Annotated in this window: 49 protein-coding genes; 15 read left to right on the top strand and 34 right to left on the bottom strand. The window is 65.4% G+C overall.

What is annotated here, in order from left to right; all coding sequences use genetic code 11:
- The 9 genes from CXX84_RS18490 to CXX84_RS18450 form a co-directional block, all read right to left on the bottom strand.
- The coding region (locus CXX84_RS18490; protein WP_223253163.1) for a dynamin family protein at window positions 1-551 on the bottom strand (551 nt) is incomplete at its 3' end.
- A 48-nt stretch (window positions 552-599) separates the two neighbouring features.
- Entirely contained in the window at window positions 600-1,337 is a 738-nt protein-coding gene (locus CXX84_RS18485; RefSeq protein WP_102978188.1) for an IniB N-terminal domain-containing protein, read from the bottom strand.
- A gap of 159 nt (window positions 1,338-1,496) precedes the next feature.
- A complete protein-coding gene (locus CXX84_RS18480) occupies window positions 1,497-3,566 on the bottom strand; it encodes a helix-turn-helix transcriptional regulator (protein ID WP_102978187.1) in 2,070 nt (689 codons plus the stop codon).
- A gap of 1 nt (window position 3,567) precedes the next feature.
- On the bottom strand, window positions 3,568-5,610 hold the full coding sequence (locus CXX84_RS18475) for an Hsp70 family protein (RefSeq protein WP_102978186.1): 2,043 nt from the start codon (window positions 5,608-5,610) through the stop codon (window positions 3,568-3,570).
- A 150-nt stretch (window positions 5,611-5,760) separates the two neighbouring features.
- Complete coding sequence (gene ccsB, locus CXX84_RS18470; RefSeq protein WP_102978185.1) at window positions 5,761-6,879, bottom strand: c-type cytochrome biogenesis protein CcsB; 1,119 nt, start codon at window positions 6,877-6,879, stop codon at window positions 5,761-5,763.
- Window positions 6,879-8,654, bottom strand: a complete 1,776-nt coding sequence (locus CXX84_RS18465; RefSeq protein WP_102978184.1) for a cytochrome c biogenesis protein ResB — start codon at window positions 8,652-8,654, stop codon at window positions 6,879-6,881. The genes ccsB and CXX84_RS18465 overlap by 1 nt, the downstream gene beginning before the upstream one ends.
- Window positions 8,654-9,409: a cytochrome c biogenesis CcdA family protein gene (locus CXX84_RS18460; protein ID WP_102978183.1), complete on the bottom strand. Its 756-nt coding sequence runs from the start codon at window positions 9,407-9,409 to the stop codon at window positions 8,654-8,656. Before CXX84_RS18460 ends, CXX84_RS18465 begins: the two co-directional genes overlap by 1 nt.
- A 14-nt stretch (window positions 9,410-9,423) precedes the next feature.
- Window positions 9,424-10,002 (bottom strand): TlpA family protein disulfide reductase, encoded by a 579-nt coding sequence (locus tag CXX84_RS18455; RefSeq protein WP_102978189.1) that lies wholly within the window; start codon window positions 10,000-10,002, stop codon window positions 9,424-9,426.
- 38 nt (window positions 10,003-10,040) lie between these two features.
- A complete protein-coding gene (locus tag CXX84_RS18450) occupies window positions 10,041-10,721 on the bottom strand; it encodes a histidine phosphatase family protein (RefSeq protein ID WP_102978182.1) in 681 nt (226 codons plus the stop codon).
- Window positions 10,722-10,924: 203 nt separating this feature from the next.
- Between CXX84_RS18450 and CXX84_RS18445 the strand changes: the two genes are divergently transcribed.
- The 3 genes from CXX84_RS18445 to CXX84_RS18435 all read left to right on the top strand — a co-directional run bounded on the left by CXX84_RS18445 (window position 10,925) and on the right by CXX84_RS18435 (window position 12,928).
- On the top strand, window positions 10,925-11,473 hold the full coding sequence (locus tag CXX84_RS18445) for a YceI family protein (RefSeq protein ID WP_102978181.1): 549 nt from the start codon (window positions 10,925-10,927) through the stop codon (window positions 11,471-11,473).
- Window positions 11,474-11,580: 107 nt separating this feature from the next.
- Window positions 11,581-12,048 carry a hypothetical protein gene (locus CXX84_RS18440; RefSeq protein ID WP_102978180.1) on the top strand — a complete coding sequence of 156 codons (468 nt, stop codon included), beginning with the start codon at window positions 11,581-11,583 and terminating at the stop codon, window positions 12,046-12,048.
- Between the two features lie 109 nt (window positions 12,049-12,157).
- The gene (locus CXX84_RS18435) at window positions 12,158-12,928 is read left to right on the top strand and encodes a hypothetical protein (RefSeq protein ID WP_102978179.1); all 771 of its coding nucleotides are present in this window, start codon (window positions 12,158-12,160) and stop codon (window positions 12,926-12,928) included.
- Between the two features lie 69 nt (window positions 12,929-12,997).
- On the opposite strand, the gene CXX84_RS18430 is transcribed toward CXX84_RS18435, so the two are convergent.
- The gene (locus CXX84_RS18430; RefSeq protein ID WP_102978178.1) at window positions 12,998-13,702 is read right to left on the bottom strand and encodes a redox-sensing transcriptional repressor Rex; all 705 of its coding nucleotides are present in this window, start codon (window positions 13,700-13,702) and stop codon (window positions 12,998-13,000) included.
- Between the two features lie 104 nt (window positions 13,703-13,806).
- Window positions 13,807-14,061, bottom strand: coding sequence for a glutaredoxin family protein (locus tag CXX84_RS18425; RefSeq protein WP_102978177.1), 255 nt, complete (start codon window positions 14,059-14,061; stop codon window positions 13,807-13,809).
- Window positions 14,062-14,149: 88 nt separating this feature from the next.
- Here CXX84_RS18425 and CXX84_RS18420 point away from each other — a divergent pair, with 88 nt between their 5' ends.
- Window positions 14,150-14,968 carry an HAD family hydrolase gene (locus tag CXX84_RS18420; RefSeq protein ID WP_102978176.1) on the top strand — a complete coding sequence of 273 codons (819 nt, stop codon included), beginning with the start codon at window positions 14,150-14,152 and terminating at the stop codon, window positions 14,966-14,968.
- Between the two features lie 69 nt (window positions 14,969-15,037).
- Here CXX84_RS18420 and CXX84_RS18415 read toward each other — a convergent pair whose 3' ends face one another.
- The 10 genes from CXX84_RS18415 to CXX84_RS18370 all read right to left on the bottom strand — a co-directional run bounded on the left by CXX84_RS18415 (window position 15,038) and on the right by CXX84_RS18370 (window position 27,167).
- On the bottom strand, window positions 15,038-15,136 hold the full coding sequence (locus CXX84_RS18415) for a 30S ribosomal protein bS22 (RefSeq protein WP_003792170.1): 99 nt from the start codon (window positions 15,134-15,136) through the stop codon (window positions 15,038-15,040).
- Between the two features lie 151 nt (window positions 15,137-15,287).
- Entirely contained in the window at window positions 15,288-15,500 is a 213-nt protein-coding gene (locus tag CXX84_RS18410) for a helix-turn-helix domain-containing protein (protein ID WP_102978175.1), read from the bottom strand.
- A 171-nt stretch (window positions 15,501-15,671) separates the two neighbouring features.
- A complete protein-coding gene (locus CXX84_RS18405; RefSeq protein ID WP_102978174.1) occupies window positions 15,672-16,811 on the bottom strand; it encodes a 3-deoxy-7-phosphoheptulonate synthase in 1,140 nt (379 codons plus the stop codon).
- A gap of 216 nt (window positions 16,812-17,027) precedes the next feature.
- The gene (locus CXX84_RS18400; RefSeq protein WP_102978173.1) at window positions 17,028-18,356 is read right to left on the bottom strand and encodes a glycoside-pentoside-hexuronide (GPH):cation symporter; all 1,329 of its coding nucleotides are present in this window, start codon (window positions 18,354-18,356) and stop codon (window positions 17,028-17,030) included.
- Window positions 18,357-18,411: 55 nt separating this feature from the next.
- Complete coding sequence (locus CXX84_RS18395; protein WP_102978172.1) at window positions 18,412-19,431, bottom strand: acetylxylan esterase; 1,020 nt, start codon at window positions 19,429-19,431, stop codon at window positions 18,412-18,414.
- 3 nt (window positions 19,432-19,434) lie between these two features.
- Window positions 19,435-21,990, bottom strand: coding sequence for a glycosyl hydrolase family 95 catalytic domain-containing protein (locus CXX84_RS18390; RefSeq protein ID WP_189337654.1), 2,556 nt, complete (start codon window positions 21,988-21,990; stop codon window positions 19,435-19,437).
- Between the two features lie 62 nt (window positions 21,991-22,052).
- Window positions 22,053-23,543 (bottom strand): rhamnulokinase, encoded by a 1,491-nt coding sequence (locus tag CXX84_RS18385; RefSeq protein ID WP_102978170.1) that lies wholly within the window; start codon window positions 23,541-23,543, stop codon window positions 22,053-22,055.
- A complete protein-coding gene (locus CXX84_RS18380; RefSeq protein ID WP_189337653.1) occupies window positions 23,540-25,579 on the bottom strand; it encodes a bifunctional aldolase/short-chain dehydrogenase in 2,040 nt (679 codons plus the stop codon). Before CXX84_RS18380 ends, CXX84_RS18385 begins: the two co-directional genes overlap by 4 nt.
- 5 nt (window positions 25,580-25,584) lie before the next feature.
- The gene (gene rhaI, locus CXX84_RS18375; RefSeq protein ID WP_102978168.1) at window positions 25,585-26,751 is read right to left on the bottom strand and encodes an L-rhamnose isomerase; all 1,167 of its coding nucleotides are present in this window, start codon (window positions 26,749-26,751) and stop codon (window positions 25,585-25,587) included.
- Between the two features lie 68 nt (window positions 26,752-26,819).
- A complete protein-coding gene (locus tag CXX84_RS18370; protein ID WP_102978167.1) occupies window positions 26,820-27,167 on the bottom strand; it encodes an L-rhamnose mutarotase in 348 nt (115 codons plus the stop codon).
- Between the two features lie 148 nt (window positions 27,168-27,315).
- Between CXX84_RS18370 and CXX84_RS18365 the strand changes: the two genes are divergently transcribed.
- The gene (locus tag CXX84_RS18365; RefSeq protein WP_102978166.1) at window positions 27,316-28,338 is read left to right on the top strand and encodes a LacI family DNA-binding transcriptional regulator; all 1,023 of its coding nucleotides are present in this window, start codon (window positions 27,316-27,318) and stop codon (window positions 28,336-28,338) included.
- A 14-nt stretch (window positions 28,339-28,352) separates the two neighbouring features.
- On the opposite strand, the gene CXX84_RS18360 is transcribed toward CXX84_RS18365, so the two are convergent.
- A complete protein-coding gene (locus CXX84_RS18360) occupies window positions 28,353-28,727 on the bottom strand; it encodes an STAS/SEC14 domain-containing protein (protein WP_102978165.1) in 375 nt (124 codons plus the stop codon).
- Window positions 28,728-28,757: 30 nt separating this feature from the next.
- On the opposite strand from CXX84_RS18360, the gene CXX84_RS19375 reads away from it, so the two are divergent.
- The 6 genes from CXX84_RS19375 (at window position 28,758) to CXX84_RS18330 (ending at window position 33,979) form a co-directional block, all read left to right on the top strand.
- Window positions 28,758-29,081, top strand: a complete 324-nt coding sequence (locus CXX84_RS19375; RefSeq protein WP_223253161.1) for a hypothetical protein — start codon at window positions 28,758-28,760, stop codon at window positions 29,079-29,081.
- Window positions 29,082-29,084: 3 nt separating this feature from the next.
- The gene (locus CXX84_RS18350) at window positions 29,085-29,924 is read left to right on the top strand and encodes an aminoglycoside phosphotransferase family protein (protein ID WP_102978163.1); all 840 of its coding nucleotides are present in this window, start codon (window positions 29,085-29,087) and stop codon (window positions 29,922-29,924) included.
- 91 nt (window positions 29,925-30,015) lie between these two features.
- The gene (locus CXX84_RS18345; protein ID WP_102978162.1) at window positions 30,016-31,080 is read left to right on the top strand and encodes a spore photoproduct lyase family protein; all 1,065 of its coding nucleotides are present in this window, start codon (window positions 30,016-30,018) and stop codon (window positions 31,078-31,080) included.
- Between the two features lie 64 nt (window positions 31,081-31,144).
- Entirely contained in the window at window positions 31,145-32,032 is an 888-nt protein-coding gene (locus CXX84_RS18340) for a hypothetical protein (protein WP_102978161.1), read from the top strand.
- Window positions 32,033-32,061: 29 nt separating this feature from the next.
- Window positions 32,062-33,099, top strand: coding sequence for a S66 peptidase family protein (locus CXX84_RS18335; RefSeq protein ID WP_102978160.1), 1,038 nt, complete (start codon window positions 32,062-32,064; stop codon window positions 33,097-33,099).
- Between the two features lie 40 nt (window positions 33,100-33,139).
- Complete coding sequence (locus CXX84_RS18330) at window positions 33,140-33,979, top strand: class I SAM-dependent methyltransferase (RefSeq protein WP_102978159.1); 840 nt, start codon at window positions 33,140-33,142, stop codon at window positions 33,977-33,979.
- On the opposite strand, the gene CXX84_RS18325 is transcribed toward CXX84_RS18330, so the two are convergent.
- The 6 genes from CXX84_RS18325 to CXX84_RS18300 all read right to left on the bottom strand — a co-directional run bounded on the left by CXX84_RS18325 (window position 33,980) and on the right by CXX84_RS18300 (window position 39,684).
- Window positions 33,980-34,651 (bottom strand): DUF1961 family protein, encoded by a 672-nt coding sequence (locus tag CXX84_RS18325; RefSeq protein WP_102978158.1) that lies wholly within the window; start codon window positions 34,649-34,651, stop codon window positions 33,980-33,982.
- On the bottom strand, window positions 34,652-35,353 hold the full coding sequence (locus CXX84_RS18320) for a rhamnogalacturonan acetylesterase (protein WP_102978157.1): 702 nt from the start codon (window positions 35,351-35,353) through the stop codon (window positions 34,652-34,654).
- Between the two features lie 31 nt (window positions 35,354-35,384).
- The gene (locus tag CXX84_RS18315; protein ID WP_102978156.1) at window positions 35,385-36,257 is read right to left on the bottom strand and encodes a carbohydrate ABC transporter permease; all 873 of its coding nucleotides are present in this window, start codon (window positions 36,255-36,257) and stop codon (window positions 35,385-35,387) included.
- A 2-nt stretch (window positions 36,258-36,259) separates the two neighbouring features.
- A complete protein-coding gene (locus CXX84_RS18310; protein ID WP_223253160.1) occupies window positions 36,260-37,270 on the bottom strand; it encodes an ABC transporter permease in 1,011 nt (336 codons plus the stop codon).
- An 89-nt stretch (window positions 37,271-37,359) separates the two neighbouring features.
- Window positions 37,360-38,889, bottom strand: coding sequence for an extracellular solute-binding protein (locus CXX84_RS18305; RefSeq protein WP_102978155.1), 1,530 nt, complete (start codon window positions 38,887-38,889; stop codon window positions 37,360-37,362).
- Between the two features lie 129 nt (window positions 38,890-39,018).
- Window positions 39,019-39,684, bottom strand: coding sequence for a YesL family protein (locus CXX84_RS18300; RefSeq protein WP_102978154.1), 666 nt, complete (start codon window positions 39,682-39,684; stop codon window positions 39,019-39,021).
- 239 nt (window positions 39,685-39,923) lie between these two features.
- Between CXX84_RS18300 and CXX84_RS18295 the strand changes: the two genes are divergently transcribed.
- Together CXX84_RS18295 and CXX84_RS18290 are read left to right on the top strand one after the other, a co-directional pair.
- Window positions 39,924-41,174 carry a Gfo/Idh/MocA family protein gene (locus CXX84_RS18295; protein ID WP_102978153.1) on the top strand — a complete coding sequence of 417 codons (1,251 nt, stop codon included), beginning with the start codon at window positions 39,924-39,926 and terminating at the stop codon, window positions 41,172-41,174.
- Entirely contained in the window at window positions 41,174-44,539 is a 3,366-nt protein-coding gene (locus CXX84_RS18290; RefSeq protein ID WP_102978152.1) for a family 78 glycoside hydrolase catalytic domain, read from the top strand. Before CXX84_RS18295 ends, CXX84_RS18290 begins: the two co-directional genes overlap by 1 nt.
- 13 nt (window positions 44,540-44,552) lie before the next feature.
- On the opposite strand, the gene CXX84_RS18285 is transcribed toward CXX84_RS18290, so the two are convergent.
- From CXX84_RS18285 to CXX84_RS18260, 6 genes are all read right to left on the bottom strand, one after another.
- On the bottom strand, window positions 44,553-45,842 hold the full coding sequence (locus tag CXX84_RS18285) for an ABC transporter substrate-binding protein (RefSeq protein WP_102978151.1): 1,290 nt from the start codon (window positions 45,840-45,842) through the stop codon (window positions 44,553-44,555).
- A 136-nt stretch (window positions 45,843-45,978) separates the two neighbouring features.
- Window positions 45,979-47,247 (bottom strand): MFS transporter, encoded by a 1,269-nt coding sequence (locus CXX84_RS18280; protein WP_102978150.1) that lies wholly within the window; start codon window positions 47,245-47,247, stop codon window positions 45,979-45,981.
- Between the two features lie 5 nt (window positions 47,248-47,252).
- Window positions 47,253-47,882: a Poxvirus protein I5 gene (locus tag CXX84_RS18275; RefSeq protein WP_102978149.1), complete on the bottom strand. Its 630-nt coding sequence runs from the start codon at window positions 47,880-47,882 to the stop codon at window positions 47,253-47,255.
- 25 nt (window positions 47,883-47,907) lie between these two features.
- Window positions 47,908-48,825, bottom strand: a complete 918-nt coding sequence (locus tag CXX84_RS18270; RefSeq protein WP_102978148.1) for a carbohydrate ABC transporter permease — start codon at window positions 48,823-48,825, stop codon at window positions 47,908-47,910.
- Complete coding sequence (locus tag CXX84_RS18265; protein ID WP_102978147.1) at window positions 48,822-49,775, bottom strand: carbohydrate ABC transporter permease; 954 nt, start codon at window positions 49,773-49,775, stop codon at window positions 48,822-48,824. The genes CXX84_RS18270 and CXX84_RS18265 overlap by 4 nt, the downstream gene beginning before the upstream one ends.
- A 48-nt stretch (window positions 49,776-49,823) precedes the next feature.
- Window positions 49,824-51,116 carry an ABC transporter substrate-binding protein gene (locus tag CXX84_RS18260; RefSeq protein ID WP_102978146.1) on the bottom strand — a complete coding sequence of 431 codons (1,293 nt, stop codon included), beginning with the start codon at window positions 51,114-51,116 and terminating at the stop codon, window positions 49,824-49,826.
- Between the two features lie 175 nt (window positions 51,117-51,291).
- On the opposite strand from CXX84_RS18260, the gene CXX84_RS18255 reads away from it, so the two are divergent.
- Together CXX84_RS18255 and CXX84_RS18250 are read left to right on the top strand one after the other, a co-directional pair.
- Window positions 51,292-53,307 (top strand): beta-galactosidase, encoded by a 2,016-nt coding sequence (locus CXX84_RS18255; RefSeq protein WP_102978145.1) that lies wholly within the window; start codon window positions 51,292-51,294, stop codon window positions 53,305-53,307.
- Window positions 53,308-53,481: 174 nt separating this feature from the next.
- A partial coding sequence (locus tag CXX84_RS18250) for a DUF222 domain-containing protein (RefSeq protein ID WP_223253159.1) occupies window positions 53,482-54,242 on the top strand: 761 nt, incomplete at its 3' end.

Below are 54,242 nucleotides of genomic sequence, written 5' to 3'. Positions count from 1 at the left end.
GTTGGCAGTGCCGTCAGCGTGGCCAAAGTGTGCGCGGAGGCCAGGCCCCCCACACCGGGGGAATCGACGACGATGAGGCCGCCGGCCAGGATCTTGCGGGGCAGGTATACCTCGGCAGCCAGGAGTTTCTTGCTGTTTCCCGGGTTTCCGTGTTCGGAAACGTAGGCCGGGAGATCCATGAGGGGGATCGTCTGCCGGTCTGCGGCGGCATCGCTGACGCCCTCCTCAGGGGCTGTGGGGACCAGGATCGCTGCCGAGGCAGGATCCCCGTACCGCACAACGGTTGGAACGGACGTGGCGATGTCGTCGTCGACGGGACAGGCCGGTGCACCCACCAGGGCATTGATGAACTTGCTTTTGCCTTGCTTGAACTCACCCACCACCATGACCCGGATGCTCGGGTCCTTGAGCCTCTCCAGGGTCATGCTCAGCCGTTTCCGCAGGTCCTCGCGGTCTTTCCTGTCAACCAGTTGGAGGCCGTGCTCCACGAGTTGGATCAGGTGTCCGGCCGTTACTGGTGGTGATGGGTTTGCCGGTGCGTCTTCTGCCACAGACTGTCCTCCGCATTGAAATCAAAGTGGTACCGGAACTCTGGGCTGCTAGGAGCCGAAGTCCAGGTAGTCCGCCTCCTCAGCGCCAGCGTCATCGACGTCGTTGTTGATGTCAATGGTGGCCGGGTCATCCTGCATGAAATCAAGCTCGCTGCCGGGGACATCGACGTCGAGGTACGGTGCTGTGTCCTCCCGGGGGAACTCCTGGCGGGAGCTGTGCCCGCTGGCGGCGTGCTCAAGGGTGCCACCGTCAGAGCCGGTGCTGGGGTCAAGGTCGAAGAAGTGGTCGAACCTGCCGTCAGCAAAACTGAGTGCACTTCCGGTTCCCCCGGCGGGGTCGCCCGGAGACCCCACTGAGTCATTATCGAACCATTGCGCAACGTCGCCGTCTGCCCAGACGTTGTGCGTCAGCGAGTGGTCCGTGGCGGATTCCCGGTCCTCCGTTGTGGAGGGGTAGGAGTAGTTGGCCACAACATGCGTCAGCTGTTCCACCGCGTGCTCGTGGTCGTCGTGGCCGGCGCCGCCTTGGGTCCAGCCACCGCCAGCGTGCCCGGTGCCGGCGTTGGTGCCCGCAGCGTTGAAGTCCCCGTCAACGTTGGTGGCGTTAACACGCAGCGGCGCATAATCCAGGACAACGGGCATGGCGGCGTCGACATCCGCGGAGCGTACTCCGGCCAGGCCCTGGCTTTCCAACACTCCCTCGGGATCAGTCAGGAAGTTTTGTGCTGCCTGGCGGTCTCCGAAAATGTCCATCAGGAACTGGACGACATCCTTTGCGACGGTCATGTGTTCGCCCTCACATTTCTTCCGGCTCGCCGGCCCTGGTAGTGCACCTGCATCAAACGTAGTGTTCCTCGGCGGGGAACGGCATCGGGCCGGTTCCCCGTACCGGCAGTCCACCCGGTGGGGAACCGCCGCGGACGCCGTTAGGGGCGTTAGGGAGGCCTAGTCATGGGACTGGCTTTCCGGGCCAAGCGCCCGGCGCAGCTTGGCCATCAGGTCCGACCGGTTTTCGGCCCCCAGGCGGCGGCGCATCCGGGCAATATGGTGTTCGGCAGTCCGGGGGGAGATATAGATGGCTTCGCCAATTTCCCGGTACGTCTTGCCGTCAAGCACCAGCCTTGCCACTTCCTTTTCCCGCTCGCTGAGTCCTCCGCCGTCAGGCTGCAAGCCATGGCCTGCCTCAGTGGCCGGCGGGTTGCGGGACTCCGGTGACGCTGCCGCCGCCCCCGGGGCCACGGAAGTGCCCTGCGGGTGAAGGTCCCGTGCGCAGGACAGCAAACGCACCATATCCTTGCGTTCACCCGCCCTGGCCGCTGCGTGGCCCGCCAGCCTGGCGCCTTCCCAAGGCATTCCCACCCCGCCCAGTCCTCGGGCCGCCGTCTCGACGTCGTCAGGACGGAACCTCTCCGCGAGCACCGTCACCCAGGCTTTGCCGGCTGCAGCCAGTACGGCAGCGAGGTGGCTTTGTCCCGCCGCCCGGGCCAGCGCCGCGGCATGCGGTGCCAGGTCGGCGGGGCTTTCGTTCAACAGGGCCGCCTGGACTGCCGACCAATGGACCGGGACGGCCCACAAGGGCGGATTGCCAAGCCGCTCCAGAAGGTCCCATGCGTCCTTGAGGTAAGGGGTCACCCTGCGGCTCTCCCGGAGGCGGGCCGCTGCAATCAGGAGCTCGCCCCAGGGAAGGAGACTGAAGAGGTCTACGGCGGTGTGGAGCGTCGCCTCGCGCGCCCGCTCCCATGCCTTGATGAGATCAGGAAAATCACCGTTACGCCGGGCAAGGCCGACTTCCAGGGCTGAGCAGAGGAACTCGTCCCGCGGCACCAGGGGCCAGTGGTTCGCTTTCGACGCCTCGTTGATGGCCAGCCGGGCGTCATCAAGCCTGTCCTGCATCATGGCGGACCATGCCTGGAGCAGGAACAGCCTGGGCTGGGCTGTATCGCCCCCTTGGCCGGCAGCGGCCGCAGACCGGCAGATGGTGTCCGCCAGCTCCGGCTCACCACTGTGCAGGGCCACCAGCGCCGCCAGCGCGGCCGGCGTCTCGGGCAGGGGAAGCGCGGCACCGGCTGCGTTAAGCATGTCTGAAGCGTGGATCAGCATCTGGAGGCCCTGCTGCGGATCTCCACCGAGCGACTGAAGAAGGCCTTTGCCGGTTTGCGTAAGGGCGGCTGCCAACAGCGTGGGAGACTGCGGCGGCTCATCTGCGTGAAAAACAGCTTCCGCGCCCGGCCGGTCCCCGCAGCCCACCAGGGCAACGGCAGCAAGGGGCGCTGACGGGCCTATCCGGGCTGCCCCCAGCCATCTGTAGACGTGCGCGGCGCGGTCCAGCATGCCCCGCTGGGCCCAGACGGCGGCGGCAACATCAGTGGCGCGGCGGACGTCCGGCGGATCCTTTTGCACCAGCAGGGTATCGACAATGCGGCTGGCCGTATCCAGGTCGCCGTTGGCAGCGGTGGCCTGTGCACGCCGGGCTGCTGTGGCCTTTTCGTCAGCACCTGCCAGGAGGGCCTCCTGATAGAGCTGGCAGGCGAGCCCGGGATCGTGCTCACGCGCCTTGTCGGCTGCGCGCTCCAGTTCGGCTGCCACGCGCGGATCGGCAAGCCCCGCACAGGCCAGCTCACGGGCCAGATCCCCCAGCGGCTGGCCGTTGGCGGTGTAGACGGCCACGAGTTCCCGCTGGAGTGCATGTACTTTGGTGGTGGGTGCTACGGCGAGCAATGCTTGCCGCGTTGATCCCACAACAGTTCCGTCAGGACCCAAGAGGCCCGAGGACTCTGCTCCTTGAACCAGGGCGTCAAGGGTTCCCACCTCGCCGCCGTCAATTTTGCGCTGCAGGTCCGATGGCAATGGTCCCGGCAGGGCAAAACCCACAGACAACGCCAGCAGCAGTTCCCTGACCGCTGCGTTCTCACCCTTAAGCTGGCTGGCCTTGAGCTCCGCGCCGTCAGGCAGCGGCCCTTCATGGTTGGAGCCGGGAACTACGGGCTCCTGGACGTGCGGCTGGTAGCTGACCATCTTAAGCCGCCGGCGTTGTTGTCGTGGCCGGGGTCGTACCGGCCATTGGTGTCGTCGAACTGGACAGCGGAGACGCCGTCACCTGATCAGTCGGTGATGGCGTCGGCTCAGTCGTCAGTGCTTGCGAGGTCGTCGTTGCGCCTGAAGGTGAAGGGCTGGTTGGGCCGGACGTGCCGGGAGTGCCGGGCGTCCCGGTCGCGCTGGACCGGCTCGGCGTTGCAGACGTGCTCGGCGTTGCAGACGGGCTGGCGGTTGCCGTGCCGGGCTGGGTATCACTGGTGGTCGGGCTGCCCGTAGATGTGGTCGTCTCAGGTGCGGTGACCGTGGGCGTCGCACTTTCAGTCGGCGGCACAATTTCCGCCGCCGTACTGCTGCTGCTGGCCGGGGGTGCCGTTGCACTGCCCGTGGGCGTTTCGCCGGCGGCCTCCTTCTCGATGGCACGGATGGAGGCAACCCGGTCTGTAGGCGTGGCTTCCACCGTGAGGACCGGCGCCTGGGAGGCAGCAACCCGCTCCACCCCGGATTCGAGCCCTGCAATCGGTACCTGGGTGTCGATCGCCGGACCGGCCGCAGCACCGGTTCCACCGGCACCACCTGTTTCCGGCGGCGGCAGTGTGCCCAGGTCATCGGAAGCCCCGGCCGGTGGGACGAACACTGAGGTCAGGCTGTTGAAACCTTCCGGGCTCTGGGCAGCGTTGGCTGAAAGTACGGTGAACAGGACTGCGGTGGCGGCAACGGCGGTGAGCCTTACCCGCGGTTTCGGCGCATGTGCTCCGCCCTTCTCCCCGTGGCCTGGCGCGGTAGCTGCTGCCGCACCGGAGCGCCGGGTTGAGGTGGCGTTGCGGGACCAGCTGGCCAGCGTCAGCGGTACGTGCCCGTCCATCGGGGCAGGAACGGGAGCAGATCCCTGCAGCGCATCCTGTGATAGAGAATCGGCTGCGGCAGCAGCTTCGGCGGCCGCAGCCTGCTCCAGTACTGCGGATACCGTAGCCCCCAGGCAGATGGAGGACTTGGGGTCCGCGTCCACAGCGATGGGCCGGTCCAACTGCTCCGAGATCAGCTGTGCCACGAGGGGGATCCGGGAGGAGCCGCCGATGAGCAGCACTGCTGTAAGATCCGCCGGCTCCAGCCCCAGCTGCCCCAGTGACTGTTCCAGGGCATCCACGGTGTCCCGCACGGAATCCTCGATGAGGGCTTCGAATTCGGGGCGGACCAGGCGTACCTGCTGATGGATCCCGGGAAGGAGCACCGAGATGTTGGCCTCGCTGTCCGAGGACAGCGCTTCCTTCGCTTCGACACACTCGCGCCGCAGCCGTGCCAGTGATGCGAGCACGCCGGGGGCGGCGGGGTCCAGCGTTTCCAGGGCGCCGCCGGTGTGTTCGGCCACGTAGCGGAAAAGGGCGGCATCGAAATCGGCGCCGCCCATGTATTCAAAGCCTTCGGGTTGCCCCAGCAGTTCGAACCGGTCGCTGGCCGCTTTGCGGAGGACAGCGGTATCGAACGTTCCGCCCCCGAGGTCGTAGACCGCGATGATGCTGCCGTCCTCTACCCGCACCTGCGATGCGTAATGCAGGGCGGCGGCTTCCGGCTCGGTCAGCAGGGTGACGTTTTCCAGCCCCTTGGCAGCCAGGGCGTCCTTGATGAGGGATGTCCTGTGGATGCCCCAGGCGGCAGGGTGGGTGAGGATGATTTCCGACGGCGGCGCCCCCTCGCGCTCTTCCGCCCTGTCAGCCACCCAGCGGGCCATGGTGGCGAAGACTTCCTCGGCGGGCAGGGACAGCGTGCCCGCGGAAATTGGCACGGCGTCCCCCACCCGGCGTTTGAACTCCCGGACAACCCGCCCCGGAGAATCGAGCCCGCGGCGTTCCGCGGCTTCGCCTACAAGGAGGGGTCCTTCCTCCGGGAAAAAAAGCACAGAAGGTACCGAGGTCCCGCGGAGTCCCAAAGGCAGGCACTCGGGGGAAGAAGACGCTCCCTGGTCAAACCGGGCAACGGCAGCAGCTGTGAAGCTGGTCCCCACATCAACGGCGAGAACGTAGCTCATGGGTACCTCAGGAAAAACTGTTGTTCCGCCAGCAAACTTCATTACGGGCGCACGAAACCAACGTAGCATCCCCAGGAGGGCGGGAACACCCCTGCTGCTACAACGATGTGCTGTTGCCCCTGGTACCCGGGGCCGCTGTGGACTCCCTGCTCAGAGGCCGGAATACGAGTGGAGTCCGTTGAAGAACTGGTTCACGATGGTGAAGTTGAAAACGACGCACAGGTAACCCACGATCGACAGCCAGGCCGCCCGGGTTCCGGTCCAGCCACGGGTAGCCCGGGCGTGGAGGTAGCCGGCGTAAACCACCCAGATCACGAAGGTCCACACTTCCTTGGTGTCCCAGCCCCAGAAGCGTCCCCAGGCCTTCTCCGCCCAGATGGCACCGAACATGAGGGTGAAGGTCCAGCCGATGAAGGCGATGGCGTTGATGCGGTAGGACAGGTTCTCCAGGCTCAGCGCGGACGGAACCAGGCGCATGAAACCAAGCTTGTCGGTCCCGCCGGCGGCTACGGTCTTCTGGCGGTGGGACTGGACAAGCTGCAGCGCGGACATCGCGAACGTCAGCGTGAACAGTGCGGAAGACAGCACGGCAATGGAGACGTGGATGATCAGCCAGTAGCTCTGGAGTGCGGGAACCAGGTGTCCCACGGGCGTCCAGTAAGCCACGGAAGCGGCCACCAGCATGACGATGGCCAGGCCAACCACAAAGGTGCCCAGGAACCGGAGGTCGCGGCGGATCAGCACCAGCAGGAACACTGCCACCGCCACAAAGGCGCCGGTGGTGAGGAACTCGTACATGTTGCCCCAGGGAACGCGTCCTGCACCGAGTGCGCGGGTCACCACGCCGGCGCCGTGAATCAACGCACCGAGGACCGTCAGGGCCACGGCAACGCGGGCAGGAGCGCGGCGCACGTTTGCGTACTTCATGTCACCGTCAGCCGTCATCGCACCCCCTGCAGCGTTGCCGCCTGAAGCAGAGGCCGACGTCGGACGTTCAGCACGGTCCGCCGGTCCGGCAAGGCGGGACTCACCGCGGGCTCCGGCGCTGCCGGCAGCCGTCGCGATCCCGGCCGCAACGGGAATTCTGGTTCCGTCTTCGGTCCCGGCCTTGCTTGCCTGTGCGGCCCTGAGGTCAATGGCGTTGAGCGCCTTGCTGCTCCTGGCCAGGTCCCAGGCAAAAGCGATGAAGGCCACCGTGTACGTGCCTGCCGCCAGCAGCATAAAGAGTTCGCTGTACTGGCCCATGGTTTCGTTGATTCCGTACGGCATTACTGGTCCTTTTCGGGCCCGGTGGGGCCTGCTGGGGTGGTGACTGGGCGTGCGGTTTCGCCGGAGCCCGAGCTATTCTCGCCCGGATGGCTGGGAGTTTGCTGTGAGGACTCCGGCTGGGGCGGGGCCGAATCGGGGTCCAGCTGCCACTCCTCGGCCAACAGCTTCCGGAGGGCTGCCGCTTCGGCAGCAAGGCGATGGTCCTCGCCCCGGGCCAGGAGTCCGTACTCAACCATGGTCCGTCCGTCCTCGTGGGTGCCCGTACGGACCCACACGCGGCGGCGGTTGACGTAGAGCGAGAGGATCAGGCCGGCCACTGCCAGGAGCGCGAAAATCAGGGCGTAGAGCTGGCCGGGGTTGTGGTGGATGTCCACGCCGATGTACCGCTTGACGCCGTCAAAGCTGATGGTTCCTTTGCCGTCCGGCAGGGTATAGCTGGAGCCGGGCCCGAGCGTGATACCGCCGGCATCCAGGTTCCGCGCGTTCAAAGGCGTGAGGTCCTTGACGTCCAGTTCGAAGACGTTCTGCGGAGCTCCGTCATCCAGGCCAAGGTCTCCATAGAAGGAGTTGAGGGTGAGCTGCGGGTTGAAGAGCTCCGGGTCCCCGCTGAAGGAAACTCCTTCATCGGTGACGAAGGCGGTGGGGAGGAAGAAGCCGGCGAATCCCAGCTGGTCAGGTTTGGCGTCCGGGACCTTGATCACCACGGAGGAGTAGTAGTTGTCCCCCTGCAGCTTGGCCACCACCGGACCCTGCATGGCCACGTTGCCCGCACCGTCCCGGATGGTCACCACCGGGGCGTAGCCGTTGCCGGTGAGGTAGATGCTGGTGCCGCCCAGGGTGACGGGATCATTCACCTTCAGGGTTTCCTGCCGGGCAGGTGCGTCCGGGTTTTCCTTGGTGGTTACCGCGGCTGTGAAGTCGATGGGCTGGCCGAACTTGCCCTCGGACTCGCGGTCGAACGTGATGTCGAATTTGTCCAGCTGGATGGAGTACGGCTGGAGCCGGCTGGCCTCGAAATTGGTCCCTGGGGTGAACTGGTCGTAACCCACCAGGGTGTTCACGAAGGTGTCGCCCTCCACCAGGATCCGCTGCCCGCTGTAGCCGAACAGGCCGCCGACGGCCACTGATACCAGCACGCCGATGAGTGACGTGTGGAAGACCAGGTTGCCTACTTCCTTCAGGAAGCCGCGCTCGGCACCCAAAGACGGCCGCGCGCCGTCGTCGTCCCGCACCTCAACGCGGTAGCCGCGCTTCTTCAGCAGTCCGGCGGCGCTGTGGATGGCGTCCGACGCCGGGAGGCCGGCCCGGGCCGGAACCACCAGGGTCCCGTACTCGGGGAGGCGGGACAGCCGTTTGGGGGTACGCGGCGGCTGGGAGCGCATCGCCTTGTAGTGGGCGATCGCGCGGGGCACCACGCAGCCGATCAGGGAGATAAAGAGCAGCAGGTAGATGGCGGAGAACCAGGCCGAGGAGTAGACGTCGTACAGCTGGAGGGTGTCCAGCAGCTCGCCGTAGCTGGGGTTGTCCTTGATGTACTGCGTGACAATCGCCGGGTTCGCAGGACGCTGCGGGAACAGGGAGCCAGGAACTGCCGCCACGGCGAGGAGCAGCAGCAGGAACAGCGCTGTGCGCATGCTGGTCAGCTGGGTCCAGGCCCAGCGGAACATCTCCTTGGGCCCGAGGGCCGGCAGCGCGGCGTCGGCCTTCACGTCCGACACCTTGGTACCAGGCTCCGGGGAGGACGACTTCTTCTTTATGTTCACGCGCTCGCTCATCAGATTGGCAACTTCACATCGGTTTGGAACCAGTATTGGAGCTCGGTCACCCAGGCACCCCAGACCCCGCTGGCCATGAGCAGGCCCAGCACCACCAGGATTCCCCCGCCGGTGCGTTGGATGGCCAGGCGGTGCTTCCTGAAGAACGTCATGACCCCCATCCCCCGCCGGACCGCCAGTGCGATCAACAGGAAGGGGATGCCCAGCCCGAGGCTGTAGACAAAGGCCAGGAAGGCACCTTTGGCGGCTGAGGACCCTCCGGAGAGGCTCAACAGCTGGACGGCTGAGTAGGTGGGTCCGATGCACGGAGCCCAGCCCAGCCCGAAGGTCAGGCCCAGCAGCGGCGCTCCCCAGAGCCCGGCGGGCGGCTTCGCATGGATCTTGGCGTCGCGCTGCAGCCAGCCGAACCCGCCCATGAACACCACGCCCATGATGATCACCAGGATGCCCAGGAGCTGGGTGATCCACGCGTTCCGGGATCCTGTGATGAGGGTGCCCAACTGGCCGAAAGCGCCGCCCAGCAGGACGAAGATCACGGAGAAGCCCAGGACGAACAAGCCGATTCCCAGCAGCATCCGGCCGCGCTTCTGCTTCTCCAGGTCCACGCCGCTCAACCCCGTGACGTACCCCAGGTAGCCCGGAACCAGCGGCAGCACACAAGGAGACAGGAAGGAGACCAGTCCTGCCAGCAGTGCAACCGGAATGGCAAGCAGGAGCGAGCCGTTCAAGATGGCTTCAGCGAAGGGGCTGTTCACGGTCCGGACCGCCGCTACTCTGCCACGGCGGCCGTGATGAGGGCTTTAAGCGTGCCCTTCTGGACCTCGCCGAGGACACGCGAAGCTACGCGGCCCTCCTTGTCGAGGACCAGGGTGGTTGGCACCGCGCCTGGCGGGACCAGCCCGGAAACAGCCAGGAGGACGCCGCCGTTCTTGTCATCAAAGCTCGGATAGGTCAGGTTGAAGGTGTTTTCAAAAGCCTCGGCGGTAGCTTTCTCGTCCCGGAGGTTGACGCCTAAGAACTGCACGCCTTCGTCTTTATACTCCTGGTGCAGCTCTTCGAGGATGGGAGCTTCGACGCGGCAGGGGGCGCAGGCAGCAAACCAGAAGTTCAGGACCGTCACCTTGCCCTGGAAATCGGCAGGTGTCACGGCAGTGCCGTTGAACAGCGTGCCGTTCACCTGGATGGCGGACTTGCGGTCCCCGGCGGCAAACTCGGTTACGGAGCCGTCGCCGGCAACATAGTTTTTGTTGTCCCCTGCCTTGGCCTGCTGCGCCAGGGCATCCTCCTGCGCGCAGCCGGAGAGGCCCAGGGTCAGGGCAGTGAGGGCCAGGCCGCCGGCAGCAAGCAGGCTGCGGCGGGAAGCAAAGGGATTAAGGTCGGTCACTACTAGGCTCCAGGGGTGCTGGCGGCACCGGGAAGGAGGGAGGCCGCCGGTTCGCTGTACTTCACGCGGAGGAGCGCCCCGGAGTCGTCAAACACCAGCGAGGTGATCGACGTCAGGGTGCATTCGCGCTTGCGCGGGTCATGCCAGAGCGGCTTTCCCTCGGCGCTCAGACGCGTGGCCCAGATGGGGAGCTGGTGGCTCACCATAATGGCTTCAGGCCCGTCTGTTCCAAAGTCGCCGGCTGCCAGCTCGATAGCTTGCAGGCGCGCTTCCTGCACCGCTTCCATCACCCGGGAAGCCTGGTTCCTGTAAGGCTCGCCCCAGGAAGGCCGCAGCGGGTTAACCAGCCGGGGCCAGTGCTTGGGGCGGCGGAGCTCAGCCTTGGTGACTCTCATTCCCTCGAAGTAGTTTTCCGCCTCGATGATGCGCTCGTCCGTGTGGATCCGCAGGTTCAGGGCGTCCGACGTCGGCCGGGCAGTTTCCTGCGCACGGTCCAGCGGAGAGGCCGCCAGGTAAGTGATCCGGGCGCCTTCCGAGACGCGCCGGCTGAAGTGCGCGGCGAGGGTGCGGGCCATCTCCTGCCCCAGTTCGGAGAGGTGGAATTCGGGCAGCCGTCCATAGAGGACGCCGTCGGGATTGTGGACCTCGCCATGGCGGAGCAGATGGACAGTGGCTTGGGGCATGTTTACCAGTTTCTCAAAGATGGCGTGCGATCCGAAATCTTCTACAAAGAGTAGAACTGAAGTTTGTGAAGAAATGTTCCGGGATCGGGAACAAAAGATGCAAATGCATGTTTATAGTAGATGCAGCAGTTAGTTGATACTTCAACCGATGAAGTTTCAAGAGTACGTTTCATCCCTGAGCACGCACACCAAGGAGCAACATCATGGCACTTCCCGCAGACGTCACCACCGGCACCTGGACCCTCGACAACTCCCACAGCGAGATCGGCTTCACGGTCCGCCACGCAGGCATCAGCAAGGTCCGCGGCCAGTTCACCGAGGCCGCAGCAACCCTGGACCTCCCCGAGGACGTCACCGGCGCCAGGATCAACGCCACCATCAACACCGCCAGCTTTGATTCCGGCGATGCCAACCGCGACGGCCACGTCAAGGGCGAGGACTTCTTCGACGTGGAGAAGTTTCCGGAAATCTCCTTCGTGTCCAACGGCCTGGTGGCCAAGGGCAACAGCTACGAGCTGTCCGGCGACCTGACCATCAAGGGTGTTACCCGCCCCGTCACCCTTGACACCGAGTTCAACGGTGTGGCCGTAGACCCGTTCGGCAACACCCGCGCCGGTGTCTCTGCTGAAACCACCATCAGCCGCAAGGACTTTGGCCTGACCTGGAACGCGGTCCTGGAAACCGGCGGCGTCCTGGTCAGCGACAAGGTTGCCATCAACCTCGAACTCGCCTTCATCGCCCCCGCAGCGTAATTCTTCCCTCCTGCACCCCGGCAGTGGACTCCCCAGTCCACTGCCGGGGTGCAGTCCTTTAACACCGCTGCTCAACCTTGGCCCGGCCGGGGTTTACAGTGAGGGCCATGAGCAACTCTTCAAGGGTGCCCCGCACAGGTTTTGCCCGGATGTTCCTGGTGGCGGGCCTTCCCACCGAACTCAAGGTCTCCTTCTGGATCTGGTTTGTGGGCGGCATCCTTGGCCTGCTGGGCGGAATACTCGGCATGCTGGCATCGCTGGTGCTCTTCGCCGCCGCGCCCGGAGCGGCCACTCTGGTGCTGCTGCTGATGGTGCTGGCGGCAGCCGTGGGCGCAACGCAGATCGTCTTTGCCCTGGCCATGAAGGAGGGCAAGCGCTGGGCAAGGCTGGGCCTGACGGCACTCACCGGTGCCACCCTCGTCCTGGCCGTGGTTAACGCCATAATCGGCGTGGGCCAGGGCGGAAACTGGGCCGGCTTCCTTATCAGCCTGGCAGCAACCGTCCTTTTGTGGCTGCCCAATTCCCAGGCCCACTTCGCGGCGGCGCGGTCCTCCGGGAATACCTCTTCCGAATGACCCACAAGGCAACCGCCCGGGGGTACGGTGGACTTAAGTGATGCTGGGGGTAGGGGACTTGACCGATCCCGGCGACCTATATGGAACCCGACACGCAAAAGGACCGCTCATGAGTACTCCCCCCGTCCCGCCTCCCGTTCCGAACGATCCCGAGTCCGGCGGCCAGGCTCCCCGCTACGGCCAGAACGCGCCGCAGTATGGCCAGCAGTCCGGTACCCCGCAGTATGGCCAGAACCCACCGCAGTACGGCCAGTCGGGCGCCCCGCAGTATGGCCAGAACCCGCCGCAATACGGGCAAAACCCGCCGCATTTCGGCCAGAACCCGCCGGCCGCTCCCGGTTACGGCCAGCAGCCCTACGGCCAGTCACCCTACGCGCAGTACCCCTCTGAGCAGCCACAGCCGACCGGAAGCGCGGGCGTTCCGCAGCTGGTCAACATTTCGTTCTGGCTCCTCATCGCGGCAGCCGCGATCTTCGTCATCTCGATGCTCACCGGCCTCACCACGCTGGACGACCCCATGTTCCGCAACGCGTTCGAGGACCAGATCGAGGGCAGCGGGGCGGGCGTCACGTACGAGGATATGAAGGGTGTGATCGCCGGAACACTGGTGGTGTTCGCCATCATCGGACTTGCCCTCTACCTGCTGGTGGCGTTCTTCGTCCGCAAGGGCAAGAACTGGGCACGCATCCTGGGCACCGTCTTCGCGGCCCTGTCCGTGTTCAGCCTCTTCGGCCCGCCCAGCTTTGCAACCATCGGCACCCTGCTGGGCATTGCGGCGATCGTGCTGCTCTACCTGCCGGCGGCCGCTCCGTACTTCCGGAGGCAGCAGCCGTTCGGCAACCCGTACGGCAGCAACATGGGCAACCCCTACGGCCGGTAACCCCCAAGCACCAAAATCCTGCGGGCGTGGGCCCCGGAATGGCTGAGAAGCCAGTACCGCCAGTTGCAGTCAGGCGGTCTGTTCCGGGGCCTGCGCCCGTTGTGCGTGGTAGGCGAGGATCTGCAGTTCGGTGGCCATATCCACCTTGCGGAGATTGACTCCCTCCGGCACCTGGAGCATCACGGGAGCGAAACTGAGGACGCTCCGGACGCCGGCTGCCACCACGCGGTCACAGACGTCCTGGGCAACGGCCGCAGGAAGGGCCAGCACCACCATGTTGGCTCCGGTACGGTGCAGGACAGTTTCCAGATCCGCCACGTCGCTGACGCGCAGCCAGCCAACCTCGTTTCCCACCACCATCTGGTCTGCATCGAAAATGGCAACGACATCGAACCCGCGGGATTCAAAACCTCCATACCGCGCCAGGGCCTTGCCCAGGTTGCCGGCGCCGACGATTGCCACTTTCCAGTCATGGGTGAGCCCCAAGGCAGCGGCGATGTGCCGGCTCAGGTACTGCACCTCATAGCCCACACCGCGGGTGCCGTAGGACCCCACATGCGAAAGGTCCTTGCGCAGGGTGGCGGAGCTAACACCGGAGGCCTCCGCCAGGGACTCCGAGGAGACGCGTTCCACGCCCTCGGCCAGGAGGGTATTCAGGGCACGCAGATAAAGGGTCAGCCGGGCCACTGCAGCGGGCGGAATCTGCTTGGCCGTTGCGCCGGGGGTCCCCGGCAGGTCCGGGACAGCATGGGGAGTCGAATCCAGCGAAGCCACCAGCCCCTCCCTCGCATTGCGTTGTGACTCCACTCTAGGGCCCAATCGGCAATGCCATCAAAGCAAGTTGCCCCAACGCCCGCGCCGCCGTGAGCACCGGTCCCCTACTGCGCCATGGCCCGCTGGAGCACGCGTTCCAGCCGGGCTTCATCGATTTTCCAGAAATCGCGCTGCACGCCGTCCACCAGGACCACAGGGATCTCCTCCGCGTAGCGCTCGCGCAGTTCCGGCTGGTGGTCCACCACTTCCTCGGTCCACTCAAGCCCCAGCGAGGCAGTGACCCGGGTGACGGCGTCGCGCGCGTCCTCACAGAGGTGGCAGTCTGCTTTGGTGATCAGGACAACGCGGGGTGTAGCCATCTGTTAACCGTAGTCCCGTTCCCACGGGCCGGGCGACGCCGGGCGCGGGCGCAGTTGAAAGAACAGTGGATTGACTAGACTCGACTCCATGCCCGAGGAGAAGTACGTCGCCGTAGTCACCAAGCCGGTTGCTGCGCCGCAGCCGGGTGAGGCGGCGTTCTTTGATGTGGACAACACCCTGATGCGCGGCGCCAGCCTCTTTCACGTTGCCCGCAAGATGCACCAGCGCGGCGCCTTCACCATGGCCCAGGCTGCCGGCTTCGCGTGGAAGCAGTTCAAATTCATGGCCCGCGGTGAAAACATGGACGATGTCCACGCGGTTCGGGACTCCGCGCTGACGCTTGCCGCGGGGATCACCGTGGACGACATCAAGGCGCTCGGCGAAGAAGTGTACGACGAGATGATCGCCTCCCGGATCTGGCCGGGTGCCAAGGCGCTGGCGGAGCAGCACCTGCGAGTGGGCCGGCGGGTATGGCTGGTTACCGCTACCCCCATTGAGGTGGCGACGGTGATTTCCACCCGGCTGGGACTGACTGGAGCCCTGGGTACGGTGGGCGAAATCTCGGAGGGAATGTATACGGGGCGGCTGGTGGGAGACATCCTGCACGGCTCCGCCAAGGCTGTGGCTGTGCAGGCCATTGCCGACGCCGAAGAACTGGACCTCAAGCGCTGCTGGGCCTACAGCGACTCCTACAACGACATTCCCTTGCTCACCCTGGTGGGACACCCGGTGGCCATTAACCCGGATGCCCGCCTGCGCCGGCACGCCCGGGACCACAACTGGCCCGTCTACGACTTCCGGGCAGGCCGCCGCGCAGCCACCTTCGGGCTCAAAGCCGCAACGGCCGGCGGCGCCGTCTATGGACTCTGGAAAGGCTTCGCCCGAATCCGTGGCCCGCGCATTTAGGTGCCCCTGACAACGAAATGCCCGCCGCCTCGGAAGGCGACGGGCATTTCTGCGCTGTTCGAAGTATCTCTACTTCTTGTTGCGGCGCTGGTGACGGGTCTTGCGAAGCAGCTTGCGGTGCTTCTTCTTGGCCATACGCTTGCGACGCTTCTTGATAACTGAACCCACGAAAGTTCCTCACAAACTAGATGCAGTACCTGTCTGATGGAAATTGTTCGTGGACAGAGCTACGAACTGAACAACTGACAGATTCTTACAATGACGTAAATCGTTCCTTAACAGGGTACCGCTTCCGGGAGGCGGCTCAGGACAAGGCTGGTCAGGCGGTCTCCGTGTGACCGTCCACCACAGCACCTTTAAGGTACTGCTCTACGGCTTTCTCGGGGACCCGGTAGGAACGGCCGAACCGCACTGCCGGCATGTCGCCGGAGTGGACCAGCCTGTAAACAGTCATTTTGGAGACGCGCATGACCTGGGCTACTTCAGCCACGGTCAGGAACTTCGCGTTGGAGAAGTTCTGTTCTGCCGACATTTCCCTATTTCCTTTGCTGACGGATGGACAACAGTCACCCCAGGTACATGCCAATGCGGTGTTCCGATGCTGAGCCATCCACCAACCACCTATCCAGATACTCTAGATGTTCCTGTGGCAGAAGTGAAAGTAGTAGGGTCCCCTAATTGGCCCCCTACCTAACGGCGCCGTTCAGCCCCGGCGCTTGCGGGCGGAGGCGGCTAGCTGGGCAAGGACGGAGACGGAGACGTCCCAGTCCATGCAGGCATCAGTGACGCTCTGCCCGTACACCAGCTCTGAGCGCCCGGCCGCGTGCTCCGCCACATCGAGGTTCTGGGCCCCGCCCACCAGGAAGCTTTCCAGCATGACGCCGGCAATGGCCTGCGCTGAGGGGCCGCCGTCCTCGAGCTGGGCGCCGATCTCCAGCGCCACTTCGGCCTGCCGGTGATGGCTCTTGCCGCTGTTGGCGTGGCTGGCGTCCACGATGAGGCGCGGGTTCAGCTGTTTGCCGGCCAGCTTCGCCGAGGCGGCACCAACGTCGGCGGCAGAGTAATTGGGCCCCTTCCGTCCCCCGCGAAGAATCACGTGGGTGTCCGGGTTTCCGGCGGTGGACACCAAAGCTGCCCGGCCGTCGCCGTCAATGCCGAGGAAAGCCTGGGATGCTGCCGCAGCCCCGCAGGCGTCAATCGCTACCTGCAGGTCGCCGTCGGTCCCGTTCTTGAAGCCGATAGGCATGGAGAGCCCGGAGGCGAGCTGCCGGTGGATCTGGCTCTCGGTGGTGCGGGCCCCGATGGCACCCCACGAGATCAGGTCCGCCATGTACTGCGGGCTGATCGGCTCCAGGAATTCCGTGGCGGTGGGCAGGCCAAGCGCCGTCACCTGCTGCAGGAAGTGCCGTGCCGTGCGGAGGCCTGTCACCATGTCATGGCTGCCGTCCAGGCGCGGATCATTGATCAGGCCCTTCCAGCCCACCGTGGTGCGGGGCTTTTCGAAGTAGGTCCGCATAACGATCAGAAGGTCTTCCCTGTGCTTTTCAGCCTGGCTGACCAGCCGCCGGGCGTACTCCAGCCCGGCCTTGGGATCGTGGATGGAGCATGGGCCCACGATGACAAGCAGGCGGTCGTCCACGCCGTCCATGATGGCGCGGACTTCGTCGCGTCCGCGTTCGACGACGTCCCCCAGCCGGGCGTCCAGCGGCAGTTCCGCAATAAGTTCCTGCGGTGTGGGCAGCGCCGTGAATTCGCTGACGCGCAGGTTGGACGTGGACCTGGCCGTGGCGTTAGCCAAGGGGCTGCCGGGAGTGGTGCTTGCGGGGGCGGTTGCGGTGCTCATGTTCGGGTCCTGTTCCAGATGGGAAGCGGGCCCGGATCAGAACCCGCCGGAGAAACGGCGAAGGGCAGAGAATGATCTCTGCCCTGTTGGCTCTGAAGGAAAGTTGGATGCGTGTCAGTTAGACGCGGGCTCCTCCAGAGCCAACGAAAAATACGCATACCAACGGTTTGTCATGCCATGAACCATAACCGCAGGTTTCCCGGATTGGCAAAACTGTTACGTTGCGTCACGCGAGAGGCTCTCCACCAGCTCAGCATGCTTCTGGTCCGTCAGGCGGTACCAGCACATCATTCCCACAGAAGCCAGGACCAGGGCTCCGGGCAGCAGCCCGGCGGCGGCCCTGATGGCGAGGGTGGCGGCATCAGTCTGTTCCGCGGTACCCGAAACGTAGCCGCCCCAGGCTAGTGAGAAGGCGACAACGGCGGCGCCGAACCCCATGCCGAGCTTCCGCGTGGCGGCCAGGAGCGCATAATTGATGCCCTGGACCCGGACTCCGGTTTTCCACTCCCCGTATTCCACGGTGTCCGCGATCAATGCCCACGTGACAATGCTGACCGAAGCCGACGCCAGAAGTCCCAGGACCAGCCCCGCCACGCCAACCAGGGGCGCATCTGCAGGTGCCAGGAAGACCAGCACACCCCCGACTGCGCCAAGGCCGGCCCCCGCGCTGAAGACCGCGCGCTTGCCCCAGCGGGCCACCGGGCGCGGTATGAGGACGGCCAGGGTGAGGGTGATGACCACCTGGGCTGCCGCCATCAGCGGGAACAGGTCTACCCGGGACAGGACGTCCCGGAGGTAGTAGAACTGGGACGCTCCGGTGGCGGATGTTCCGGTGACAAAGAGGATTGAGCTGACACAGAGGACCACCAGCGGCGAGTTGGCCTTCAGTGCCGCCACGCTCTGGCTGAGGGTGATCCTGGGGACGCTGCCCTGGATCCGCTCCCGGCAGACGACGCCGCACAAGGCATAGAGTGCGGAACCAATGACGGCGAAAGAAATGGTCAGCCAGGTGAAGATCTGCTGCATGTCCTGCCCGGCGCCGAGGAGCGGTGCAATGAAGAAGCCGAGGGTGGCCCCGACAGACAGGCCGCCGAGAGTACGGGCACCGCCCAGCCGCGCGCGCTCTTTGGCGTCCTGCGTCATGGCCCCCACGAGGCAGCCGTACGGGACGTTGACCATGCTGTACGCCACGCACACAAGCCCATAGGTGCAGTAGGCGTAGACCAGCTTGAGGGACGGATCCACATCCGGAACATGGAACACGGCAACGCTCAGCAGGAGGGGGACGAAGCCGAACATCAGGAATGGGCGGAACTTGCCCCACCGCGCACTGTGGACGCGGTCCACCACGCGGCCTGCGGCGATGTCGGTAAACGCATTGAAGACCCGCAGGAGGAGCAACAGGGTGCCGGCCGCCGCTGCCCCGATCCCTGCCACGTCGGTGTAATAGACAAGCAGGAACATGTTCCCGGTACTGATGATCATGCTGTTGGCGGCGTCGCCTGCACCATAGCCGAGGACGCTGAGCCTGCTGAGTTTCTTCATTACTTCCCTGTTCCTGCAAGGTAAGAAACCGTTTTCTCACCCTGCAGGAAGAAACTTACCCCAAAATCTTGCGCAGAAACAGCAACTGGCGGATCCACTGGTGCTCCTGGCCGCCTTCGTGGTTGTTGAACCTGTACACCTCGATCTCCTTGGCAGTTCCGGCGGCCGGGGAACTGCCGCTTCCCGTGCCGTAAGCGTTGAAGCTGGCAAAGACAGTGGACGGCGGGCAGATGTCGTCCATCTGTGCTGCGGAGTACAGCGCAGGCGCGGTTGCCCAGCGGGCCAGGTTGACGCCGTCGAAGTACCGCAGGACTCCGAGCATGGCGTCGTAGCGGTCGCGGTGGCGTGCCAGGAACTGGGCGATTTCCGGATACGGGCCGCGGGGGGTGATATCGATCGCGCGGGGGAAGTCCTGGAGGAACGGGACGTCGGGCAGTGCCGCCATGACGCCGTCGAGCTTTCCGGCTGCCAGTCCGGCGACGGCCACCACGATGCCGCCGCCCTGGCTGACGCCGGCAAGCACTACTCTGTCAGGATCGACGGCGGGGTGGGACTGCGCTGCTTCCACGGCCCGGAACGCGTCCACGGACACGCGCCTGTAGTAGTAGTCCTCCCTGGTCCCGATCCCGCGGGTCATGAGGCCTGCGTGGGCCACGTCTCCTGCAGAGGGATGGGGATCAGGCGTCTCCCCCAGGGTGCCGCCGTAGCCCTGGCCCCGGGTGTCCATAATGAAGTGCGCGTATCCTGCCTGCGCCCACCGGGTGTCCTGGTTGACCAGCCCGCGCCCGCCGGAGTAGCCCACGTACTGGACAACCACCGGCAGTGCGCCGCCGGTTTCCCTGTGGGCGGGCAGGTGCAGCCAGCCCTTGACGGAGGCGCCGCCGTAGCCGGCGAAGGTGACGTCAAAGGTGTCGATGACAGAGAGGTAGTTTTCCACCGGTTCGAAAGTGGCGGCCAGCGGGAAGGCCCGTGCTTCTTCGAGGGTGGAGTCCCAGAACTCGCGCAGGTCACCCGGGGGCGTTACGTCCGAGGAATAGGAACGGAGCTGGGCCAGGGGGAGGTCAAAAAGCGGCATGTTTTATCCAATCGGGTCGAGATGAAGGGCGCCGGAAGGTGCAACGGTAACTACTGCGGGCGTCCCGGGCTGAAGGTGGATTTCCCTGACCGCTGGTCCGTACCGGACCAGGATCTTTACGCGCTTCCCGGCAGACAGGGTGGCCCGGGCCAGCCGCCCGCCCCGCCAGTCCAGGTCCACTTCCACGCCGGCCCGGGCCCGGAGCCGGCCGGCGCGGCCATCAGGAAGTTCGGAAGGCAGGGCAGGCAGCAGTTCTACCTCCTGGACCCCGTCCACGCTCCGGTGGCTCTGAACAAGGCACTCCGCGAGGGCCGCCACAAACCCCAGGTTCCCGTCGATCTGGAACGGAGGATGGGCGCCGAACAAATTAGGGTACAGGCCTCCGCTCTGGCCGCCGCGGGGTGTGCCCATGTCCCGGAAGTAGAGCCGGAGGAGATCGCTGACCTTGCCTGCCTGCCGGAGCCGCGCACGGAGCAGGATTTTCCATGCCAGTGACCAGCCGGTGGCCTCATCACCGCGGCCGTCGAGGCTGGCACGGACAGCCGATTCCAGCTCAGGGGTGAGCGGAGTGTCCCCTGGATAGGCGAGGTAGAGGTGGCTGACGTGGCGGTGCCCGGGTTCCCACTCCTCCGGATCCGCCAGCCACTCCCGGAGCTTTCCGTCCCGGCCGGGCCCCGGAGGGGGCAGCCGCCGCAGCGCATCCCGGGCGGCGGAGGCCACCGGGTCCCCTTCCATGCCAAGGCGGTTGGCCAACGCGGCCAGCATCCTGAAGACGTCAGCAATGAGGGTCAGGTCCATGGTGGAGGACTCGGCGGCAGATCCCTGCAGGCGCCGCCCGGAGGTGGGATGGGCTGCGGCAAAGGTGTTTTCCGGGGAGGTGGAGGGGCAAGTTCCCAGCGTGCCGTCCGGGAATTCGACCAGCAGGTCCAGGGCGAACTCGGCGGCACCACGGATCGCCGGCCACGCCGCATCGCGGGCAAAGCCCTCCGGATCTCCGTCAGGCTCCGGGCCGCTGCCGAACTCCAGGCGCTCCCACAGATGCCGCACCAGCCACATGCCGGCCATGGGCCAGTAAGCCCACTCCGGGGAATGTCCGCCGTGGCCCACGGGCTTGGCGTAGGCCCAGATATCCGAGTTGTGGTGGACGGTCCAGCCGCTGGCCCCGTAGTACTCCTTGGCGACGGCGGCTCCTGTCCCCTGCATCGCCTCGATGAGGGCAAAGAGCGGTTCGGCGCATTCCCCCAGGCCTGTGGGCTCAGCACCCCAATAATTCATCTGCAGGTTGATGTTGGTGGTGTAGTTGGAGCTCCAGGGGGCCGGGAGCTCTGCATTCCAGATGCCTTGGAGGTTGGCGGGCACTCCACGCCAGGCAGTGCCCTGCCCCGACCCCGCGGGACCAGGCCGGGAGCTTGCAATCAACAGGTACCGGCCATAGTTGAAGAGCAGCGCCGAAAGTCCGGGGTCGGCCGACAGCTGGCCATCCGGGTGGGTGTTTGCAGACAGCAGGCGCCGCCCCGTGTCCTTGCCCTTCCATGCCGGAACATGGAGCTCCACCCGGGCCGCCCGGTACAGCCGGGAGTGGCTTTCCTCGTGCCGTGCCTGCAGGGCGCGGCATCCGGCGGTGCGGGCCTGCTCAAGGACTGCGCGGGCGCCAGCTGCGGATGTGGCTGCCGTGCCCTGTGGCTGGCGGCCCAGGCCCGCAAAGGTTGTTGCAGTGGTGACGTAGATGTCGGCCCGCCGGACGCCGGTGGCGGCCAGGCCGCCGTCGTACCCGCCCGTACCGGCAGGGCTTTGGACGGGATGTCCGTCGTGGTCCCACGTGGCCGCCACGGCTCCCTGCAGGCTGAGGGAATCGTCCTCCGAGTACTCCACCGCCCCGCCGTCGTGGCCTGGTGCTGCGTCGGAGGGCAGTTTGAGCTCGAGTGAAAACGTCCCGCCATCACCGGACCGGCGGAGAATACGAAGCACAGAGTCGAGTCGGAGCGCCAGGTCAAGTCCCTGCGGCGCCCCGGTCCGCACGGAGATCACCAGGACCGAGGGATTGTGGCTGGTGAAGGCTTCCACCCGGATGTCATGGCCGTCCAGGAGGTAGGTGTTGGTGTTGAGGGCGCGGGCGAGGTCAAGGCCGCGGTGATAGCCCGACGGCGGCTGCGCCTGTACGGGAGGAGCGGAGCCTTCCACCAGGCTCCCGGCGGCATCAGCTGTAGTCAGCGAGGCCGTGACGTACAGGTCCGCGAAGGGGAGATACGCCTGGGAGTGCCGGTGCTGGAGCCTTTTCAGCGAGTCGGTGGCGCCTGCGAAATCGCCGGCACTGATCCGGCGGCGGCTGTCTCTGAGGATTGCGCCGGCTTCCTCGGGAGCGAAGACCGGCTCCCGGTCCTGGCTGTGCGGCGATCCGGACCAGGCTGACGAGTCGTTGAGCTGGAACCGGTGCTCCACCCCGTTGTCCGCCTGGTTGGCGCCAAAGACCATGGCGCCAATCCTGCCGTTGCCCAGTGGCAGGGCTTCCAGCCACTGGGCGGCAGGGGCGTCGTAGGCAAGGAGATGTTCTGTGGACACGGGTTCAGATCCTAGAGCCGGCAGGCGGACAGGGAAAGATCAAACCACCCACTGAACAGCAGCTACAGCCGTGAGAGTTCCGGCACGAACACCTGCAGGTCATGGCTCTGCACCACGAGGGCACGGAGTGCGGCCAGCCCCCCGGCGGCTGAGCCGGCGGCGCGCGCCTGCACCAGGATGTTGCCCAGGGCAGTGGCCTCCACCGGCCCTGCCACCACTTTCCGGCCGGTCACATCGGCGGTGAGCTGGCACAGCAACCGGTTCTGTGAACCTCCACCCACCACGTGCACAACCTCCACGGACCGGTCCGCGAGGCGTTCGGCGTCGCGGATGGTGCGGGCGTAGCCGGCCGCGAGGCTGTCCATGATGCAGCGGGTAATGGCGGCAGGATCGTCAGGCAGCACCTCCCCGGTCCGGCGGACGGCCGAGCGGATGCGGTCCGGCATGTTGTCCGGGGCAATGAAGCAGGAGTCATCGGGGTTGATCTGCGGCCCGCCGGGCGGCAACGCGGCCGCCGCGGTGAGCAGGGCCGTGATGTCCGGCCGGAATCCCTCCTGCGCCCATGTCCGCTGGCATTCGCTGAGGAGCCACAGGCCGCCCATGTTGCGGAGGTAGCGGATGGTGCCGTCAACGCCGCGCTCATTGGTGAAGTTGGCCTCGCGGCTGGCCTCGGTGAGGACGGGATGCTTCAGCTCAAGCCCCACCAGGGACCAGGTGCCGGAGGAGATGTACGCGAAGTTTTCCTCTTCGGCAGGGACTGCCGCGACGGCGGAGGCAGTGTCGTGGGAGCCGACGGCCACCACGCGGGTGTCCTGGGGCAGTCCCACCCGGGCGGCGATCCCCGGCAGCAGGGTGCCGACTGTCTCGCCGGGCTGGACCAGCGGTGGAAACAGATCCTTCCGCAGCCCCAGGGCAGTAAGGAACTCGGTGGCCCACTCCCCCGCCACGGCGTCGAACAGGCCGGTGGTGGAGGCGTTGGTGGCCTCGGTCCTGCGTTGTCCGGTCAGGAGGAATGCGATCAGGTCGGGGATGAGGAGGGCCTGCAGCCCCGCCAGGTCCTCCTCGGCGGCGAGCTGGTAGATGGTGTTGAACTGAAGGAACTGCAGCCCTGTGGTGCCGTACAGTCGCGCGGGGTCCAGTTTCCGGTGCACTGGCTCCACGGAGGCGCGGCTGCGGTCATCGCGGTAGCTGAAGGGCTGGGCCGTCAGTTTCCCGGTGGCGTCCACCAGTCCGTAATCCACAGCCCACGTGTCGATGCCGATACTTTCGACCCGCTCACCCTGCACCGCGGCGACGGTCGCGGCCGCGGAAAGCCCCTTGAGCACCTCGGCGAAGAGCGCGTCGAAGTCCCAGCGGAGGCCGCCGTCGATCTCCACCACGCCGTTGGGGAAGCGGTGGACGACTTCCAGCTGCACGCTGTTCCCACCGCCGGCTCCCCGGGCGAGGACGCGGCCCAGGATGACCCGGCCGGAGGAGGCGCCGATGTCAACTGCGGCGAACACCGCCCCGGCAGCTGCCGGAGCGGTGTTCGCGGTTGGTTCGTGCGTGCTCATCGCAGGAAGGCTGCGGCCACTCCGGCGTCCACGGGGATGTGCAGGCCGGTGGTGTGGGACAGTTCGTTGCTGGTGAGGACGGCGGCGGCGTTGGCCACGTGCTCGGGCAGGACCTCGCGCTTGAGCAGGGTGCGCTGGGCGTAGTACTCGCCCAGCTTCTCCTCGTCCACGCCGTACACGGCGGCGCGCTTGGCGCCCCAGCCGCCGGCGAAGATCCCGGAGCCGCGGACCACGCCGTCGGGGTTGATGCCGTTGACGCGGATGCCGTGCTCACCGAGTTCCGCGGCGAGGAGCCGGACCTGGTGGGCCTGGTCTGCCTTGGTGGCGGAGTAGGCAATGTTGTTCGGGCCGGCGAACACGGAGTTCTTGGAGGAGATGTAGATGATGTCTCCGCCCAGGCCCTGGGCAATCATGACCTTCGCGGCAGCCTTGGCCACGAGGAAGGAGCCCTTGGCCATGACGTTGTGCTGCAGGTCCCAGTCCTTCTCGGTGGTTTCCAGCAGCGGCTTGGAGATGGACAGGCCGGCGTTGTTGACCACCAGGTCCACTCCGCCGAAGGCCAGGACGGCGGCGTCGATCGCGGCTGCGACCTGGGCCTCGTCTGTCACGTCAGCCTGGACGCCGATGGCGACGTCCGGTCCGCCAAGTTCCTCGGCAACCTTTTCCGCGTTCTCCAGGTTCAGGTCGGCGATCACCACGCAGGCGCCTTCCGCAGCGAGGCGCGTGGCGATTGCCTTGCCGATGCCGGAGGCGGCACCGGTGACCAGCGCAATGCGGGTGGCATGGGATTTAGGCTTGGGCATCCGGGCCAGCTTGGCTTCCTCCAGCGCCCAGTACTCAATCCGGAACTTCTCTGATTCCTCGATCGGGGCGTAGGTGGAGATGGCCTCGGCGCCGCGCATCACGTTGATGGCGTTGATGTAGAACTCACCGGCAACGCGGGCGGTCTGCTTGTTGGCGCCGAAGGAGAACATGCCCACGCCGGGAACCAGCACAATGGCAGGGTCCGCACCGCGCAGGGCCGGCGAATCGGCGTCGGCGTGGCGGTCGTAGTAGGCCTGGTAGTCCTCGCGGTAGTCCGCGTGCAGTTCGTGCAGCCGGGCGATCGAGTCCTCAATGGACGCGTCGGCGGGGAGGTCCAGGATCAGCGGCTTGACCTTGGTGCGCAGGAAGTGGTCGGGGCAGGAGGTGCCCAGTGCGCCCAGGCGCGGGTGTTCGGCGGCTTCGAGGAAGTCCAGGACGACGGCGTCATCGCTGAAGTGCCCCAGCTGAGGCTTGTCCGTGGAGGCCAGGCCGCGGATGACCGGTGCCAGCGCTGCGGCTTTGGCGCGGCGCTCAGCCTCGGGCAGGGCTGCGTAGCCCGGGAGCTTGGGTCCGAAGGGCTCGGCCTTGCCGTTGTCCTTGATGTACTTCTCGGCCTGTTCAATGATCCACAGCGAGTTCTGCTCTGCTTCTCCGCTGGTGGCGCCCCAGGCGGTGATGCCGTGCCCGCCCAGGATGGTGCCGATGGCCTGCGGGTTGGCTTCCTTGATCGCGGCAATGTCCAGGCCCAGCTGGAACCCGGGGCGGCGCCAGGGCACCCACACGACTTTACTGCCGAAGATCTTGGTGGTCAGCGCTTCGCCGTCCACCGCCGTCGCAATGGCGATGCCCGAATCCGGGTGCAGGTGGTCCACGTGCGCGGCGTCCACCAGGCCGTGCATGGCGGTATCGATCGACGGTGCTGCGCCGCCCTTGCCGTGCAGGCAGTAATCGAAGGCGGCCACCATCTCGTCTTCACGCTCGACGCCGGGGTATACGTTCTTCAGCGCGTTCAGGCGGTCCAGGCGCAGCACTGCGAGGTTTTCCGCCTTCAGGGTGCCCAGGTCTCCGCCGGAGCCTTTGACCCAGAGCAGCTGGACGTCCTCGCCGGTGACCGGGTCCTTCTCAGTGCCCTTGGCAGACGTGTTGCCGCCGGCAAAGTTCGTGTTCCGTTTGTCCGCACCCAGGCGGTTGGAACGGGAAATCAGGTCTTCAACAGTCTTATTGGTGCTCATGGCTATTAGGCGCCCCATCCGGCTTGCTGGCCGCCCACGCGGTCCTCGTTGATCTTCTTCTGGTAACCGCTGGCCTTGAACGCGGCCAGCGGGTCTGCGGGCAGGCCGCGGGACTCACGCCACTCGGCCAGGACCGGCCGGACGTCGGTGTAGAACGCATCGTTGAAGATGCCGTTCGCTGCAAGGACGTCGCCGGCGCGCTGGGCTTCGGCCAGGGCGGCGGTGTCGATCAGCAGGGCGCGGGCGGTCATTTCCTGGACGTTCAGGACCGAGCGGATCTGGCCCGGGATCTTTTCTTCCAGGTTGTGGCACTGGTCCAGCATCAGGGCAACGCCGGAGTCTTTGCCGAAACCGCCGCCGCGGATGACCTCGTGCATGATGCGGAAGAGCTGGAACGGATCCGCGGCACCCACAATCAGGTCGTCGTCGGCGTAGAAGCGCGAGTTGAAGTCAAACGAGCCAAGCTTGCCCAGGCGCAGGAGCTGCATGACGATGAACTCGATGTTGGTGCCCGGGGCGTGGTGGCCGGTGTCCAGGCAGACGAAGGCCTTCTCGCCCAGCGCCAGGGTCTGGGCGTAGGAGGTGCCCCAGTCCGGAACGTCGGTGTGGTAGAAAGCGGGCTCGAAGAACTTGTACTCGAGCACCAGGCGCTGCTCGTCACCCAGGGCGGAGTAGATTTCCTGCAAGGACTCGGCAAGTCGGTCCTGGCGGCCTCGGATGTCGTCCTGGCCCGGGTAGTTGGTGCCGTCAGCCAGCCAGATCTTTAGGTCCTTGGAACCCGTGGCGTGCATGATGTCGATGCAGTCCAGGTGGTGGTCGATGGCCCGGCGGCGGACCGTCCCGTTGGAGGACGTCAGCGAACCGAACTTGTACTCGTCGTCCTGGAAGGTGTTGGAGTTGATGGTTCCCAGGCCAACGCCCAGCCCGGCCGCGTAGTCCTTAAGGGCGGCGTAGTCATCCACCTTGTCCCACGGGATGTGCAGCGCAACGGTGGGGGCCAGGCCGGTCAGCTCATGGACCTTCGCCGCGTCCGCAAGCTTCTCCTGAACGGTACGCGGGGTGCCGGGCGTGCCGAACACCTTGAACCGCGTCCCTGAATTTCCATAAGCCCACGAAGGGACCTCGATGGCAAGCTCCTCGAGCCTGCCCAGCGCCGTTGCTACGTCATTCATGATGGTTCTTTCCGGTGTCTTGTAATGCTGGGTCTGGTGTTCCGCCCCACTGCTGGAGCCCGTGTTCGTCAGCTGGCTGAGGACTCCGCCGCCGCAAGCTGACTGTCGAGGTTGAAGACTTCCTCAAGGACCTGGAACCCCTCGTCGGGCGCCTGGTCCGTGTCTTCGAAAAGCGTGGCCATTTCTGCCTGCCAGCGGGCATTAACGTCCGCAAGCGCCATGCGTGCCCGGGCTGCGTCAAAGTCGTCGCACTCCAGGTAGCCGATCAGGAGCCCGTCCTGGCCGAGGAAAAGCGAGTAGTTATTCCAGCCGGCGTCCTTGAGTGCGCGGAGCATCTCCGGCCACACAGCGGCATGCCGCCGGCGGTATTCGTCGATCAGCGCCGGCTGGACCGAGGAACGGAAGCACACCCTCATCTGGACTCTCCTGAAATAGCAATTCTTTGAATCGTTTCATTGTTACGATTCAAAGTACTCTTGAATTTGAGTAGGTGTCAAGCATTTCTGCCAGCGGTCCACGAACCGGGCTGGACGCGCGGCACAGGGAGCAGCAGCACGGAGAATCATGAATCGCTCAGCCAGTATCAAGGACGTCGCCAACCACGCCAGCGTCGCGGTCGGCACGGTGTCCAACGTGCTGAATTACCCGGACAGGGTTTCCCAGCGGACCAAGGATCGGGTACTCAAAGCCATCGACGAGCTCGGCTTCGTCCGCAATGACGCCGCCCGCCAGCTGCGGGCCGGCCACAGCCGCACCATCGGCCTGATCGTCCTGGACGTGGGAAACCCGTTCTTCACCTCAGTGGTACGCGCGGCCGAGGATGCAGCGGCGCTCAACGGCAGCGCGGTACTGCTTGGCGACAGCGGTCACGACGCCGCCCGGGAAGCCAACTACATCGACCTTTTCCAGGAACAGCGCGTCCAGGGACTGCTCATTTCACCCGTGGGCGACGTGACGGAACGGCTGGACCTCCTCCGCGAGCGCGGGGTGCCCACCGTGCTGGTGGATCGGCTGGCGGACGAAGCGAAGTTCAGCTCGGTGGCAGTGGATGACGACGCCGGCGGGTACCTCGCAGCGCGGCACCTGCTGGACACCGGGCGCCGTCGGCTGGCCTTTGTGGGCGGTCCCACGTCCATCCGGCAGGTGGCGGACCGTCTCCAGGGCGCGCAGCGTGCCGTGAAGGAAGAGCCGGACGCGACACTTGAGGTGCTCGAATCCCAAGGGCAAACCGTCCTGGCGGGGCGCAGCGTGGGGGATTCGCTGGTGGAGCGGGGCGGTGGCGGGCTGCCGGACGGCATCTTCTGTGCCAACGACCTCCTGGCCCTGGGCGTCATGCAATCCCTGACCATGACCCACACGGTGCGCATCCCCGAGGATGTCGCGCTGATCGGCTATGACGACATCGATTTCGCCGTGTCTGCCGTGGTTCCGCTGTCCTCCATCCGGCAGCCCACTGAAGCGCTGGGACGTACCGCCATCGACCTTCTCTCCGAAGAGGTGGAATCCCAGAGTCCCACGCACCGCTCGGTGGTGTTCACCCCGGAACTCGTGGTCCGGCAGAGCACAGGGACGTCTTCCGCCGGCTAAGCAGCCAACGCTCGTCAATTACCCGACTGCAGCCACTTCATGGACTCCGTCCGGGAGGTGAAGAAGCGGGTAGGGCATGGCGGGATGTGGACGCCCAGGAAGAAGTTGGCAATGATCCGGTCCACGGGGCTGGCTCCCAGCAGCGCGATGCGGTTGGCCGCGCACGGAATGGAGAACACGGAGCGGGCAGCCCTGGTGACGTCCTCGGTGGTCGCCATATCCACGAGCATCGGGTAGCTGGCTCCCCCCGCGATCCGGTTAACCGCTGCCATCGCCGCTTCCGCGTCCTGGAGTTCTATCCGGACCTTTGGTTCCCAGATCAGGTGGATGACGCCGTCCGGACGCAGGTCCACGGACCCCTTGCCGCCGTCGACAATTAAAGGCTCCAAACCCAGCGTCCCTCCCTCAACCAGACCCGCATGACTCTCCTATCCTGCCGTAACTTCGACGCCCATCCGGTCACGGCTGCGAGAATTGCGGCAAAGATGGCTGCTGCTCTTGTGGGGGGCCGGCAGCAGAAGCAAGGATTGGTTATGGATGACCTGCGGCACACAGCCAGAGACCTGCTGCAGCGGAAAGACCGTGGCCTGATCGATCTCTGGATCCTCTACTGGAACCATGGCGGGCGCTGCCACCCCTTCGAATTTGATGCCTTTGTCCACGACGTTTTACCCCTTGCCTGGTTTGACATGGACGCGTTGGCCGTGGCTGTTGAGGAACTGTCGCTGGAAAGCATAGCCTGATGGATGCCCGCTTTAGTTACAGATGAGCAGAACCTGCTGCTGAAGTCCTGGCTTGGTCCATTCAGGGTGGTCAAGGACTACTCGTGGCCGCTGCAGGACACCTGCGTGCTCCACGTGATAACGCCGGCCGGCGGGAGCTTCGTCGTCAAGGCGAGCACTACCAGCCACCACATCAGGCGGGAAATAGGCGCCCTCCAGGGAGGCTTACCCGGCCTCCACGGTAAAGCTCCTGTGCTCAGGCATGGATCGGTTGGGGCGGGCGTGCTGGTTACCGAGTTCCTGCCCGGAAGCTCAGTGGAGCGCTCCCCTGCTGAGCACGATCCCGATACGTACCGCCAGGCGGGCGCCCTTCTCGCGAAACTTCATCGTCCTGCCGGGACATCCGGTGACTACGCCAGGAAGATTGCCCGGCAGACGGAGTTGCTGATCCGCTCGGCCCGCGGGCTCCTGGGCGGGGACACTTTGGCCCGGGCTGCAAAGGAGCTTGCACGGCTCGAGCTGCGGCCTGTACAGCTGGTCACCACCCACGGGGACTACCAGCCGAGGAACTGGCTTGATGACCAGGGCCGGATCAAGGTCATCGACTTCGGAAGGGCCGACGCCCGGCCCTGGATGCATGACCTGGTGCGCCTCACCCACCAGCAGTTCGTTGGGCAGCCGGCGCTCGAGGAAGCTTTCTACAGCGGATTCGGGAAACGTCTCCAAAGGTCCGAAGCGTCCGTGTGGCAGCTGGAGAACCTGAACCAGGCCCTCGGAACCGTGGTCTGGGCACACAAAATCGGAGATGCCGCTTTCGAGCGATCCGGCGTACAGAGGGTGGAGCGGACCCTGGCGGGTCTTTAGCTGAGCCGTCCTTGACTCAACGAGGGTTCGCGGCCAGACGCCGTGGGCTTAAACGCCTGTGGTGCCGGCAGCACCTTGGGAGAATGGAAGCATGGAATTCAACCGGCTGCTGCAGATCCGGCGCATCTACGCGCAGAGTGCTGCACTGGAGCTTCCCAGGGGCAGGGAAATCGTCGAGCGCTGGCCGGACGCCGAGGTGGTACTTGTGGAGAACCACTGGAACATCCCCGAGGTGCACGGCGAAGAAACAAATGTCCCGCGCTGGTCCCGGATCAAGACGGAGGCGCTGGTGCTCGGCGTCAAGAAAGCGCTCAGCGTCAAGCCGAACGGCCGGTCCGCGGACTTCATTGCCCCGTCAACCGCGAACGGGTGCGCCATGGCGTGCGCCTACTGCTACGTACCCCGGCACAAGGGGTACAGCAATCCGGTCACCGTCTTCGCGAACATTGACCAGATTTCCCGGGCACTTGAACGCCATGTCATCCGCCAAGGCATCAAGTTGGAGCCCAACCAGTGCGACCCGGAACTTTGGGTCTACGACATTGGCGAGAACAGCGACTGCTCCGTCGACGCCCTCATCAGCAACAACGTGGAGGATCTGGTGACGCTCTTCCGCGACCTGCCCACCGCCAAGCTGTCTTTCGCCACAAAGTACGTGAATCCGGCAATGCTCAGCTGGGACCATGGAGGCCACACCAGGATGCGGTTCTCCCTCATGCCCGCAGACCTGGCGAAGTCGGTAGACGTTCGAACCTCGCCGGTGGCTGAACGCATGGCTGCCATTAACGACTTCGTTGATGCCGGGTACGAGGTGCACGTGAACTTCTCCCCCGTGATCATCACCGACACCTGGCTCAGCGACTGGGAGGTGCTCCTGCGCCAGCTCGACCACACCCTTAGCGCCGCCGCCAAGGCCCAGCTCGCGGCGGAAGTCATCTTCCTGACCCATAACGAACGGCTCCACGAGGTCAATCTCGGATGGCATCCACAAGCCGAAGACGTACTGTGGCGCCCGGACCTCCAGGAATCGAAGGTCTCCTCCAACGGCTTCACCAACGTCCGCTACCGCTCAGGAACGAAGGCGCGCTACGTGAAGCAACTGACGGACCTCGTTGAACAGATAGCGCCGTACTGCCGCATCCGCTACGCGTTCTGAAATGCCCAGCCGACGGCACGTGACAGGGGTCAGGTGCAGTGCCCCGCGCTACACTAAACCCATCATGAACGGTGCGCGTCCCCGTCTTCTCGCGTGGCTGGTCGTCCTGGCGACCTTCCTCGGGGCGTGCGCGCCCGCCGTCGGACTCGATGAGACCGATACCCAACAAGCTGCCAGCCAACAAGCAGCCCCGGTTGAACCGGCCCCGCCGTCCACGGCCGGGGCAGATCTCGCACCCCAGGGCACCACAGCCGCCGCTCCCCTGAGCGCGGCACCCGTCACGACGCCGGCGCCTGCCCCGCCTCCGGTTCCCGCCGCGCAGCCGGCCCCCGCACCTGCTCCCGAACCCCAGCCGTACGCCTTTAACCTCTATCAGGAGGGGGATTTCGTTCCGCAGTACACGTTTGACTGGTGTGTTGCGGCAAGCATCCAGATGGCCCACAACCTCATCGACGACACGGGAGGCGCCACCTGGGCAGATTCCGCCCAGCAGGGCGAACTGTGGGAGATGGCCCGGGCCCGATCGTCCAATTCCTTCAACGGCGCCAATCCCCTTGGCTGGGCCCAGGTACTCACGGAAACCGGCATGGGTCCCTACAGGGTGGTCAGCGTCCCCGACTATGGGGTTGCACTCCAGACGGCTGCACAAGCCATTGCCGAAACAGGCAGGCCTGTGGGGCTGGTCATGTGGAGCGGCCGCCACGCGTGGGTCATGAGCGGGTTCGAGTCAGTCGGCGACCCCGCGCAGCTCCCGGCGTTTACTGTCACCGGCGTCAGGGTCCTGGACCCGCTCTACCCGCACGGCAGCGGGCAATGGGGTCCGTCACCCGCGCCCAACAGTTTGCTCACTCCTGAGGAGCTTGCCACACAGTTCGTGGTCCGTGAGCCGCGGCGCTGGAGCAGCGAACTGCCAGCTGGCTACCTCCTGGTGCTCCCGGTGGCCGGGGCGTGAGGGGTGCAGGATCGCCAGGAAATGACGGGATGGCAGGTCGGGCGCCAAAACTCCGGGAGGGCGACCGGGTGGCGGTGATGTCACCGTCTTTCGCTGCTCCAGGCTTCGCACCCGCAATTCACGAGCAGGCCATGAACCGGCTCGCTGCCGCTACCGGCCTGGTACCCGTGGAGTTCCCCACGACCCGGCAACTCGGTGCACCGGCTGAAGACCGTGCTGCCGACCTCAACGCGGCCTTCGCTGACCCCACAATCCGTGCCATCCTTGCCACCATCGGCGGTGATGACCAGATCACTGTCATTCCGCATCTGGACCCCGGACCCGCCCGCGCCGACCCTAAAATCTTTCTCGGCTACAGCGACAACACCAATCTGCTGAACTGGCTCCGGGCCCACGGCATCAACGGTTACTACGGTGGTTCCACCCAGGTACACCTCGGTCCCGGTCCGGACATTGACACAGTGCACCTTGCATCCCTCACAGCCGCACTGAAGACCGGCGGCGAGCTGACCGTGACCGATCCGGGTGAATCCGAGGACTTCGGCCGGGACTGGCATGATCCGAAGGCCCTTGCGGAATGGGGCGAACGGGAGCCCACCGAGCCATGGGCATGGGCCGGACCGGAGCGGCTGGTGTCGGGACGGACCTGGGGCGGCTGCCTCGAGGTCATCGACCAGCTCGCGCTGGCGGGCCGCCTGCCGCCGGTTGAGGAGCTCCAGGGGTCCATCCTGCTGCTGGAAACCAGCGAACTGCTCCCGCCTGCCGACTGGGTCAAACGGTGGGTCCGTTCCCTTGGCGAGCGGGGCATTCTCTCTGCCGTCCACGGAGTTCTCCTGGCCAGGGCGCCAACCAGCAATTTCGACGTCCGGCCGGAACAGGACGAGCGCGCCCGGCTGCGGGCTGCGCAGCGGGACGCCGTGATCGGGGAGGTCACCCGGTACAACCCCGGCGCCGTCGTCTGCGTTGGAGTCCCCTTCGGGCATACCCGCCCGCAATGGATCCTGCCCTACGGCGGCCTGATAACGCTCGACGGGTCAGCCCGCACCATCAGCGCCAACTACGACTGAGCCGCCGGGCTCCATCCTTACAACGCCGTAGACTCGCCGGATGAGTGACATCGACTGGGATTCCGCACGCGCGAGCAACCGTGCCAATTGGGAAGACCGGGTTCCCCTGCATGAGAAGGCCTATGGGATCAGCGCTTTTGACGAGCCCGGTTATCTCACGGGCGTCATCCGCACGGATGTGGCCGCCCTCGCACCGTTCCTCCCGGACGGTACTGTTTCCGGCCTGGATGTGTGCCACCTTCAATGCCACATCGGCACCGATACGCTTTCCCTGGCCAGGGCGGGAGCCCGCGTCACCGGCATTGACTTCTCCCCTGGCGCCCTCGCATCCGCCGCCCGCCTGGCGGAACGGCTGGGCATCGATGCAACGTGGATCGAGACCGATGTCCTCGAGGCCCGCGCTGCCGTAAACGGCGACTTTGACCTTGTGTACACCAGCATTGGAACCATCAGCTGGCTCCCGGACCTCCGGCGCTGGGCGGACCAGGTGGCGGCCCTCCTCAAGGCCGGCGGAACCTTCTACATCCGCGACGGGCATCCCGCGCTGTATGCGATTGACGAACACGCCGAGGGACTGACGCTCAGGTATCCGTACTTCAACGACGGCGGGCCACAGGTCTGGGACGACGCGTCCACCTACGCGGGCGGCGGCACAGTGGCTCATTCCCGGACGTACCAGTGGGCACATCCCTTGTCGGACATCATCAACGCCCTCCTTGCGGCGGGCCTGCAGATTCTCAGCTTCGACGAGGGCAGGACACTGCCGTGGAAGTTTGCCCCACGCATGGTGGAGGTGGCGGAGGGCTTCGCCTGGCCCGAAGCCGAACGCGGCCTCGTCCCCTGTACCTATACGATCATCGCCAGGAAGGAAGCCGGGTAGCTACAGCTTCTCCACCACCAGGTTCCGGTACGCGGCCCGGAGCGGTGCCATCTGCCGGAAGCCCACATAGCCGCCGGCCAGCACTTTTCCGGAGGGGTCCTGCCAGTCAAAAAGCGGCAGCCCGTTGATGGCGAATGCGACGCGCGGCCCGTCCTTCACCACCTCCAGGCGGTAGAAGTCCACCGCGTCCCCGGCCGGCGGCAGCGGATCGGCACCCTGCGCCACCAGTTCAAACCCGGCACTCTTCCGCAGGTTGCAGGTCCGGAAGGCCCGCTCGCTCTCATACTTGTGCCGGAAATAGGAGATGTGCAGGGCGTCGATGTCCCCGGAATGGTATTGCGGGTAGTACCCGGTCCGCGGCGTGAGCTCCGCGGAAAACAGGTCCTGCCCGCCGTGCCCGCGGGCAGCGAAGAAGAGCATGGCCAGCCCCGGCTCCTCCAGCGGCAGGAACTCCCAGCTGATCCGGATTCCGTCCGGGAACTCCACAGGGCACCACAGGGTCCAGTGCGCGTGGTCGCCGTATTCCTCGTCGTCCAGCGCTCCGGACAGTTCCAGTGCATCCCCGTGGGTGCCGGGGCTGGCCGGACCTTCCGCCACCCAGTCCCCCACGTCCGCCGGCGAGGTGAGAGCGTTGCTGTAAAGCACCTTCGCGGCCAGGCCGGGCGTTTCCACTTAGCCCCGTCCCGCCGTCGTGCGCTCCAGCCTGACAGCGACGAGCCCCAGCTGCTGGAGCTCGGTAGCGACGTGCTCAGCCACCAGGGCGGCGCCCTGCCGGGAGAAGTGGGTATTGTCGGTCAGCCCGTCCGGCCAGTAAGCGTGCGAGCCCGGCTCGAAGTGGCAGAAAAGGAACGCCGACTCCTCGCGCCCCAGCCGAAGGTACAGCCCGCGCGTCCACGCATTCAGGTCAATGACAGGCAGCCCCAGCTCCAGGGCGATTTCCCGGACCACCTCAGGGTAGTCCTCCAGGCTCTCCTCCAGTCCCTGGTCCACAGCAGCGTCCGACGGCGGCCCGTCCAGGAAGTGCCTGCGCTCCACTGAGGTGCACAGGACAGGCAGCGCCCCCAGGCTTTGCACTTCCCCCACCATGGTGCGCAGGTTCGCCGCGTAGCCTGTCCGGGCGGCCAGGTGCTGCTTTTTCTGGTCGTTGTGGCCAAACTGGATCAGCACCAGGTCCCCTTCGCCGGCTTCCGCAAGCAGCTGGGCCCACAGTCCCTCCTCCCGGAAGGACTCGGTGCTGGCCCCGCCCTTGGCGAAGTTGTGAACGGAAGCGAAGGCGTAGACGTGCGGAGGAAGCTGCGCTCCCCAGCCGCTCATGGGGTACTCGTGGGTGGGGCAGTTGGCCACCGTGGAATCTCCGGCGAGCAGGATTTTCATGCTGTGCTTTCTGTTGGTTGCCGGCGTCCCATCAGCCCTTGACGGAGCCGATGAGCATGCCTTTGGCGAAGTGCTTCTGCAGGAACGGGTAGAAGATCAGGATGGGAAGCGTGGCCACCACGATGACCGCGAACTTGATGCCTTGCTCCGGCGGGATGTAGTTCGGGTCCACGTTTCCGGTCCCCAGCAGGTCCGATGACGCCGTCACCTGGCGCAGGTACATCTGCAGAGTCCACTTCGAGTTGTCGGAGAGGTAGAGCAGGGGTGACATGAAGTCATTCCAGATGCCCACGGCGTAGAACAGCGCGAACGTTGCCAGGACCGGTTTGGACAGCGGCAGCAGGATCCGCCAGAGAATGCCGATTTCGGTGGCGCCGTCCATCTTGGCCGATTCCTCCAGCTCCTGCGGAAGTTCCTGGAAGAAGTTCTTGATGATGATCAGGCTGAACGGGTTGATCGCCGCCGGCAGGATCAGGGCCCAGTAGGAGTTCAGCAGTCCCAGGTCCTTGACCAGGAGGAAGGTGGGAATCATGCCGCCTGAGAACACCATGGCGAAGACCACCAGGGACAGGATGACCTGCCGGCCGCGGAGGGTCTTTTTGGCCAGCGGATAAGCCATCGTCACGGTAAACGCCAGCTGGACCAGGGTGCCCACGGCGGTGACCAGGACGGTGGTGACCAGCGCGCGGATGAAGGCCGGGGTGGAGAAGATGTACTCGTAGGAGCCCAGGGTGAACTGCTCCGGCCAGACAAAGAACGCACGCCGGGTGATTTCGGCTTCGTTCGCGAAGGACCCTGCGATCACGTAGATGAACGGCAGCAGGGTGATGATGCCGATCAGGGACAGGAAGGCGTAGTTCGCGGCGTCGAAGACCCGCCCGCCGGTGGTGTTGTGGACTTTCATGGCTAGAACAGTCCGCTCTGGTTGAAGCGCTTGGCCAGGGCGTTGGTGCCGAAGATCAGCACGATGCCCACCAGGGATTTGAAGAGGCCGACGGCGGTGGAGTAGCTGTAGGCGCCCTGGGTGATGCCCACGAAGTAGACGTAGGTGTCGAACACGTCAGCGACGGAGCGGTTCAGTGCGTTGGTCATCAGGTAGATCTGTTCGAACCCGGTGTTCAGCATCTGCCCGATGGCCAGGATGAGCATCACGATGATGGTGGAGCGGATGCCGGGCAGGGTGATGTGCCAGACCCTGCGGAACCGGCCGGCGCCGTCAATGATGGCGGCCTCATACTGGTCCTGGTCCACGGTGGCCAGGGCTGCGAGGAAGATGATGGTGCCCCAGCCGGTGTTCTTCCAGATTTCCTGGAGCACAATCAGCGGCCGGAACCAGTTCGGATCGGACAGGAAATCGATGTTGGTGCCCATGACCGAGTTCAGGAACAGGAACAGCGGGCCGAAGTCCAGTGCGAACAGCAGGAAGCTCAGCGAGGCCACGATGGTCCAGGACAGGAAGTGCGGGATGTACACGAGGGTCTGGACGGTGCGCTTGAGGATGGAGAGGCGGACCTCGTTCAGCAGCAGCGCCAAAACGATGGTCAGCGGGAACGCGATCCCCAGGTTCAGGAACGCGAGGATCAGGGTGTTGCCGAGCAGCCTGGGAAAGTCCGGGTTGGAGAAGAAGTCCTGGAAGTGCTGGGTTCCCACCCACGGGCTGCCGTTCACGCCCAGGAACGGGACGTAGTCCTTGAACGCGATGCTGACCCCGTACATCGGGGCGTACCGGAACACCGCGAAATACACCACACCAGGCAACAGCAGAAGGTACAGCCACTTGTAATGCGCGAAATGGACGGAAAACTTGCCCCTCGGGACCTTGGGCGGCTTGCGCGGCTTGGAGCTTTTGCCCGTATCCGTCCCGGGGCCCTGGCCGTGGCCGATGTTCGAGGCCAGCGCGTCTGTCAGCTGCGACATTCAGGGCCTCCTTTCTGGAAGTGGTGGGTGGGTACTGCAGCGGCAGGCTCCACGGGAATGCGCGGAGCCCGCCGTGACCGCAGGGACTGTTACTTGTTGTCCTGCCAGAGCTTGTTGATCTCTTCCTTGACCTTGTCGCCGCCGCTGGTGTTCCACAGCTTGATGGCGTCCTTCAGCCCCTGCTCATCGATCTGGCCCGCCAGGTACTTGATGCGGGCGTCGGCCACGATGTTGTCCAGCTGCGCACCCTTGGAGACGTAGGTGGCGGAAACGTAAGGCGCTGCCGGGTTGTAGACGGCGCTCTTGAGGTCCTCGGCCATCACTTCGGTGCGCTTGTCAAAGACCTGCTGCTCGTAGTCAGTGGGCTGCTTGACCGGGTAGAAGGTGTTGCCGCCAACGTTCATGCCGAGCTGTGCGTAGCTCTTGATGTCCGTGGTGACAGCCTTGGATTCCTCGGTCTCGGGCTTGATGGAGGCCGCCTTGCCGTCCTCCACCGTGAAGTTCACGCCTTCGATGCCGTTGTTCAGGAGGATGGCCACCTCCTTGCCGTTCATGGTGTTCAGGAACTCCAGCACCTTGTCCAGCTCCGCTTCCGTGCGGACGCTGGACTTGGGGATGGCCAGGAAGCCCGAGTAGCCGTCCGTGGGGTGGGCGTGCAGTTCCCCGTCAGGGCCTTCAAGGTTGCCGACGAAGCCCACCTTGTTTTCAAAGTTGTTGGGATCGGCCTGCTTGAACAGGTTGATGAGGACGCTCACGCGGGAGTCCACGTCCACGATGATGCCGCCCTTGCCGTTGAAGAACGGCTCGTTCCACTTGGTGGGATCGAAGGTGGCGAAGTCCGGGTTGATGAGCTTCTCGTCCACCATTTTCTTGACGAACCGGTTGGCTTCGAGGAATTCTTCCGTTTCGAAGCTGGGAATGAGCTTCCCGTCTTTTTCCGTCCAGCGGTTTCCGGCGCCGTACCACTCCTCAATCAGGTCATAGGGACTGTTGCTCCCCAGTGCACCCCACTTGGGGATGGTGATGCCCCAGGTGTCGTCCTGGCCATTGCCGTCCGGGTCCTGCTCGGTGAACGCCTTGGCCACCTTGTACAGGTCTTCAGTGGTCTTGGGAGCCTCCAGGCCCAGCTTGTCCATCCAGTCCTGGCGGAACATCACGGCTGCACGCATCGGGGCGCGGCCACGGAAAACGCCGTAGACCTTGCCGTTGATGCTGGCGTTCTGCTGGATGTCCGGGAACGAGGTCTTCAGGTTCGGGTAATCCTCCAGCTTGTCCGTCAGGTCCCAGAAAGCGCCCGCTTCCGCGTTCTTGACGAAGCCGGGGGTCTTGCCCTGGATGACCATCACGTGCGGGATCTCGGAGGATGCCAGCGTGATGTTGGTCTTGTCCTCGTAGGAGGCGTTGGGAGCCCACATGATGTTGACGTCCTTGCCGGTGAGCTCTTCCAGCTTCTTCTGGACCGCACCGTCGGCGCTGGGCGGCTGCGCTTCCAGGAACGGCGCCATGATGGACACTGTGGCAAGGTCAGCGGCCGGGGCTTCGCCACCACTGCAGGCCGTGAGCGACATTGCCGTGACCGTCACGACGGCGGCCGCAAGGGAGAGTTTTCTGCGGATCATGTTTTTTCCTTTTCCACTTCTTTGGGGTTCGTTGGTTGGAGACCGTAACGTTGATACGTTTCAAGCAGGAAGATGAGGGGACGACGGCGCCATCCGGGGTTGGGTGTCCGGTGCGCGTGTGGAGGGACTTCAGGCCACGGAGACCACCGGGAGGGCGCGGTTTCCCGCCTCGGCTTCAGCCGCCACCGACTCATCATTGGCCGTGAAGAAGCGGTCGCACAGCCAGCCGGTCACAAAAAGCCACGCGCCGATGCTGAAGAACGGAATCAGGCCCGGAACCGTACTGCTGGCGTAAAACGCGGCAGCGGAAACGAACAGCAGGATGACCGTCCCGGCCAGGTGTCGGATGGCGAAGCGTGAAGACATCAGCAGGTACTGCGCCGGGGGCAGGTCGTACCGTGCGTACATGGGAAACAGGTAGCAGGCTGCACCGGCGGTGAAGATCGCAGAGATGAAGATCGCAGCGGCCACCAGTTGCGAGAAAAAGTCACCGGCCCTGGAGAAGTAGTTCCAGTTCATGGCCAGAGCCACCGCCACTGCCATCACCGGGACGGCCAGGGCATTGGCCCGGATGAAGTTCCTGAAGTACTCGGACGCGAAGCTCCGCACCAGGGGCGCGGCGTCACCCCTGGCGCGCTTCCGCACGGCGACCTGCGCCGCAGCGGTGGCAGGGCCTGCACCAAGGACGCCCAGACCGAGCAGTGTGAAGACGATCCACAGCAGGTTCAGGCAGGCAATCCACAGGAGGGTGTCAAAGAACGAGTAGGCCCGGGCACTGAATGATCCAGACAGCATGGCGCAGCTCCCTCATTTCTCCATCGTTGCAGAGGCGAAGACGGAAGTGGTCCGCGTCACGCCGGTAATCGGTTTCTCGAATCTAGACGCAGAATGACAGGGGCGTCAAGCCATTTTTTGAATCGTTACATTAGGTGGACTGCTCTCGGTGCCATAGCGCACACTGGTATGGGAAAGCGTTTGCTGACAGCGGGCAGGCGCCGCAGTTTTGTTTGCCCTGCAGGGCGGAGTGGAGAACCATGGCACCATCGACCGGCATCCCCAGCGTGGAAACGCCCGGGGAGGCTCTACTGGCACTGGCCGAGCGGAGAGCCACGGGCAGGACGACCCCGGGCCCGGCCGCCAGGGTGGCTTTGGTCGGGGTGCATGGCTTTGGCACCCACCACCTCCGCAACCTTGAACGCCTCCAGGCGGCAGGCGCCGTCGAACTCGTTGCTGTAGCCGATCCCCAACCTCCGGCAGCAGGATCGGTGCCTGCATCCGCCAACGTTTATCCGGCGCTGGATGAGCTGCTGGCTGCAACAAAGGATCTGGACCTGGTGATCGTGGCGACCCCCATCCAGACCCATGCCCCGCTCGCGCTGGCAGCTTTGGCCACCGGCGTTGACCTTTACCTGGAAAAGCCCCCGGTAGCCTCGCTTTCCGACTTCAACCGGCTCTGCGACGCCGCCGCGGCATCGGGCAGGAACGTACAGATCGGATTCCAGAGCCTCGGTTCACACGCCTTGCAGGCAATCGAAGACCTTTTGGCCGCCGGCACCATCGGCACCCTCCAGGGAATTTCGGCAACCGGCCGCTGGGTCCGGGACCGGGCGTATTACAAACGCTCGCGCTGGGCCGGAAAGCGCAGCATCAACGGGGTGGACGTGGTGGACGGCGTGGCAACCAACCCCTTGGCGCACGCTGTGGCGACCGCACTGAGGATTGCCGGCGCGCGGACAACGGCTGATGTGGCCTCCGTGGAGACCGAGCTGTACCGCGCCAATGACATCGAGTCGGATGACACGTCCGTGATCCGCATCCGCACAGCGTCCGGGCTGCCCATCACCTGCGCGTTGACCATTTGCGCCTCAGAGTCGGTGGAGCCGTACGTTACGCTCCAGGGCTCGGCAGGTACTGCCGTGTTCCACTACACGGAGGACCGCCTCACCATCAGTACTGCGGCCGGCACCACCGAGAAGTCGTACGGCCGCGACGACCTCACCGAAAACCTGCTGGCGTACGGCGGCGGCAGGGGTCCTCTGATCAGTCCGCTCCTGGACAGCGGGGCCTTCATGCTGGTCCTTGAAGCCATCCGGACCGCTCCGCTGCCCACGGCCATCGGCGATGCCCACGTCCGGTGGGAGGGCGACGGGGAAGCAGCCCACGCCGTCGTGGTTGATATCGAGGCAGCCCTTGAGCAAGCCGGCACCGGGCACGCCACGTTCAGCGAGCTGGGCCTGCCGTGGGCAACATCGGCACCCCACCTCTTCAGCCTGCCGGCTTCCTGATGCGACAGCAGCCCGCAAAGACGGCGGCGCCTTCCGAAACTCCCGTCATTCCGCGGGGCCAGCTGCACGCAGTGAACCTGCTGACGGAGGGACTTCCCGCGTGCCTGACGGCAACGCCGCGCCCCACCTTCAGCTGGCAGCTTGCCCAGCCGGGAGACGCCGATCCCGCGCGGGCCCTGCAGACCGGGTACGAGCTTGTGGTGGAGGACTCCAGGGGGATGAAGTTCTGGGGTTCCGGAGCTGTCCCCTCCCCGGCCCGGCGCGGCGTCCGGTATGACGGTCCGGCGCTCGACGACGACGCAGACTATGCGTGGCGCGTGCAGATCCGCGACGCAGCAGGACAGCCCGGGAAATGGTCCGACGCGCAGCCTTTCAGCACCGGGCTCCCGGACTCCGCCTGGCAGGCGGACTGGATCCGGCGCGCCCCCGGCGGCCGCGCGCCCCTGGAGATCCTGGACGGCGCGCTCCGCGTGGCCGGTTCCCCTTTCCTTCCGGTTCCCTGCCCGCCGGCCGCGGCCTTTCGCCTGGAAGCACGCGTCCGGCCGGTAATGGGATGGGCCGGACTCATCCTGCGCAGCAGCGGCCCCGGAACCGGCCTTCTGCTGGAACTCAATACCGCGGGCGAGGTGATACTCCGCCACGTTCCGGAGTGGGAGATTCCCGCCCCGGGAGTCCCGGAAACCGCGGTGCTGGCCAGGGCGAAGGCAGACCGGAACCTGGATGTCCGCCAGGCCCGGCTCCCTGGCAAGGACCTCGTTTCCGGCTCCTGGCAGGACCTGGTGGTCACTGACGACGGAAACAGCATCACCGTAACCCTGGACGGGGTGGAACTGCTGGTGCTGCACGAGCCCACAGCTCCAGGACACACAGGGAAGCTGGCCCTGCACCAGGGACCGCGAAGCCAGGCGGAGTACGCTTCCCTGCGCATCAGCAGCGCCGGCCAGGGCGTTTCCGGCGCCAACAACGTTGACGGCGCTGTCCTGCTGGACCACCGCTTTGACGGCAGCGAGGACCACGCCCGCGCCTGCCTGGCGCATTGGGCCACCACCACGGCGCACCGCCAGCCTGATGAATGGACCTTGTTCCGGACCTCCCTTGAGCTCACCGGCACAGTGCGACGCGCGCGCTTGTTCGTGGCGGCCAACCACCATGCACAACTCTCCCTGGCCGGAACCTCCTGCCTGGCCACCACGTCCTTTGGCTACCCGGGGGAAGGCTATTACGACGCCGCAGATGTGACCGAACTGCTCGCCGCGCAACCGCCGGAAACGCCTGTCCCGCTCACTGCCCTGTTCCACTGGTACGGGCCGGGCCAGGGCCGCGCGGCAGGCCTCCCGGGCCTCCTCGTCCATGTCAGCGTGCAGTACATCGACGGCCGCCGTGAAGTGTTCGGCTCCGGGCCGGACTGGTCCGCTGGCGAGGCACCCTACCGGCAGTCGGGCTACCGCAACGACGAGGGCGACCCCGTGGAACACCTGGACGGCCACGCCGCCGGGTCCCTGGCTGCCGCCGGCGCGCTGCCGGCTGCCATCAGCTACGGCCCCCACCCCGCGCCGGAGTTTCCCCGACTGCACCCGCGCCGCACCGTCCTGTCCGAGGAATTTGTTGCACCCCAGGCGTTCCTGACGGCCGACGACGGCACCATGGTGGCGGACTTCGGCCAGGTTCTTCCAGGGCGCCCCGAGGTGGACTTCCTGGCGGGCGTTCCCGGCCGCACCCTGATGATCCGTGCCGGCTATGCGCTCCGGCCCGACGGCCGGGTGGACGCCGGGAAGACAGCAAGCCAGAACACGGACATGTCCTTCCCGTACACACAGGCGGCCGGGCCTCAGCAATTCAGCGCCACCGTGCACCTGGGCCTCCGCTACCTGGAGCTTCCGGGGGTGGAGGCAGCGGAGGTATCACGCGTGGGCGCTGTGGTGGTCCACGGCTGCCATCCGGGCGAGGGAAGCTTCAGCAGCTCCGACCCCGTACTGGACGCAGTCTTCACGCTTCTCCGTGATTCGGCGCTGTACGGCGTCCAGGAACAGTTTGTGGACACCCCCACCCGGGAAAAGGGCCAGTTCCTTGCGGACGCGGTGAACATTTCCTACGCCACCATGGCCCTCTTCGGAGAGCACACCTACACGGCCCAGGCGCTGCGGGAGTTCGGCTGGTCCGCGCTCCGCTACTGGGCGGACGGCGACGACAGGGGCCGCTACAACGCCGTCTACCCTAACGGGGACGGCAAGCGCGACATCCCGGATTTCTCCCTCATGCTCCCCGAGTGGGCGGAGGAGTACCACCTGCGCACTGGAGACCTTGCCCTGGTACGGGAATTGCTGCCGCACCTGTGCAACACCGCCGACTACGCGTTGCGGTACATCCCGGCAGAAGGTCCGACGGCGGGACTGGTCACCCGCCTGGGTGGCGGCTCCGGCCCCTACCTGCACGGCATCGTGGACTGGCCGGAACCGGGCCGGTTCGGCTATGACATGGACTGCGCGGCCAAGACCACCGTCAACGCCCAGGCATATTCGGCACTGGTGTCCGCGGCCCGGCTCTGCAGCCTTGCGGGCAACCATGAGGCCGCCATCCGCTACGGTTCCTCTGCACGGCTCCTGGCCAGCGAGATCCGCACCCGCCTGCGCGTGGACGGGATCATGGTGGACGGCCTCCATGCCGACGGCACACCCAGCCCGCATGCCTCACAGCACGCCACGTCCTTCCCGCTCTCCCTGGGCATCACGGGCAGGCAATTCGCCGACGCCGACGGGCAGCGGCTTGCCGGCATGGGCATGAAGCAGGGGCCGCTGACCGTCCACCGGCTGGTCCGTGCGCTGCTCTCCCAAGGCTTGACAGACGCCGTGCTGGATCTCCTGACGGACAAGGACCAGCCCGGCTGGGCACAGCTCCTGGAACGCGGCGCCACCTTCACCTGGGAGGCCTGGGACCTGGCGGACGGAACCGACTACAGCCAGTCACACGCCTGGTCCGCTTCCGTGGTCAAGGAGATCCTGGAACACCTGCTCGGTGTCCGGTACACCTCGCCCGGAGGCTCCGAACTGCTCATCCAGCCGCCGCTGTGCCGGCTGGCCCATGCCCGCGGCACCGTCCCCGCAGGCAACGGCCTCGTGGAGGCCAGCTGGAGCCGGGAGGACGGACTGGTACGCCTGGAGTGCACAGTGCCGGCGGGCACTACAGCGATCGTCCGGCTGCCCGCCGGCACCTACGGAATCAAGGGGCCGACGCCGGATGCCGCCGTCGTGCCTTCCGCCGCCGGCAGCGGGGCTGCTGCCGGGGACGCCCCGGGCGCGCACCCAACGCGCGATTACAGGGTGCACGCCGGGACCTGGACCTTCACGCCCAGGGCGGCCATGGCGTAGCCGCCAAGAGTGGTCAGAGGAGGGAGCTCTTTGCCTCGTCCATGGCCTTCTTCGCCGCGTCCTGGGGGGACAACCGGCTGAAGTGGACCTCCAGCGAGTAACGGGTCAGGACCTCTACCGCTGCTGCGGAACCGGCAGGTGGCACAGGAACGGCGTTGCCCAGTTCGTCCGAAATCTCGTCGATGAACTCAGCGGTCTTGGCGTCAGCAGGGCTCAGCTTGGAAGCCACGGCCTCGCGGATGTCGGAGTTGGCCGGGATGCCCCGGTCCGCGAGGCTTATCTCGCCGGCGGCGGAATTGTTGGTGACAAAGTCGATGAACTTCTGAGCTTCCGCCGGGTGCTTGGTCCTGGAACTGGCGGACCAGAACATGGACGACTTGTAGAACTGCTCGGCTTCGGCTGCCTTGCCCGCCACGCTCGGCGGCCGCCGGATCTCCAGGTCCTGCCCGGAGGCTTTGCTCAGGGCGCCCAACTGGTTGGACCAGTACATGTTCATGGCAAACCGGTTGGTGGACAGGCCCTGCTGGTCAACGGACGCACTGGCATCCTCGGTAATCACCGACGCCGGGGGCACGGCCTTGGAGTCGCGCATCTTTGCCTGGTACTCGTACCAGGCGGTGAGGGCGGCCTCATCAAAGCCCAGCTCACCATCCGGAGTAAACAACGACTTCCCGTGCTGCCGGAACCACAGGTTGGCCGCGGCGTCGCTGTTCACCTGGCCCGTCCCGTAGACGCCGTCAGGGCTGGCGGCGGTGATGGCTGCCGCTGTTTTGTTAAGGTCCTCCCACGTCCAGGTCTCATCATCAGGCAGGGGCACGCCGCTGGCGGAAACCAGCGCGGGATTCGCCAGTACCACCATGGCGTTAACGCCGCTGGTCACCCCATACTGCTTGCCGTCCACTTTGCCGGAGTCCGCCACGGGCTGGTCGAACGTGGAGAGGTCCACGTCCTTCAGCTCCAGCAGTGCCCCACGTTCGGAGTACTCACCAAGGTAGGCGGCATCCATCTGGATGATGTCCGGGGCATCCTGCGAGGCCACCTGGGTGGCCAGCTTGTCCCAGTAGCCGCTCCAGTCGCCGTACTCCCCCTCGACATTGATGTTGGGATTTTCCGCCTCAAAGGCCGCTATCAGCTTTTCCGTCATCTTGTGCCGTATGTCGGAGCCCCACCAGCTGAACCGCAGGGTGACGGGACCATCGGAAGCGGCTTCCGGAGAACTGCCGCAGCCGGTAAGAACCAGTGAGAGCACTGCTGCTGCAGCAGCAGCTTTGGGCAGCATGGACTTTTGTGCGCGAAACATCATTGTTTGTCCTTTGGCGCGGGGTTGCTGAGACCAGGTAGAAACCGGTTTCCACAGCCTAGGTGTGAGGCAGCGCACACGTCAAGGATTCGCGGACCCGCGTTTCCTGCCGCTTCAGTCTGCCCGGCGGCCGCCCTTTTCAGGCCGGATGGATCCTGGTCCGGCGTGCGTGCCGCCACAGCAGCAGTCCAATGACGGCGGCCGAGAGCATGCCCAGCCCGCCGGTGACCACTAGGCCGGTGCGCACTCCAAACTGCTCCGTGAGCCAGCCCGCCAGGAGTCCGCCCACTGCGTGCCCGCCCAGCAGGAGCGGAAGGTAGAGGGCCATCACCCGGCCCCGGATCTCTGGCCCGGCTTCAAGCTGCACGGCAGTGGCAGCGCTGGTAAGGAACAGGAGGGTCATCAGGCCCACCACAACCAACATGACAATGAAGAGGACGAGGTTGGGCATCAGGGCCGCCACCAGCTGGGAGAGCCCGAAGAGGCCTGCCGCCAACACGATCCCCTTCCGGCCCAGGCTCCGCAGCCGGGCGGCCAGCAGGGCGCCGGCCAGGGCTCCGATGGCGCTGACAGTGTTGAACAGGCCGAAGCCTTCAACTCCGTTGTGCCATACCCGCTCGGCGAAGGCTGCCAGCACCACCGGTCCGTTCATGCCGAACATGCCCAGCAGTCCGGCCAGGGCAATGACCAGCAGCAAGGAGGGCCGTTCCCGGACATAACGGAACCCGGCCAGCAACTGGCCCCTTCCCCGTTCCGCCGGGATACTCGGGTGCAGCTCGGCCGGGCGGATAGCCGCGATCAGGCACAGCACCAGCAGGCAAAGCAGTGAGTTCGCCGCAAAAGCCGCGGCTGATCCTGCCTGGGCAATAACCAGCCCGGCCAGCGCAGGGCCCGCCATGGCGCCGAGCTGGCCGATCGCGTTGTTGAGGCCGATGGCGGGCCTGAGCCCTGCGTCGCCAACAACTTCGTTGACGAAGACCTGAGTGGCGGGCTGGTTGATGGCCGAGGTTACTCCCAGCGCCACGCAACTGGCGTACACAGCCCACACCGTGATGGTCCCGCTCGCAACCCACGCGGCCAGGCCCAGGGCCAGAAGGGCAACCACGGCCTGGCAGACCATCATGATCCGGCGTTTCGGAAACATGTCCACGAGCAGGCCGCTGAGGGGTCCCACGATCAGCATCGGCAGGAACTGCAGTGCCACCGCCACGCCCACCGCGGCGGGGCTGCCGGTCAACTGGAGCACCAGCCAGTCCTGGGCGAGCCGCTGCATCCATACTCCGACGCTCCCGGTCAACACCAGGGCCAGGAAAAGGCGGTAGTTCCGATGCGTCAGCGGCTGGTACCAGGCCGGCTGGTTTTTGGGAGTGCGGAGGGACTGTTCGGAACGTTGGCGCTCGGAAGGCACGTGCTTCAGGCGCGGCTGGAGCGCAGTTTGACTGCCGCGGCGGCGAGGATCAGGGTGCCTGGGACCACCACGAAGAGTGCCGCCAGCATCCAGACAAATACCACTGCACCGAAGAGCGCGGCCGCCAGCAGGAGGGACCCGGTCCAGTCCCGCAGGGACAACGTCTGTGCGGTTTCGAGCGCGGAACGCCAGGCGCTGCGGCCATCGGTCCCGGAGCCGGCCGCGTCGGACCAGGCGGCGGCGGCGCGCAGCAGCAGGATGGCCGCGCCGGCTGCCAGGATCAGGGTGGCAGGCAGCACCACTTCCCGGCCGGGAAGCTGCCCCACCCACGCGAGCAAAAGGTTGAGGACAATCACGACGGCGGCCACCGCCGTCGTGATTCCAAGCTTCCAGCTGCCGGGCAGGGCAGCCTTGAAGATTCCCCAGAGGCCGCGGACGGAATCGTCGCGGCCTGAGAGGTGGCGTTCCAGGTGGGCGATCCCTGCCGCGTAGGCGGCGGGGATCGTCACCAGCGGAATGGACAGCACCAGCACCAGCACCCCGGCCAGGAGCGTCTCGGAGAACAACGCGAAGCGGTTTACCGGGACGGGTTCGTGGTGGTTGGGGGCGGGGGTGGTGCTGTCCATGACGCTCATTTTCTGTCTCGGGTTTCCGTGGCCGTCAGCCCTTGAGGCCCTGGGTGGAGACGCCTTCAACAATGTACCGCTGGAACACCAGGAAGAAGATCAGCACCGGCAGCAGGGCCAGGACGGACATGGCGATCATCGCGCCGTAGTCCGAGCTCTGGGTCTGGTCCACGAAGAGGCGCAGCGCCAGCGGCAGCGGGTACTTGTCCGGGGTGTTCAGGTAGAGCAGCGGGCCCAGGAAGTCATTCCAGCTCCAGATGAAGGAGAAGATCGACGTCGAAATCAGGGCCGGCTTCATCAGCGGCAGCATGATGGAGGTAAAGATCCGGACGTGCCCGGCGCCGTCGATCCTCGCGGCCTCATCCAGCTCAGCCGGCAGGTTGCGCATGAACTGGACCATGAGGAACACGAAGAACGCGTCAGCGGCGAGGAACTTGCCGATCAGCAGTGGAACGTAGGTGTCCACGAGGCCCAACTGCTGGAACACGATGTACTGCGGGATGATCACCACGTGGAACGGCAGGAGCAGGGTGGCGATCATCATGCCGAAGAAGATGCTGCGGCCCGGGAACTTGATCCTGGCGAACGCGTAGGCAGACACGCTCGCGGAGAGGATGGTTCCGACGACGGCGCCGATGGCCAGGATCAGCGAGTTGGTGAAGAACTGCAGGGTGGAAACGCCGCCGATGCCGTCCATGGCCGTGACGAAGTTGTCGAAGCTGAAGTTGTTGGACCACAGCGAGGTGTTGGAGCCGCCGATTTCCGAGTTGGGCTTGAAGGACGAGGCAATCATCCACAGGCCCGGGTACAGGACCACGGCCGTGAGGGCGAGGGCCACTGCGTGGAAGATGGCGCTCTTGACGCGCTTGGTCCCGGCTGATTCGGACTTGGGGTTGTAGTGCGCCAACTGTGCGTCCGGGAGGGACTGGGTGGGGGTTGCCATGGTTGTCATTTCGCATCACCGCTGTAGTGGACCCAGGACTTGGACGTGCGGAAGAAGATCAGGGTGATGATGCCGACAACGATCACCAGGAGCCAGGCCATCGCCGAGGCGTAGCCCATCCGGAAGTCGCTGAAGCCCCGCAGGTACAGGTAGAGGGTGTAGAAGAGGGTGGATCCGGCAGGGCCGCCTTCACCGTTGGAGATGATGTACGCCGAGGCGAAGATCTGGAAGGCGTGGATGGTTTCCATCAGCAGGTTGAAGAAGATCACCGGGGAGAGCATGGGCCAGGTGATGTTGAAGAATTTCCGCACCGGGCCGGCACCGTCCATTGACGCCGCTTCGTAAAGCTCGTTCGGGATCTGCTTGAGGCCGGCGAGGAAGATCACCATCGGGGCACCGAACTGCCAGACGGTCAGCAGGATGAACATCGGCATCGTCATGGCCGGGTTGCCCACCCAGCCGCCCAGGTTGATCCCGAAGAATGAAAGGCCCTGGTCCACCGGGCCGGCGTCGCCGAACATGGCTTTCCAGACGATGGCGATGGAGACGGACGCGCCGATCAGGGACGGGGCGTAGAAGGCAGAGCGGTAGAAACCCTGGCCGCGGCGCTTGCTGTTCAGCAGCATGGCCACCGCCAGTGCCGCTGCGAGTTTCAGCGGGGTACCGAAGACCACATAGCTCACGGTCACACCCACCGACTGCAGGAACCGTTCGTCCTGGAAGAGGGTGGTGTAGTTGTCCAGGCCGATCCACTTGGGCGGCTCGAACAGGTTGTAGTTGGTGAAGGACAGGTAGAGCGAGGAAATCATGGGCCCAACAGTGAGGGCGATGAATCCCAGCAGCCAGGGCAGCAGGAAGGTGTAGCCAGCGCGGGCATCCGCCCCCCGCTGCCGCGACTTGCGCGGCAGCTGGGAGCCGGACTGTGCCGAACGCCTGCTCAGTGTTGGGCTTTGAGTCACGAGTTCATTCCGTCAGTTGTGAAGGCCTTGATCAGACGATGGGCCTGATCAGGCGTTCTGCTTGATGAGGTCTTCGGCTTCCTTGAACCATGCGTCGGCTGCGCCGTCGATGGTCAGCTTGCCGTAGTTGAGGTCTGAGCTGACGCGCTTGAAGGAGGCTTCGAGGGTACCGAAACCAACAATGGGCGGCTCGGGGGCGTCCTTGAGGTACTGCTCGATGGACTTCTCGTAATCCACCACGAGCTTGTCCGTGCCTTCGAAGGTTGTGCCGTCACGCTGGGTCTTGGACGCCGGAACACCGCGGGAGGTCTTGAAGATCTGGCCAACCTCGGGATCGTTGACCATGAAGTCGATGAAGCGCGCGGCGGCGTCCTTGTACTTGGTCTTGGCGCTGGCAACCATGAGCATGGAAGGCTTGAGGAACAGGCCCAGGTTGTCCGGATCATCAGACGGGACGGGAGCAAGTTTAAGTTCCTTGGCGCCGCTGTCCGCGAGGTAGCCGGCCATGAAGTTATCCCAGGTGACTTCCGTTGCGGTGACGTTCGAGCCGAACGGCGACTTGGGGGCGAGCTGGGTGACGCGTTCTTCGGAAATGATGGCCGGGGTGCCGCGAAGGGCAGCCGTCTGGTTCCACCACTTCTTCATGTCGTCCTTGGTGAAGCCGAGCTTGCCGTCCTCGGTGAAGGCCTCGATGTTGTTCTGGCGCAGCCAGATGTTGAACATCCACCACACACCGGTGTAGTCGGTGCTGCCGAAGATCTCGCCGTTGCTCTTGGTGCCGACTTCGGTCAGGAACTCATTGAACTCTTTGTAGGTCCAGGTGCCGTCCGGCTCCGCGATACCCAGCGAAGCGAGCTTGGCGGGGTCGTAGTACACGGCGAAGGCATTGGTGCTGGTGGGGATGCCGTAGGTCTTGCCCTTGATCTGGCCGGAAGGCAGGAGGGACTTGTCGAAGGCGTCGGTGTTGATGTCCACGGTGCCCAGGTCCAGGAGCTGGTTGCGCTGGCCGTAGTCCCGCAGGTAGGAAAGGTCCCACTGCATGACGTCAGGCAGGCCGCCGCCGGCTGCCTCGGTGGCGCGCTTCTGCCAGTACCCGGCGAAGTCGGTGAAGTTGCCGTTGACCTTGATGTCCGGGTTCTTGCCCTCGAACAGCGCAATGGCCTTGCGGGTACGCTCGGCACGGTCGTCGTTGCCCCACCAGGTGTAGTTAATGGTCACGGGGTTTTCCGCGGAGCCAGTTTCTCCGGCGCTTGTGCTTGCCCCGTTACCGCAGGCCGCCAGTGCTGCGGCAGATGCGGTGCCGACGGCTACGGTGGTGAGGAAATGCCTTCTGTTGATCATGGGAGCCTCCTTGCTCAATGTGTGCAATCCCTGATCTCATCTACAACGCAAGTAGTGAGCTGGCTTACACGGCTTCTGAAACGATACAATATCTTCAATCGCGGAAATGGGCAAGCGTTTTCCAATGACGTGATTTTCCTCCCGCTTCCATCCTCGCAGCAGACAAAGGAGTCCCATGACCAAGCAGGCAAGCCCAGTCCCGGCCAGCGTTTGGACAACCATCGAGGGCATGGGTTTCGGCGGTGACTACAACCCGGAGCAGTGGCCCGTGAGCGTCCGGTTGGAGGATCTGGAGCTGATGCAGGAAGCAGGCGTGAACTTCCTGAGCGTCGGGATCTTTTCCTGGGCACTGCTGGAACCTGCCGAAGGCAAGTACGACTTCGCTTGGCTCGACGAGGTGATGGACAACCTCCACAGCATCGGGGTCAAGGTAGCCCTGGCCACCGCCACGGCCGCTCCCCCGGCCTGGCTGGTCCGCAAGCATCCGGAAATCCTGCCGGTGATTGCTGACGGGACCGTGCTGGGACCGGGCTCGCGGCGGCACTACACACCGTCGTCGGCCGTCTACCGGGAGTACGCCACGGGCATCACGCGCGTGCTGGCGGAACGGTACAAGGACCACCCCGCGCTGGCGCTGTGGCACGTGGACAACGAACTGGGCTGCCACGTCTCGGAGTTTTACGGTGCAGAAGATGCCGCTGCGTTCCGCCTCTGGCTGGAGCGCAGGTACGGCAGCATCGATGCGCTCAACGCTGCCTGGGGCACGGCTTTCTGGTCCCAGAACTATGGCTCGTTCGACGAGATCCTGCCGCCCGGCGTCGCGCCGTCCACCCTGAACCCGGGGCAGCAACTGGACTTCCAGCGCTTCAACTCCTGGGCGCTGATGGATTATTACCGTGAACTCGTTGCGGTCCTGCGCGAAGTCACCCCCGCAGTCCCCTGCACCACCAATCTCATGGCCTCAAGTGCCACCAAGTCCATGGACTACTTTGACTGGGCGAAGGACCTGGATGTCATCGCCAACGACCACTACCTGGTGGCGGCAGATCCGGAACGGCACATCGAACTCGCGTTCAGCGCCGACCTTACCCGGGGCATCGCAGGAGGTGACCCGTGGATCCTGATGGAACATTCGACGTCGGCTGTCAACTGGCAGCCGCGCAACCAGCCCAAGATGCCCGGCGAAATGCTCCGCAATTCGCTCGCCCATGTTGCCCGCGGCGCTGACGCGGTGATGTTCTTCCAGTGGCGGCAAAGCTTTGCCGGCTCAGAAAAGTTCCACTCGGCAATGGTGCCGCACGGCGGCCGGGACACCCGGGTATGGCGGGAGGTCGTGGACCTGGGAGCCGCGCTCCAGCTGCTGGCTCCGGTCCGCGGCTCACGGGTGGAGTCACGGGCTGCCATCGTTTTCGACTACGAAGCCTGGTGGGCCAGCGAGATCGATTCGAAGCCGAGCATCGACGTTCGGTACCTGGACCTGCTGCGGGCCTTCCACCGCTCACTGTTCCTGCGGGGCGTTTCCGTGGACATGGTGCATCCGTCATCGTCGCTGGAGGAATACGACCTGGTGCTCGTATGCACGCTGTACTCGGTGACCGATGACGCTGCGGCCAATATCGCGAATGCCGCCGCGGCCGGTGCGACTGTCCTGGTCAGCTACTTCAGCGGAATTGCGGATGAGAAGGACCATGTGCGGCTGGGCGGCTACCCTGGGGCGTTCCGCGAACTCCTGGGCGTTCGCGTTGAAGAATTCCATCCGCTGCTGGCCGGGTCGCAGCTGAAGCTGAGTGACGGCACGGTGTCCTCGATCTGGAGCGAGCACGTCCACCTTGAGGGTGCTGAGGCTGTCCAGACGTTTACGGAGTACCCGCTGGAGGGCGTACCGTCCCTGACCCGGCAAACCGTGGGCGCCGGCGCCGCCTGGTACCTGGCCACCTTCCCCGACCGGGACGGCATCGAGTCCCTGGTGGACCGGTTGCTGGCCGAGTCGAAGGTTTCTGCAGTTGCTGAAGCCGATCCGGGAGTGGAACTTGCCCGGCGGCGCTCAGCTGACGGTGGCAGCTTCCTGTTCGCCATCAACCACAGCCGGGCCGCTGCGACTGTACGGGCCTCCGGGACGGATGTGCTCTCCGGCGAGCGGTTCACCGGCAGCGTGGAAGCCGGGCGCGTTGCGGTGATCGCCGAGGACTAAGGCATGGATGCACGACGGCGGCGCCTCCTTGGGCGTCGCGGTTGTTCCTCTGTAGCACCTCAGGGCGGGGGCACTGCCCGCCGCACCGACGTTCGCGGTTCGTAAGCCCGCGGGTTTTCCACATACAGCTTTTGGCAGCGGTTTAATGTCGGCCCCTGCTGGAAGACTTTGTTCATGGAAGTGGTACAGGGGCGGGCAGGGGCACTGCCGACGATGCAGGCGGCGGCCAGTCACCCGGTGCCTGCGGCCGGAATGCTCCTTGGATCCGGTGAGTTGCGGGTTCCTGGCGCCCTGTCCGTTGCGGATGCCTCGAGGACTTTGGCGTCGGTTCCGGTCGCGGATGACGGTCCGGGGATGATCGACCAGTTGAGGGCGCTTGAGGATCTGAAGTCGCTGGCGGCCGCGAAGCAGGCGGAAATAGCTGTCGCTTTTGATGCTGTTCGGCGGCGGGAGCAGGCCGCGGCAGGTGTTCGGGCGGATGAGCTCGGCGCCGGGGTTGGTGCTGAGATCGCGTTGGCGCGGCGGGAGTCCCCGGCCCGGGGCGGCCGGCTCCTGGGGCTGGCAAAAGCGCTGGCTACCGAGATGCCCCACACGCTCGCGGCCCTGCGGTCCGGGCAACTGAACGAGTGGCGGGTCACCCTTATTGTGAAGGAAACCGCGTGCCTGTCCGCCGAGGACCGCTGCGCCGTGGATGAGGAAATCGCCGCGGACACCGGCACCCTTGCCGGCGCCGGGGACCGTGCCGTCATTGCCGCGGTGCGGGCGGCAGCGTACCGGCGGGACCCGGGCTCGGTCGCGAAACGGGCCGGCCACGCCATCAGTGATCGGACCGTGACTCTCCGGCCGGCACCGGACACCATGACCCGCCTGACCGCCCTGCTGCCCGTGGCGCAGGGTGTCGCTGTCTTTGCGGCCCTCACCCGGCACGCAGACAG

It is taken from the genome of Arthrobacter sp. AFG7.2, assembly GCF_002892835.1.
In the GTDB taxonomy this organism is placed as follows: Bacteria; Actinomycetota; Actinomycetes; order Actinomycetales; family Micrococcaceae; genus Arthrobacter.
Note: the sequence above shows the minus strand (reverse complement) of the source record. Positions and strands in the feature narration are given on the sequence as shown.

Excerpts from the sequence above, each read along its gene's own strand:
- CXX84_RS18485 (WP_102978188.1), bottom strand. The coding sequence starts at position 1,337 with ATGACCGTCGCAAAGGATGTCGTCCAGTTCCTGATGGACATTTTCGGA.
- CXX84_RS18480 (WP_102978187.1), bottom strand. The coding sequence starts at position 3,566 with ATGGTCAGCTACCAGCCGCACGTCCAGGAGCCCGTAGTTCCCGGCTCC.
- CXX84_RS18475 (WP_102978186.1), bottom strand. The coding sequence starts at position 5,610 with ATGAGCTACGTTCTCGCCGTTGATGTGGGGACCAGCTTCACAGCTGCT.
- ccsB (WP_102978185.1), bottom strand. The coding sequence starts at position 6,879 with ATGCCGTACGGAATCAACGAAACCATGGGCCAGTACAGCGAACTCTTT.
- CXX84_RS18465 (WP_102978184.1), bottom strand. The coding sequence starts at position 8,654 with ATGAGCGAGCGCGTGAACATAAAGAAGAAGTCGTCCTCCCCGGAGCCT.
- CXX84_RS18450 (WP_102978182.1), bottom strand. The coding sequence starts at position 10,721 with ATGCCCCAAGCCACTGTCCATCTGCTCCGCCATGGCGAGGTCCACAAT.
- CXX84_RS18445 (WP_102978181.1), top strand. The coding sequence starts at position 10,925 with ATGGCACTTCCCGCAGACGTCACCACCGGCACCTGGACCCTCGACAAC.
- CXX84_RS18440 (WP_102978180.1), top strand. The coding sequence starts at position 11,581 with ATGAGCAACTCTTCAAGGGTGCCCCGCACAGGTTTTGCCCGGATGTTC.
- CXX84_RS18435 (WP_102978179.1), top strand. The coding sequence starts at position 12,158 with ATGAGTACTCCCCCCGTCCCGCCTCCCGTTCCGAACGATCCCGAGTCC.
- CXX84_RS18425 (WP_102978177.1), bottom strand. The coding sequence starts at position 14,061 with ATGGCTACACCCCGCGTTGTCCTGATCACCAAAGCAGACTGCCACCTC.
- CXX84_RS18420 (WP_102978176.1), top strand. The coding sequence starts at position 14,150 with ATGCCCGAGGAGAAGTACGTCGCCGTAGTCACCAAGCCGGTTGCTGCG.
- CXX84_RS18410 (WP_102978175.1), bottom strand. The coding sequence starts at position 15,500 with ATGTCGGCAGAACAGAACTTCTCCAACGCGAAGTTCCTGACCGTGGCT.
- CXX84_RS18405 (WP_102978174.1), bottom strand. The coding sequence starts at position 16,811 with ATGAGCACCGCAACCGCCCCCGCAAGCACCACTCCCGGCAGCCCCTTG.
- CXX84_RS18400 (WP_102978173.1), bottom strand. The coding sequence starts at position 18,356 with ATGAAGAAACTCAGCAGGCTCAGCGTCCTCGGCTATGGTGCAGGCGAC.
- CXX84_RS18395 (WP_102978172.1), bottom strand. The coding sequence starts at position 19,431 with ATGCCGCTTTTTGACCTCCCCCTGGCCCAGCTCCGTTCCTATTCCTCG.
- CXX84_RS18385 (WP_102978170.1), bottom strand. The coding sequence starts at position 23,543 with ATGAGCACGCACGAACCAACCGCGAACACCGCTCCGGCAGCTGCCGGG.
- CXX84_RS18380 (WP_189337653.1), bottom strand. The coding sequence starts at position 25,579 with ATGAGCACCAATAAGACTGTTGAAGACCTGATTTCCCGTTCCAACCGC.
- rhaI (WP_102978168.1), bottom strand. The coding sequence starts at position 26,751 with ATGAATGACGTAGCAACGGCGCTGGGCAGGCTCGAGGAGCTTGCCATC.
- CXX84_RS18370 (WP_102978167.1), bottom strand. The coding sequence starts at position 27,167 with ATGAGGGTGTGCTTCCGTTCCTCGGTCCAGCCGGCGCTGATCGACGAA.
- CXX84_RS18365 (WP_102978166.1), top strand. The coding sequence starts at position 27,316 with ATGAATCGCTCAGCCAGTATCAAGGACGTCGCCAACCACGCCAGCGTC.
- CXX84_RS19375 (WP_223253161.1), top strand. The coding sequence starts at position 28,758 with ATGACTCTCCTATCCTGCCGTAACTTCGACGCCCATCCGGTCACGGCT.
- CXX84_RS18350 (WP_102978163.1), top strand. The coding sequence starts at position 29,085 with ATGCCCGCTTTAGTTACAGATGAGCAGAACCTGCTGCTGAAGTCCTGG.
- CXX84_RS18345 (WP_102978162.1), top strand. The coding sequence starts at position 30,016 with ATGGAATTCAACCGGCTGCTGCAGATCCGGCGCATCTACGCGCAGAGT.
- CXX84_RS18340 (WP_102978161.1), top strand. The coding sequence starts at position 31,145 with ATGAACGGTGCGCGTCCCCGTCTTCTCGCGTGGCTGGTCGTCCTGGCG.
- CXX84_RS18335 (WP_102978160.1), top strand. The coding sequence starts at position 32,062 with ATGGCAGGTCGGGCGCCAAAACTCCGGGAGGGCGACCGGGTGGCGGTG.
- CXX84_RS18330 (WP_102978159.1), top strand. The coding sequence starts at position 33,140 with ATGAGTGACATCGACTGGGATTCCGCACGCGCGAGCAACCGTGCCAAT.
- CXX84_RS18320 (WP_102978157.1), bottom strand. The coding sequence starts at position 35,353 with ATGAAAATCCTGCTCGCCGGAGATTCCACGGTGGCCAACTGCCCCACC.
- CXX84_RS18315 (WP_102978156.1), bottom strand. The coding sequence starts at position 36,257 with ATGAAAGTCCACAACACCACCGGCGGGCGGGTCTTCGACGCCGCGAAC.
- CXX84_RS18310 (WP_223253160.1), bottom strand. The coding sequence starts at position 37,270 with ATGTCGCAGCTGACAGACGCGCTGGCCTCGAACATCGGCCACGGCCAG.
- CXX84_RS18305 (WP_102978155.1), bottom strand. The coding sequence starts at position 38,889 with ATGATCCGCAGAAAACTCTCCCTTGCGGCCGCCGTCGTGACGGTCACG.
- CXX84_RS18300 (WP_102978154.1), bottom strand. The coding sequence starts at position 39,684 with ATGCTGTCTGGATCATTCAGTGCCCGGGCCTACTCGTTCTTTGACACC.
- CXX84_RS18295 (WP_102978153.1), top strand. The coding sequence starts at position 39,924 with ATGGCACCATCGACCGGCATCCCCAGCGTGGAAACGCCCGGGGAGGCT.
- CXX84_RS18290 (WP_102978152.1), top strand. The coding sequence starts at position 41,174 with ATGCGACAGCAGCCCGCAAAGACGGCGGCGCCTTCCGAAACTCCCGTC.
- CXX84_RS18285 (WP_102978151.1), bottom strand. The coding sequence starts at position 45,842 with ATGATGTTTCGCGCACAAAAGTCCATGCTGCCCAAAGCTGCTGCTGCA.
- CXX84_RS18275 (WP_102978149.1), bottom strand. The coding sequence starts at position 47,882 with ATGAGCGTCATGGACAGCACCACCCCCGCCCCCAACCACCACGAACCC.
- CXX84_RS18270 (WP_102978148.1), bottom strand. The coding sequence starts at position 48,825 with ATGACAACCATGGCAACCCCCACCCAGTCCCTCCCGGACGCACAGTTG.
- CXX84_RS18260 (WP_102978146.1), bottom strand. The coding sequence starts at position 51,116 with ATGATCAACAGAAGGCATTTCCTCACCACCGTAGCCGTCGGCACCGCA.
- CXX84_RS18255 (WP_102978145.1), top strand. The coding sequence starts at position 51,292 with ATGACCAAGCAGGCAAGCCCAGTCCCGGCCAGCGTTTGGACAACCATC.